General features: G+C 63.2%; 49 protein-coding genes and 1 pseudogene (1 of these 50 running past the window's edge). 25 read left to right on the top strand and 25 right to left on the bottom strand.

The annotated features are described in order from the left end of the window. Nucleotides 1-286: the final stretch of a DUF3772 domain-containing protein gene (locus CKW09_RS12880; protein ID WP_095100151.1), read on the top strand. Its footprint begins 2,144 nt before the window's first position; the window shows 286 of its 2,430 coding nt (coding positions 2,145-2,430); its start codon lies beyond the left edge, outside the window; it ends in the stop codon at nt 284-286. Nucleotides 287-332: 46 nt separating this feature from the next. On the opposite strand, the gene CKW09_RS24735 is transcribed toward CKW09_RS12880, so the two are convergent. After that, entirely contained in the window at nt 333-509 is a 177-nt protein-coding gene (locus CKW09_RS24735) for a hypothetical protein (RefSeq protein ID WP_165283116.1), read from the bottom strand. A 176-nt stretch (nt 510-685) separates the two neighbouring features. Between CKW09_RS24735 and CKW09_RS12875 the strand changes: the two genes are divergently transcribed. After that, nucleotides 686-955 carry a PTS transporter subunit EIIB gene (locus tag CKW09_RS12875; RefSeq protein WP_061795370.1) on the top strand — a complete coding sequence of 90 codons (270 nt, stop codon included), beginning with the start codon at nt 686-688 and terminating at the stop codon, nt 953-955. 22 nt (nt 956-977) lie between these two features. On the opposite strand, the gene CKW09_RS12870 is transcribed toward CKW09_RS12875, so the two are convergent. From CKW09_RS12870 to CKW09_RS12855, 4 genes are all read right to left on the bottom strand, one after another. Beyond that, nucleotides 978-2,354, bottom strand: coding sequence for an FAD-binding oxidoreductase (locus CKW09_RS12870; protein ID WP_167387247.1), 1,377 nt, complete (start codon nt 2,352-2,354; stop codon nt 978-980). 22 nt (nt 2,355-2,376) lie between these two features. Then, entirely contained in the window at nt 2,377-3,234 is an 858-nt protein-coding gene (locus tag CKW09_RS12865) for a GNAT family N-acetyltransferase (RefSeq protein ID WP_061795216.1), read from the bottom strand. A gap of 300 nt (nt 3,235-3,534) precedes the next feature. Continuing rightward, nucleotides 3,535-4,278, bottom strand: coding sequence for a class I SAM-dependent methyltransferase (locus CKW09_RS12860; protein WP_061795217.1), 744 nt, complete (start codon nt 4,276-4,278; stop codon nt 3,535-3,537). 182 nt (nt 4,279-4,460) lie between these two features. Further along, the gene (locus tag CKW09_RS12855; RefSeq protein WP_095097659.1) at nt 4,461-5,396 is read right to left on the bottom strand and encodes a LysR family transcriptional regulator; all 936 of its coding nucleotides are present in this window, start codon (nt 5,394-5,396) and stop codon (nt 4,461-4,463) included. A 123-nt stretch (nt 5,397-5,519) separates the two neighbouring features. Between CKW09_RS12855 and CKW09_RS12850 the strand changes: the two genes are divergently transcribed. From CKW09_RS12850 to CKW09_RS12825, 6 genes are all read left to right on the top strand, one after another. Further along, nucleotides 5,520-6,785 carry an ABC transporter substrate-binding protein gene (locus CKW09_RS12850; protein ID WP_095097656.1) on the top strand — a complete coding sequence of 422 codons (1,266 nt, stop codon included), beginning with the start codon at nt 5,520-5,522 and terminating at the stop codon, nt 6,783-6,785. Between the two features lie 41 nt (nt 6,786-6,826). Then, nucleotides 6,827-7,819, top strand: a complete 993-nt coding sequence (locus tag CKW09_RS12845) for a carbohydrate ABC transporter permease (RefSeq protein ID WP_061795220.1) — start codon at nt 6,827-6,829, stop codon at nt 7,817-7,819. Further along, nucleotides 7,816-8,661: a carbohydrate ABC transporter permease gene (locus tag CKW09_RS12840; protein WP_095097653.1), complete on the top strand. Its 846-nt coding sequence runs from the start codon at nt 7,816-7,818 to the stop codon at nt 8,659-8,661. The genes CKW09_RS12845 and CKW09_RS12840 overlap by 4 nt, the downstream gene beginning before the upstream one ends. A gap of 31 nt (nt 8,662-8,692) precedes the next feature. Next, nucleotides 8,693-10,054: a family 4 glycosyl hydrolase gene (locus CKW09_RS12835; protein ID WP_061795222.1), complete on the top strand. Its 1,362-nt coding sequence runs from the start codon at nt 8,693-8,695 to the stop codon at nt 10,052-10,054. A 61-nt stretch (nt 10,055-10,115) separates the two neighbouring features. After that, a complete protein-coding gene (locus CKW09_RS12830) occupies nt 10,116-11,231 on the top strand; it encodes an ABC transporter ATP-binding protein (protein ID WP_095097650.1) in 1,116 nt (371 codons plus the stop codon). 16 nt (nt 11,232-11,247) lie between these two features. Then, the gene (locus tag CKW09_RS12825) at nt 11,248-12,918 is read left to right on the top strand and encodes a glycoside hydrolase family 13 protein (RefSeq protein WP_061795224.1); all 1,671 of its coding nucleotides are present in this window, start codon (nt 11,248-11,250) and stop codon (nt 12,916-12,918) included. A gap of 21 nt (nt 12,919-12,939) precedes the next feature. Here the strand turns inward: CKW09_RS12825 and CKW09_RS12820 are convergent, their stop codons facing one another. Next, nucleotides 12,940-14,043 (bottom strand): ABC transporter substrate-binding protein, encoded by a 1,104-nt coding sequence (locus tag CKW09_RS12820; RefSeq protein ID WP_095097647.1) that lies wholly within the window; start codon nt 14,041-14,043, stop codon nt 12,940-12,942. A 331-nt stretch (nt 14,044-14,374) separates the two neighbouring features. Here CKW09_RS12820 and CKW09_RS12815 point away from each other — a divergent pair, with 331 nt between their 5' ends. The 5 genes from CKW09_RS12815 (at nt 14,375) to CKW09_RS12795 (ending at nt 18,922) form a co-directional block, all read left to right on the top strand. Then, the gene (locus CKW09_RS12815; protein ID WP_095097645.1) at nt 14,375-15,808 is read left to right on the top strand and encodes a GGDEF domain-containing protein; all 1,434 of its coding nucleotides are present in this window, start codon (nt 14,375-14,377) and stop codon (nt 15,806-15,808) included. 103 nt (nt 15,809-15,911) lie between these two features. Further along, a complete protein-coding gene (locus tag CKW09_RS12810; RefSeq protein WP_061795227.1) occupies nt 15,912-16,265 on the top strand; it encodes a DUF1428 domain-containing protein in 354 nt (117 codons plus the stop codon). Between the two features lie 12 nt (nt 16,266-16,277). Next, nucleotides 16,278-16,751, top strand: a complete 474-nt coding sequence (locus CKW09_RS12805) for a VOC family protein (protein WP_061795228.1) — start codon at nt 16,278-16,280, stop codon at nt 16,749-16,751. 30 nt (nt 16,752-16,781) lie between these two features. Continuing rightward, complete coding sequence (locus CKW09_RS12800; protein ID WP_061795229.1) at nt 16,782-17,468, top strand: VIT1/CCC1 transporter family protein; 687 nt, start codon at nt 16,782-16,784, stop codon at nt 17,466-17,468. A gap of 116 nt (nt 17,469-17,584) precedes the next feature. Further along, nucleotides 17,585-18,922: a D-serine ammonia-lyase gene (locus CKW09_RS12795; RefSeq protein ID WP_061795230.1), complete on the top strand. Its 1,338-nt coding sequence runs from the start codon at nt 17,585-17,587 to the stop codon at nt 18,920-18,922. Here the strand turns inward: CKW09_RS12795 and CKW09_RS12790 are convergent. Continuing rightward, nucleotides 18,916-19,743, bottom strand: a complete 828-nt coding sequence (locus CKW09_RS12790) for an IclR family transcriptional regulator domain-containing protein (RefSeq protein ID WP_061795231.1) — start codon at nt 19,741-19,743, stop codon at nt 18,916-18,918. The genes CKW09_RS12795 and CKW09_RS12790 overlap by 7 nt on opposite strands. Before the next feature lie 251 nt (nt 19,744-19,994). On the opposite strand from CKW09_RS12790, the gene CKW09_RS12785 reads away from it, so the two are divergent. The 5 genes from CKW09_RS12785 to pcaC all read left to right on the top strand — a co-directional run bounded on the left by CKW09_RS12785 (nt 19,995) and on the right by pcaC (nt 26,088). Beyond that, a complete protein-coding gene (locus CKW09_RS12785) occupies nt 19,995-21,356 on the top strand; it encodes an MFS transporter (RefSeq protein ID WP_374188971.1) in 1,362 nt (453 codons plus the stop codon). A gap of 324 nt (nt 21,357-21,680) precedes the next feature. Continuing rightward, on the top strand, nt 21,681-23,033 hold the full coding sequence (locus CKW09_RS12780; protein WP_095097642.1) for an MFS transporter: 1,353 nt from the start codon (nt 21,681-21,683) through the stop codon (nt 23,031-23,033). A gap of 10 nt (nt 23,034-23,043) precedes the next feature. Further along, nucleotides 23,044-24,222 carry a 4-hydroxybenzoate 3-monooxygenase gene (locus CKW09_RS12775; RefSeq protein WP_061795234.1) on the top strand — a complete coding sequence of 393 codons (1,179 nt, stop codon included), beginning with the start codon at nt 23,044-23,046 and terminating at the stop codon, nt 24,220-24,222. Between the two features lie 113 nt (nt 24,223-24,335). Beyond that, entirely contained in the window at nt 24,336-25,700 is a 1,365-nt protein-coding gene (locus tag CKW09_RS12770) for a 3-carboxy-cis,cis-muconate cycloisomerase (protein ID WP_095097639.1), read from the top strand. Further along, nucleotides 25,693-26,088, top strand: a complete 396-nt coding sequence (gene pcaC / locus CKW09_RS12765; RefSeq protein WP_061795244.1) for a 4-carboxymuconolactone decarboxylase — start codon at nt 25,693-25,695, stop codon at nt 26,086-26,088. The genes CKW09_RS12770 and pcaC overlap by 8 nt, the downstream gene beginning before the upstream one ends. On the opposite strand, the gene CKW09_RS12760 is transcribed toward pcaC, so the two are convergent. The 14 genes and pseudogenes from CKW09_RS12760 to CKW09_RS12695 form a co-directional block, all read right to left on the bottom strand. After that, nucleotides 26,079-27,014 (bottom strand): LysR substrate-binding domain-containing protein, encoded by a 936-nt coding sequence (locus CKW09_RS12760; protein ID WP_061795245.1) that lies wholly within the window; start codon nt 27,012-27,014, stop codon nt 26,079-26,081. The genes pcaC and CKW09_RS12760 overlap by 10 nt on opposite strands. Before the next feature lie 86 nt (nt 27,015-27,100). After that, nucleotides 27,101-27,724 (bottom strand): annotated as a pseudogene (pcaG, locus tag CKW09_RS12755) (protocatechuate 3,4-dioxygenase subunit alpha). Then, nucleotides 27,724-28,452: a protocatechuate 3,4-dioxygenase subunit beta gene (gene pcaH / locus CKW09_RS12750; protein WP_061795247.1), complete on the bottom strand. Its 729-nt coding sequence runs from the start codon at nt 28,450-28,452 to the stop codon at nt 27,724-27,726. Before pcaH ends, pcaG begins: the two are co-directional and overlap by 1 nt. Before the next feature lie 204 nt (nt 28,453-28,656). After that, the gene (locus CKW09_RS12745) at nt 28,657-30,093 is read right to left on the bottom strand and encodes a 6-phospho-beta-glucosidase (protein ID WP_095097636.1); all 1,437 of its coding nucleotides are present in this window, start codon (nt 30,091-30,093) and stop codon (nt 28,657-28,659) included. Nucleotides 30,094-30,230: 137 nt separating this feature from the next. Further along, nucleotides 30,231-30,965 carry a MurR/RpiR family transcriptional regulator gene (locus tag CKW09_RS12740; protein ID WP_061795249.1) on the bottom strand — a complete coding sequence of 245 codons (735 nt, stop codon included), beginning with the start codon at nt 30,963-30,965 and terminating at the stop codon, nt 30,231-30,233. An 89-nt stretch (nt 30,966-31,054) separates the two neighbouring features. Next, the gene (locus tag CKW09_RS12735; protein ID WP_061795250.1) at nt 31,055-32,362 is read right to left on the bottom strand and encodes an MFS transporter; all 1,308 of its coding nucleotides are present in this window, start codon (nt 32,360-32,362) and stop codon (nt 31,055-31,057) included. A gap of 84 nt (nt 32,363-32,446) precedes the next feature. Beyond that, entirely contained in the window at nt 32,447-33,397 is a 951-nt protein-coding gene (locus CKW09_RS12730; RefSeq protein WP_095097633.1) for a 2-hydroxyacid dehydrogenase, read from the bottom strand. A gap of 445 nt (nt 33,398-33,842) precedes the next feature. Then, nucleotides 33,843-34,787 (bottom strand): sulfonate ABC transporter substrate-binding protein, encoded by a 945-nt coding sequence (locus tag CKW09_RS12725; RefSeq protein WP_095097630.1) that lies wholly within the window; start codon nt 34,785-34,787, stop codon nt 33,843-33,845. A gap of 11 nt (nt 34,788-34,798) precedes the next feature. Beyond that, nucleotides 34,799-35,452, bottom strand: a complete 654-nt coding sequence (locus tag CKW09_RS12720) for a methionine ABC transporter permease (RefSeq protein WP_061795253.1) — start codon at nt 35,450-35,452, stop codon at nt 34,799-34,801. After that, entirely contained in the window at nt 35,436-36,527 is a 1,092-nt protein-coding gene (locus CKW09_RS12715) for a methionine ABC transporter ATP-binding protein (RefSeq protein ID WP_083950334.1), read from the bottom strand. The genes CKW09_RS12720 and CKW09_RS12715 overlap by 17 nt, the downstream gene beginning before the upstream one ends. 3 nt (nt 36,528-36,530) lie before the next feature. Next, on the bottom strand, nt 36,531-37,331 hold the full coding sequence (locus tag CKW09_RS12710) for a MetQ/NlpA family ABC transporter substrate-binding protein (protein WP_095097626.1): 801 nt from the start codon (nt 37,329-37,331) through the stop codon (nt 36,531-36,533). Nucleotides 37,332-37,364: 33 nt separating this feature from the next. Then, nucleotides 37,365-38,735, bottom strand: a complete 1,371-nt coding sequence (locus CKW09_RS12705; RefSeq protein ID WP_095097623.1) for an LLM class flavin-dependent oxidoreductase — start codon at nt 38,733-38,735, stop codon at nt 37,365-37,367. Then, entirely contained in the window at nt 38,735-39,940 is a 1,206-nt protein-coding gene (locus CKW09_RS12700; protein ID WP_095097620.1) for an SfnB family sulfur acquisition oxidoreductase, read from the bottom strand. Before CKW09_RS12700 ends, CKW09_RS12705 begins: the two co-directional genes overlap by 1 nt. 10 nt (nt 39,941-39,950) lie before the next feature. Continuing rightward, on the bottom strand, nt 39,951-41,180 hold the full coding sequence (locus CKW09_RS12695; RefSeq protein WP_061795257.1) for an SfnB family sulfur acquisition oxidoreductase: 1,230 nt from the start codon (nt 41,178-41,180) through the stop codon (nt 39,951-39,953). Nucleotides 41,181-41,566: 386 nt separating this feature from the next. Between CKW09_RS12695 and CKW09_RS12690 the strand changes: the two genes are divergently transcribed. After that, a complete protein-coding gene (locus CKW09_RS12690; protein WP_095097617.1) occupies nt 41,567-42,172 on the top strand; it encodes a nitroreductase family protein in 606 nt (201 codons plus the stop codon). A 202-nt stretch (nt 42,173-42,374) separates the two neighbouring features. On the opposite strand, the gene CKW09_RS12685 is transcribed toward CKW09_RS12690, so the two are convergent. Then, nucleotides 42,375-43,265 carry a DMT family transporter gene (locus CKW09_RS12685; protein ID WP_095097614.1) on the bottom strand — a complete coding sequence of 297 codons (891 nt, stop codon included), beginning with the start codon at nt 43,263-43,265 and terminating at the stop codon, nt 42,375-42,377. Between the two features lie 121 nt (nt 43,266-43,386). Between CKW09_RS12685 and CKW09_RS12680 the strand changes: the two genes are divergently transcribed. Together CKW09_RS12680 and CKW09_RS12675 are read left to right on the top strand one after the other, a co-directional pair. Beyond that, the gene (locus tag CKW09_RS12680) at nt 43,387-43,956 is read left to right on the top strand and encodes a helix-turn-helix domain-containing protein (protein ID WP_095097611.1); all 570 of its coding nucleotides are present in this window, start codon (nt 43,387-43,389) and stop codon (nt 43,954-43,956) included. A gap of 142 nt (nt 43,957-44,098) precedes the next feature. Further along, complete coding sequence (locus CKW09_RS12675; protein ID WP_095097608.1) at nt 44,099-46,039, top strand: DUF3857 domain-containing protein; 1,941 nt, start codon at nt 44,099-44,101, stop codon at nt 46,037-46,039. Nucleotides 46,040-46,090: 51 nt separating this feature from the next. Here CKW09_RS12675 and ggt read toward each other — a convergent pair whose 3' ends face one another. The 3 genes from ggt to CKW09_RS12660 form a co-directional block, all read right to left on the bottom strand. Next, nucleotides 46,091-47,773 carry a gamma-glutamyltransferase gene (ggt, locus tag CKW09_RS12670; RefSeq protein WP_061795260.1) on the bottom strand — a complete coding sequence of 561 codons (1,683 nt, stop codon included), beginning with the start codon at nt 47,771-47,773 and terminating at the stop codon, nt 46,091-46,093. A gap of 167 nt (nt 47,774-47,940) precedes the next feature. After that, a complete protein-coding gene (locus CKW09_RS12665) occupies nt 47,941-48,990 on the bottom strand; it encodes a type II asparaginase (RefSeq protein ID WP_095097605.1) in 1,050 nt (349 codons plus the stop codon). A gap of 155 nt (nt 48,991-49,145) precedes the next feature. Beyond that, nucleotides 49,146-49,814, bottom strand: a complete 669-nt coding sequence (locus tag CKW09_RS12660) for a TetR/AcrR family transcriptional regulator (RefSeq protein WP_231922040.1) — start codon at nt 49,812-49,814, stop codon at nt 49,146-49,148. Nucleotides 49,815-49,896: 82 nt separating this feature from the next. Here CKW09_RS12660 and CKW09_RS12655 point away from each other — a divergent pair, with 82 nt between their 5' ends. The 4 genes from CKW09_RS12655 (at nt 49,897) to CKW09_RS12640 (ending at nt 57,302) form a co-directional block, all read left to right on the top strand. Further along, a complete protein-coding gene (locus CKW09_RS12655) occupies nt 49,897-51,411 on the top strand; it encodes an MDR family MFS transporter (RefSeq protein WP_095097598.1) in 1,515 nt (504 codons plus the stop codon). 138 nt (nt 51,412-51,549) lie between these two features. Beyond that, nucleotides 51,550-52,692: an efflux RND transporter periplasmic adaptor subunit gene (locus CKW09_RS12650; RefSeq protein ID WP_095097595.1), complete on the top strand. Its 1,143-nt coding sequence runs from the start codon at nt 51,550-51,552 to the stop codon at nt 52,690-52,692. A 1-nt stretch (nt 52,693) separates the two neighbouring features. Next, nucleotides 52,694-55,846: an efflux RND transporter permease subunit gene (locus CKW09_RS12645; protein ID WP_095097592.1), complete on the top strand. Its 3,153-nt coding sequence runs from the start codon at nt 52,694-52,696 to the stop codon at nt 55,844-55,846. Between the two features lies 1 nt (nt 55,847). Further along, entirely contained in the window at nt 55,848-57,302 is a 1,455-nt protein-coding gene (locus CKW09_RS12640; RefSeq protein ID WP_061795266.1) for an efflux transporter outer membrane subunit, read from the top strand. Nucleotides 57,303-57,416: the final 114 nt, after the last annotated feature.

Below are 57,416 nucleotides of genomic sequence, written 5' to 3'. Positions count from 1 at the left end.
GCAGGTGCGCAATATTCTGCTGAGCGCCTACAACGACTACGAGGCCATTCTGGACGCGCCGGCGCCTTACGTGCGCTTCAGCCAGCTGGGGCCGGAAGGCATTATCCTCAGCGTGACCGGCTACGTCCCCAGTCCGCGCATGGTCGGCGCCACCAAGAGCGAGCTGCTGTTCAATATCCTCAAACTGCTGCGCGCAGAACGCGTCAGCATGTCCAGCCCGCAGGAAGTGGTGTTTATGAAGCAGCAGGCGAAAAGCCTGGCCAATGAAGAGGAACAGTCTTCGTAATCTTCAGCACGCCATCGGGCCGCACTCTGCGGCCCGATGTGTTTCTCTAGTGCATCGACGGCACCACCGATTGCGAACAGTCGCTGTTGGCGCTGGCGGCGGAATTGGTGCAGGTATGCGGATCGTTGGTCGGCGGCGGCGGCGGCACGTCTTGCGGCCCGCCTCTGCCGCCGATACAGCCGGAAAGCAGCAACGTCAACAGCACGGGGATCATCGCTTTCATTTCACTCTCCTCCGGTGTGATAACTCCGTTAAGTATATGCGCTGAAAGGCGGCGGCACCGCCGCGGCGTGCGGTATAGACCGGGTCTATATCCGGCGCGTTGAAATCAATTTCACAACGGGATTGCGCGGCCCTATGCTGCAGCGGCGTATTAACCGGTTTTCAGGAGGCGACAAGATGGAAGAGCAACGGCAGGCGGCAAGGGTGCTGGCGGCGTTCGGCGGCGCGGACAACCTGACGCGGCTGCGCTACTGCGCCAGCCGCGTCAGGGCGGAGCTGCGCGACGGCGGGCGACTGGATCGCCAGGAAATGGCGCGGGTGGGCGGCATCAAGGCGGTGCTGGAGGTGGAAACACCGCAGCGCACCACCGAGTATCAGCTGGTGGTGGGGCCGGGCAACGCCCGGCCGCTGTATCAGGCGCTGATCGCGTTGAGCGGTGAGAAATAATCCCGCACCGAACGCGGCGCCGTTATGACTCGCGCTGCAGCAGCCGAACGTCGGCGAACACCCCCTGCGGATCATGGTCCAGGCGCAGTTGGCCGAGGCGCTGCCAGTTCTCGGGTGCGAAACAGCGCTGGATCTGGCCGGAACGCGCCTCGAGATCGAACTCGTTGATATAGCAGCCGCAGGAAAGCGGCTGCAGTTGATCATAGAGTTTGTGCAGCCAGCGGCGATGCTGTTCATCGCTGCCGGCGTCGTTCCATTGCAGATAGGTCGACACGAAGAATCGCCCGGTGACGGAATAGGCCGCATCGGGGAAATGCTGCTCACCGCGCCACACCAGCAGCGTGATGCCGTTTGGCGAGGGCTGCTGCGGCAATAATTCATCCAGCACCCCTTTAACCTGATGTATGGCGTTGGTGATGATGTTATCGCTGCGAAAACGGCGGTTTATCAGCATGCCTTCTCCCTGTTGAAAAATCTCCTCAAAGCCGCCGTGCGGATTTTCAAGCAGCGGCGTGACGGCGCTGCGGGGCAGCTGCTGAATAAATTCCCGCTGGAGAGCGGCGCTTTCCTCCTCGCTGTCGGTGAAGGCGAGGGTGTTCAAGATGATATTGTGCGGCTGGCCGGGCTGCGGCGGCGTGAGCGCCACCATTATCTGCAGGCGAGCGTCCCAGGCGCGCCCGTCGATCGCTTCCAGCAGCGGGCCCAGTTGGCCGTACGGCAGTTGGTAAAGATGGTTGGCGATGGCCCGCGGCAGCGGATGGCATTTGAGGTAAAAGCTCACCACCACAAAAAACGCGGCGGGACCGGCGCCGCGCGCCGCCCAAAACAGGTCCGGCTCCTCATGGCGACTGACGCGACGCAGCTGCCCGTCGGCGGTGATCAGGTCCAGCGCTTCAATGTTGAAAACGCTCATGCCGCCCCAGGCGGCGGAGTTGATCCCCATGCCGCCGCCCAGCAGAAATCCGCTGAGCGCCACGTTGCCGCCGTGGCCGGTGGGAAAGGCCAGCCCATGGGGCATCAGGGCAGCGCTCAGCTCACGGGCGGTGACGCCCGGCCCGATGCGCACGCGGGCGGCCTCGGGATCGACCTCAAGCTCATTCAACGCGGAAATATCCAAGAGAATGCCGTTGCTGCGCAGGAAACAGCCGCCGTAGCTGTGCCCGCCGGCGCGCACGCTGACGGCGTGCCGGTGCCGGCCGGCGAAACGCAGGGTTTCCGCAACGTCTTCAGCGGACTGGGCGCGCACGATCATTTCCGGCGCTCGGCCAAAGTCGCGCTGGTTCCAGGCGGATTGTCGCAGCCATCCGGCATATTCCGCGTGGTAGCGTGAGCGCACGCGGCCCGACAGCTGGTGAACAAAACGCCGATGATCATCGGCGCAACAGGTGTTATCTGTCATACACAGCTCCTGTAAGGCAGGGTTAAAGGCGGAAAGCCGGGGCATCGAGCCGTTCGCTGGTCACGGTATACAAACGCTCGGGCTGCAGCCCCAAACGGGTTTTGATCTTGGCGTTGAGCCGGCCGGCCTCGAGCCGCGCCAATCCCCGGTCAAACGCGTAGCGATACGCGTTGGCGAAGGCGAGCGTATAGGGGCTGAAATCAATGCGATCGTAACGCATGCCGGCGGACCACAGATGCAGCGTATCCTGCTGCTGGAAGCACACCATGCCGGCAACCAGCTCGCCCTCCAGCTCGATAAGATTCAGCCGGATCAGGTCGCCGCACAGGCGGCTAAAGCGGGCCAGCGGGGCCGAGGGAAAATAATGGGGCGTTCCATGGCGCGCGGTGGTTTGCTGGCAGAGTTCGGCGAGCTGCTCCAGCCGCCGATCGAAAGGCGGCGCCAGCATCGACAGCGTCGCCTTGCCGGCGTCGAATTTGCGCAGCTGTCGCCGCATTTCATTGCGCCCGTCGTAGGGCAATTTCTCGATAAAGTGGTCAAAATCGCGGTACTCGGTCAGCTCGGCGTACCAGCGGTCCAGCATGAAGTTGACGTTTAGCCCCAGCGCGCCGGCGTGCTGCAGCAGAAAGGGGTCCTGCACGTTCAGCAGGCCAAAATAGCTGGCGCCCTGCGCAACGGCCAATTCGCGCAGGCGGCTGAACAGCGCGTCGTGCAACGCCAGCGAAGCCTGGCGGCTGGGGATGGTGCTGTCGAAGCAATGCATGATGTGGCTGAAAAGCCCGTAGTCCGCGCCGCGATTGTGCAGGCCGGCGTTTTCCGCCAATATCTGGAACGGATCGACCACGCTCAAATCCTGCAGGTACACCGGCAGCACCGCCATCAACTGGCCATGGCTGCGGGCAGTCAGGTAAAAAGTCTTTCTGACTGTTAATAAAGGCGATTGCTCCGCGGCAATGAGAAAACGCCAGTCATAAAACAAAGTCCCATTACGATGATGGTGAAATTGGCAATATTCGGATTCAGATAGCTGATTAAGCGATGAGAATACTTCAATCGTTATTTCCATTTATCCCCCGTGATTATTGCGATAACAACATCCCCTGGGGTATAGGCGATAAAATCGATCAAATATAAATATTTAGATATAATGGAATTGCATTATGGGTGAGTCTATTAAACGCTAATGGCTTCCATGATAATAACTGTCCACCAACATGGTGTGCGGTCGCTGAAGATAGGCATCCAGCGATGGCGAGGCGCTCGCCGGGTTTGGCGGGTGGGGCGCATGCCATTGGATCTCGGACAGCCCGGATTGTTGCAGGGTGCGCGTCAGGGTCTCACGCGACCAGTACCAGGCGGTGATATCGACATGCCGATCGCCAACCGGCAGGTGCAGGTGAACTTCGCTGCCTTCCTGATGCGGCGTCGCGGTGGTCAGCCGGAAGCCATAGGGCGCATAGTAGTCGGCCTGCGGCGCGTAGGCCGGGTTCAGCGGCAGCGTGAGCAGGCGGCCCCCCGGGCGCAGCAAGGCGACCATGCTGCGAACCATGGCGCTCAGCTGCTCGCGCGTTGCCGCATAGGGCAAGACATAGACGCCGAGCACCAGATCAAACTGCGACTCGAACCCGCGGAGATCGCTGGCGTATTCGATGCCTCGCCGCTCCTGCGCTTCACGCTCGAGAGCGTAATGCAGCATGCCGCCGGCGACGTCATAACCGACCACCCGTTCAGCGCCTTTTGCCTTCAGCAATCGCGAGTAATGGCCGGAACCGCAGCCGAAATCCAAAATGCGCAATCCGCAAAGGTCACCCAGCCGCGTTAATACCGCAGGTATTTCTATTTCCTTGCGAAATGGCCAGTTGGCCATGTCCTCATACAGGGGCGCCAATGAATCAAATTGCGGTTCATGATTATTTTCGCTCATAGGATTATTTCTATCCACCATATATTCGGTAAAATAATTTATAGACAACGAATAAAAAAACCACAAATAAATAATGACGCTTTACACAGCGGAATTCGGTAGGTTTGAATTATTTGATTGGTTAATAATATTATTTGCCAATCAAATTTTAGCGGCGCGCGCGGGCGGGTCGATACGGTTATCTAGCGCAACAGCGGGCGGATCTGCTCCAGGTGCTGGCGCATTAATTCCTGCATTTGCACCACATGGGGCGCATCCGCCTTTTCACGCATCAGGTAGATGCCGACGGTGCAGCGCGGGCTTTCCTGGTTCATTTGCAGCGGCACGATGCCGTAATCGGCAAAATACCCCGCCATGCAGCTGGGGTAGGCCAGCATCACCGCGTCGGAATCGTTGACCATATCCACCGCCGACATCATCGAGTTGGTGGAACAGATCACCCGTTCCGCCAGGTGCAGGCGATTGCGCGCCAGCCGTTTCGGCTGCATGTCTTCCACCATGTGCTGATAGCGGGTCTCATCCGGCGTCAGCTCCACGCAGGGATAGTCCAGCAGCGCATCCGGCGTCACCACCTGGTCGAGCAGCGGATGCCCGCGGCGTACGAACATGCTGTCGGTGGTGCCGAACAGCGGCAGGAAGCTGATGCCCGCCTTGGGGTTAAGCCCCTGGATCTCGTGGCCGATAAACAGATCGATGTCGCCCCCCAGCAGCAGGTCCATCAACCGCAGATGGTTGCCCAGATCGATATGAATATTCACCGTCGGGTGCAGCCTGCGGTAAGCGTTGAAGCTGTCGCGCACGAACATGTACCACCAGGCGTGGCCGGTGCCCATGCGCAGGCTCTGTTCCTGGCGCGCCTTGATGAACGCCAGCTTGAGCAGCGTGTTGTCGTAAATGCGCTGCATCATCTGCGCCTGCTCCAGCAGCAGATCGCCGTACTCGGTGGTGTTTACCCCGGTCGACGTGCGTTCCAGCAGCTGCACCCCCAGCGTCTCTTCCAGCTTTTTCATGTTGTGGGTCAGCGTCGGCTGGCTCAGGCACAGCTTGTTTGCCGCATGACTCACATTTTTGAACATTGCCACTTCGATAAACTGCCGCAGAATTTTGTCCACGATCATATTTTCCGCTGGTGATATAGAAAGTTTCTATATCGTAGCGGTGAAAAACAATTTCCGCCAATGACCCCGCTTCGATAGCTTGCTCCTATGCCGGCGCTGCCCGCCGCCACCTGAGAGGAAGCCATGAGAAGAATCATCCCGAATCTGGTTGCCGCCGCGCTGGCGCTGACGTCCGGCCAGGCGCTGGCCGATACGCTGCGCATGGAGTGCGCGCCCAGCAAGGAAGGGCGCCAGTTCTGCAACGACGTCAAGCAGCGCTTCGAGGCCCAGACCGGGCATACCCTGGAGTTTATCGATCTGCCGCGCGCCTCGGACGAAAAGCTGTCGCTGTTCCAGCAGCTGTTCGCGGCCAAGGATGCCGGCGCCATCGATCTGTTTCAGGCCGATACCGTGTGGATCGGCGTGCTGAACAAGCACCTGCTGGATTTGACCGACCGGGTTGGCGACATTCGCCAGGACTTTTTCCCCGCCGCCTGGCAAAACAACGTGGTCAATGGCCGCGTCAAGGCGGTGCCGGCCTACCTGGATACCGGCGCGCTCTATTACCGCAAGGACCTGCTGGAAAAGTACGGCGAACGGCCGCCGGTCACCTGGGCCGATCTGACCCGCATCGCCACCCGCATTCAGCAGCAGGAGCGCCAGGCGGGCCGCAAAAATTTTTGGGGGCTGGTATTTCAGGGCAAGTCTTATGAAGGGCTGACCTGCAACGCGCTGGAGTGGGTGGCCTCGCAGAACGGCGGCGGCTTTATCGACGCCGCCGGCAACGTCACCGTTAACAACCCGCAGGCGGCCCGGGCGCTGGACATGGCCGCCGGCTGGATCGGCAAGATAGCCCCGCGCGGCGCGCTGGGCTACATGGAGGAGGAGTCGCGCGCGTTGTTCCAGAATGGCGATGCGCTGTTTATGCGCAACTGGCCTTACGCCTACGTGCTGGCGCAGGACAACAGCAGCGCGATCAAAGGCAAGGTGGGCGTGATGCCGCTGCCTAAAGGGGCCGACGGCGCCTCGGTCAGCGCGCTGGGCGGCTGGCAGTGGGCCATCAGCGCCTACACCAAAAATCCGCAGGCGGCGATCGCGCTGCTGAAGATCGTCAGCGACGCCGAATCGCAAAAAAAGGCGCTGGCGCTGATGGGCTGGGCGCCGTCGCGCGTCGCGCTGTACGACGATCCGCAGGTGCTGGCGCAGGCGCCGTATCTGGCGGACTTCAAGGGCATTTTCACGCAGGCGATGCCGCGTCCGGCCACCCAGACCAAGCGGCAATACGCGCAGGTCTCCAAGGCTATCTACAACGCCACCTACAACGTGCTGCGCGGCGACAGTGACGGCGTCACTGCGGTGGCGGATCTCCAGCAGCGTTTAGAACGCATCAAGGCCAGAGGATGGCGCTGAAGGCAGTGACAATCCCCCATTAACGGTTCGGAGTCCGATGCATGAAGCAAGAAACGCAGTCCCTATCCCTGGCGGCGACGCCGAGCCAGGACGCGGCGCGCTCGGCGAAGCGCGGCAAGCTCAATCACCGGCAGCGCCGCAGCCGCATCGCCTGGCTGCTGGTGGCGCCGGCGATGCTGTTGCTGGCGGCGGCGGCGGGCTGGCCGCTGCTGCGCACGCTGTTCTACAGCTTTACCGACGCCATGCTCGATGCGCCGGACGACTACCGCTTCGTCGGCCTGGCCAATTATCTGGATCTGGCCGACGGTGGCCGGCGTTACGGCGTATTGGCCGATCCGCTGTGGTGGCTGGCGGTCGGCAACACGCTGCGCTTCAGCCTGATGTCGGTCTCGCTGGAGCTGGTGTTCGGCATGCTGCTGGCGCTGCTGATGAACCAGAAGTTTCGCGGCCAGGGGCTGGTGCGCACCGCCATTCTGGTGCCCTGGGCGATACCGACCATCGTGTCCGCCAAGATGTGGGGCTGGATGTTCCACGATCAGTACGGCGTGGTGAACGATTTGCTGCTGAAAACCGGCATCATCAGCGCGCCGCTGGCCTGGGTGGCGGAGCCCGGGCTGTCGATGTGGGCGGTGGTGATCGCCGACGTCTGGAAAACCACGCCCTTTATGGCGCTGATGCTGCTGGCCGCGCTGCAATTGATCCCCGGCGACCTGTATGAAGCGGCACGGGTGGATGGCGCCAACGCCTGGCAGCGTTTCCGCCGCATCACGCTGCCGCTGATCATGCCGGCGATGATCGTCGCGTTGATTTTCCGGGTGATGGACGCGTTGCGGGTGTTCGACCTGATTTACGTGCTGACCTCCAACAGCGAGGCCACGGTCTCGGTGTCCGGCTATGCCCGCGATCGCCTGGTGAGCTATCAGGAAATGGGCTCCGGCTCCGCCGCCTCGGTGCTGGTGTTCATGATGGTGGCCGGCATCGCCGCCTGTTTCCTGATGCTGGGCCGCCTGAACGACAAGGAGAAGAGATCATGAAACTGAACCGACGGCAGCAAAAATTCGGCCAGCGGTCGCTGATTTTCGCCGGCGCCGCGCTGGCCGGCGTCATCTGCCTGTTCCCGTTCTACTACGCGCTGATCACCTCGCTGCGTTCGGGGCAGGACCTGTTCCAGGTGGCCTATCTGCCCAGCGGCCTGCATTGGGGCAACTACGTTACGGCGCTGATGGACAACGGCATCGCCCGCAGCCTGCTTAATTCGATAGCGGTCGCCACGCTGACGGTCGGGCTGTGCCTGCTGGTGTCGATCACCGCGGCTTTCGCCCTGGCGCGCATCGGCTTTCGCGGCCGCAAATACCTGCTGTTCACCATCCTGTGCGTATCGATGTTCCCGCAGGTGGCGGTGCTGTCGGGGATGTTCGAACTGGTGCGCTTTATGGGGCTGTATGACTCGCTCGGCGCGCTGGTGCTGTCTTACACCACCTTTTCGCTGCCGTTCACCGCCTGGGTGCTGACCACCTTTATGAAGTCGATCCCGGTCGAGCTGGAAGAGGCGGCGATCGTCGACGGCGCCGGCACCTGGACCATCATCAGCCGCATCTTCGCGCCGATCATGGGGCCGTCGCTGGTGACCACCGGGCTGCTGGCGTTTATCGGCGCCTGGAATGAATTCATGTTCGCCCTGACGTTCGTCATTTCCAGCGGCAAACGCACCGTGCCGGTGGCGATCGGCATGCTGCAGGGCGCCTCTCAGTTTGAACTTCCCTGGGGCACCATCATGGCGGCCTCGGTGATCGTCACGCTGCCGATCATTGCGCTGGTGCTGATTTTCCAGCGGCGCATCGTCAGCGGATTAACCCATGGCGCCGTTAAAGGCTGATTTTCGATTAACCACAAGCAGGAGACAGGCAATGGCTACAAAAATCGTTTTAGTGGGGGCGGGCAGCGCGCAGTTCGGTTACGGCACGCTGGGCGACATCTTCCAGAGCAAGACGCTGTACGGCAGCGAAATCGTGTTGCACGACATCAACCCGGCCGCGCTGGCGGTAACCGAAAAAACCGCCCGTGAATTCCTGGCGGCGGAGGATCTGCCGTTTACCGTCAGCGCCACCACCGATCGGCCAACCGCGCTGCGCGGCGCGGAATTCGTCATCATTTCCATCGAAGTGGGCGACCGTTTCGCGCTGTGGGACCTCGACTGGCAGATCCCGCAGCAGTACGGCATTCAGCAGGTCTATGGCGAGAACGGCGGCCCCGGCGGCCTGTTCCACTCGCTGCGCATCATCCCGCCGATCCTCGACATCTGCGCCGACGTGGCCGACATTTGCCCGGATGCCTGGGTGTTCAACTATTCCAACCCGATGAGCCGCATCTGCACCACCGTGCATCGCCGCTTCCCACAGCTGAACTTTGTCGGCATGTGCCACGAAATCGCCTCGCTGGAACGCTATCTGCCGGAAATGCTCGGCACGTCGTTCGAGAATCTGAACCTGCGCGCGGGCGGCCTTAACCACTTCAGCGTGCTGCTTGAAGCGCGTTACAAAGACAGCGGCAAGGACGCCTACGGCGACGTGCGCGCCAAAGCGCCGGACTATTTCTCCCGTTTGCCTGGCTACAGCGACATCCTGGCCTACACCCGCAACCACGGCAAACTGCTGGAGACCGAAGGCAGCACCGAGCGCGATGCGCTGGGCGGCAAGGATAGCGCCTATCCCTGGGCGGACCGCACGCTGTTCAAAGAGATCCTGGAGAAGTTCCATCACCTGCCAATCACCGGCGACAGCCACTTCGGCGAATACATCCGCTGGGCCAGCGAAGTCAGCGACCATCGCGGCATCCTCGATTTCTACACCTTCTACCGCAACTACCTGGGGCAGGTGCAGCCGAAGATCGAACTGAAGCTGAAGGAGCGGGTGGTGCCGATCATGGAAGGGATCCTCGGCGATTCCGGCTATGAAGAGTCGGCGGTCAATATTCCGAACCGCGGCTTTATCAAGCAGCTGCCGGAATTCATCGCCGTCGAGGTGCCGGCGACCGTCGACAAGCGGGGCGTGCACGGCATCAGGGTCGATATGCCGGCCGGCATCGGCGGGCTGCTGAGCAACCAGATCGCCATTCACGATCTGACCGCCGACGCGGTGCTGGAGGGCTCGCGCGATCTGGTGATCCAGGCGCTGCTGGTGGATTCGGTCAACGATAAATGCCGCGCTATTCCGGAGCTGGTCGACGTGATGATTTCGCGCCAGAGCCCGTGGCTCGACTATCTGAAATAAGCCGCGCGGCGGGGCGTCTTGCGCCCCGCCTGGGATGAATCATCGTCAATTCGGAGGGGATATGGCGCAATTAACGCTGGAAAAACTGCAAAAACGCTACGGCGCTCATGCCGAGGTGATAAGGTCGCTGGATCTGCAGATCAACAGCGGCGAGTTCGTGGTGATCGTCGGGCCTTCCGGCTGCGGCAAGTCGACGCTGCTGCGGATGATCGCCGGGCTGGAGGAAATCAGCGGCGGCGGCATGTATATCGACGGCAACTACGTCAATGACGATACCCCGGCGGAACGCGGCATCGGCATGGTGTTCCAATCCTATGCGCTGTACCCGCACATGAGCGTTTATCAGAACATGGCGTTTGCCCTGGAGCTGGCGGGCCATGCAAAGGCGGATATCGATCGGCGGGTGCGTGAATGCGCGCGGGCGCTGCAGCTGGAGCCGCTGCTGACGCGTCGGCCGAAAGATTTGTCCGGCGGCCAGCGGCAGCGGGTGGCGATTGGCCGCGCCATCGTGCGCGAACCCAAGCTGTTTCTGTTCGACGAGCCGCTGTCCAACCTCGATGCGTCGCTGCGGGTGCAGATGCGCATGGAGGTGGCGGCGCTGCACCAGCGGCTGGGATCGACCATCGTTTACGTCACCCACGATCAGGTAGAGGCGATGACGCTGGCCGACCGCATCGTGGTGCTCAACAAAGGGCATATCGAACAGGTGGGCACGCCGCTGGAGCTGTACGATCGGCCGGCCAACGAATTCGTCGCCCAGTTTATCGGCTCGCCGAAGATGAACCTGATCCCGGCCATTCTGCGCCGCGCCGGCGAGCGGCAAAGCGTGGTGGAGTTGGACAACGGCAAGGCGTTGCTGCTGCCGATCGCCACCCCGGCGGCGGCCGAAGGCCAGAGCGTCAACGTCGGCATTCGCCCGGAGCATATCCGCGGCGGCGATCCCGGGCAGTGCGAATATCAGGGGGAGGTGATGTTCGTCGAGCATATGGGCAACGAAACCTATCTGTATCTGGACAACGGCAACGCCGGCGAACCCTGGGTGGTGCGGCAGCCGGAGCGTTCGGTCATTCGGGCCGGCGATCCGCTGGGGGTGCGCCTGCCGGTGGATTGCTGCTACCTGTTCGATCGTCAGGGGCGGGCTTTCCCGCGCATTCTGGCATCGTCACAGACGCATTAACGGAGGCAAGCGCACGATGAGCGGCGAAACGGCGCGATGGTGGAAAGAGGCGGTGGTCTATCAGATCTACCCGCGCAGCTTTATGGACTCCAACGGCGATGGCATCGGCGATCTGAACGGCATTGCCGACCGGCTGGATTATCTGCAGCGGCTGGGCGTCGACGTGCTTTGGATCTGCCCGATGTACCGATCGCCCAATGACGATAACGGCTACGACATCAGCGACTACCAGGCGATCATGACGGAGTTCGGCAGCATGGCGGATTTTGACCGCCTGCTGGCCGAGACGCACGCCCGCGGCATGCGGTTGATCCTGGATCTGGTGGTGAATCACACCTCGGACGAACATCCGTGGTTTATCGAATCCCGATCGTCGAAATCCAGCGCCAAACGCGACTGGTATATCTGGCGCGACGGCAAAAACGGCGCCGAACCCAACAACTGGGAAAGCATCTTCAACGGCTCGGCCTGGAAATACCACCCCGGCAGCGAGCAGTATTTCCTGCACCTGTTCTCCGAACGCCAGCCGGATCTCAACTGGGAAAACCCCGAGGTGCGCGCGGCGCTGTACGACATGATGCGCTGGTGGCTGGACAAGGGCATCGACGGCTTTCGCATCGACGCCATCTGCCATATGAAAAAACAGCCGGGCCTGAGCGACCTGCCCAACCCGCAGGGATTGCGCCATGTGCCGTCGTTCGAGCGCCACCTCAACTACCCGGGCCTGCTGGATTACGTCGATGACATGTGCCGACAGGTGTTTAACCGCTACGACATCATGACGGTCGGCGAGATGAACGGCGCCTCGGCGGAGCAGGGCGAGGACTGGGTGGGCGAACGGCACGGCCGGCTGAACATGATTTTCCAGTTCGAACACGTCAAGCTGTGGGAAACCGGGCACCGACGTTCGCCGGGCGCCGGGCTGGACGTGATGGGGCTGAAACACATCTTCACCCGCTGGCAAACGCTGCTGGAGGGCAAGGGCTGGAACGCGCTGTACGTCGAAAACCATGACATTCCGCGCGTGGTATCCGCATGGGGCGACGACGGGCGCTACTGGCGGGAAAGCGCCACCGCCATCGCCGCGCTGTATTTTCTGATGCAGGGCACCCCTTTTATCTATCAGGGGCAGGAGCTGGGCATGACCAACACCCGCTTCGCCGGTCTGAACGACTTCGACGACGTGGCGGCGCGCAATCGTGCGGCGCAGCTGCGTGAGCGGGGCATGGACGAGGCGCAGATCCTGGCGTTTCTCAGCCGCAGCGGGCGCGATAACGCGCGCACGCCGATGCAGTGGAGCGACGGACCGCACGCCGGTTTCAGCCGCGCGCAGCCCTGGTTTGCCGTCAACCCGAATTACCGGACAATCAACGCGGCGCGCCAGCTTGACGAAGCCGACTCGGTGTTCAACTTCTACCGGGCGCTGATCCGGCTGCGCAAGGCCACGCCGGCGCTGGTGTATGGCCGCTATCAGCTGCAGCTGGCCGAGCACCCGCATATCTACGCCTACACCCGCAGCCTGAACGACCAACGGTGGCTGGTGCTGTGCAACCTCAGCGCGCAGGAGCTGCAGGTCGATCCGCATCGGCTGGCATTGGCGCGCTGGCGGCCGCGGTTGGGCAACTATCCGCAGGGCGGCGAGCCGCAGCGGCTGCGGCCTTTCGAGGCGCGGGTGTACCGGGCATAAGCCCGGCCAGCCATCGCCGGGTTAATGCGACAGGATCACCGGCTGGTCCGGAATGCGGGTAAACTTCCGGATCAGCCGATGGTAATCGGCGGTGGGATCGAGCTGGCCGAACTGCTGCGGATAGATGTCCTTGGCCAGGATTTCCATGCCGATGATGTTGTACGGGTGGTTGTAGAAGTGGTGGTAAACGCCATATGCCCGATGATCCTCCACCGGCGCCAGGTTGGCGACGCCGGTGCGCCGGGTCAGCTTGTCGAAGGCGTCGGCGACCGCTGGCGCGGAAACGTTGTAACCAAACGGGATCACGTTGGCGTTCGGGCGCACCGAGCCGGTCATCAGGTAGACGTCCGGCTTCATGGCGATGATTTTTTCCAGCGAAACAAACCCGGCGCCGCCCGGCAGCAGGCTGGAGCCGATATTGGTGGCCCCCACCGATTCGACCAAACCGCCCCAGCCGTTGTGCGAGTGGGTAAAGCAGCAGTTGTCGCTGTTGCCGGCGATCGGCTCGATAAATACCGTCGGCTTGATCTTGATCGCCGCCACCTGCTGCCGGATAGCCCGATATTTCTGCCGATAGAAGTCGGTATACTCCCTGGCGCGCGTCTCCTGATTCAACACCCGGCCCAGCAAATCTATGCTGGGGGCGGTGTTTTTGGCCGGGTTCAGTTCGTAATCGACGAACACCACCGGAATATGCAGCCCTTTCAGCGACGTCAGGACGCCGGACTGTTCCAGCGCCGCTTTGGCCCGCAGCTGGGCGATCATCAGATCCGGCCGCTTGGCGATCACGCTTTCCAAATCGACCTGGCCCTGATCGTTAAACCCCATATCCAAAATGCCCGCCGCCTGCGGCCAGGTGCTCTTCAGCAGCGTCCAGGTGGCGGTATCCTGTTTCTTCGGCATGTTGTTCCAGGCGACCACCCGGCGGAACGGATCTTCGCGATCCAGCAACGCCAGCGTCAGGATGTCGCGGCCGTCCTGCAGGATGACGTGTTGCGGCTCATGGCTGAGGGTGACCTTGCGGCCGTCCATATCGGTAACGGTCAGGGGGTAGGCGGTGGCGAAGCCGCTCAACGGCAACGCCAGCGCCAACGCGCACACCAGGCGGCTCACGGGGGATTTCATCGTTTGTCTCGTCAATGGGGAAGTGATAATCATTATCTGTTTTTCGCCGCCCGGCGCGAAGGAAAGAGGGTTACGTTATGCGGCGTTATGTAATTAATGATTAATGGGAAAATGAGCGATGCCCGGCGCCGGCGGCCGGGAATTTCAACACATTGATACGCCTATGGTTTTTTTTCGATCAAGAAACAGGTGATCGGACCTGTAAAACTGGCAATAATAGCCGGGCTGGCCGCTCACTTTATCCTCGGCGCCGGCTGCCATGACGCGAGTCCATAACGTTGTGGCGCAAGCGGGATGTCACCTTATGCTAGCGAAAGCCTCTGGATCCGAGATGCGAACCACTCCGTTGCCCGACACGTCCAAATTTTGGCAGGCGTTCATCGTCTTCCTGCTGGTGTTCGCCGCCTGCATGCTGGGCATCCTGAGCCGACCGACCGGTTTTCTGGCGGTCTTCTGGCCGGCAAACGCGGTGTTGCTGGCGGTGCTTGCCCGTAATCCCAAACTGGCCAATCGCTACGGTTGGGGCATGGCGGCGCTCGGTTATCTTGCGGCGGATCTGCTGACCGGCAGCCCCTTCGGCCGGGCCGCGCTGCTCAACGGCGCCAACCTGGCGGGGGTGGTGCTGGGCTACCTGCTGTTTATGCGGCTGCAGCCGCCAACCCGCATGCTGCAACGCGGTTCTTCCAGCATGTATCTGTTCGGCATCTGCCTGGTCAGCGCGGCCGTCACCGGTCTGGCGGGCGCCGGCGTTTCGCGGCTGTTGTTCGACCGGCCGTATTTTACCGCGCTGGCGCTGTGGTTTTCATCGGAGTTCACCAACTACGTCACGCTGATGCCGTTTATCCTGGCCTTTCCCGCCGACTGGCAAACCTGTTTGCGCAGCTTGGCGCGCCGCCGGTGCCAGTGGCGGGACCTCGGCAGAAAGCTCGCGGTGCTGGCGCTGTTGCTGCTGGCCTGCGTCTGCAGCCTGTTGGTCGGCGGCCCCGGCGCGGTGATCTTTCCGATGCCGGTGCTGCTGTGGCTGGCGATGTCGTTCTCGCTGTTCAGCACCATGATCGCCGTGCTGGGCTATGTGCTGTGGTGCCACCTGGCGATCGATCTGGGGCTGATCTCCACCAATCTCGATATGAACGTGCTGCAGAATACGGTGTCGATGCGCCTGGGCGTGGCGCTGCTGGCGCTGGGGCCGATCGCCGTCGCCAGCATGAACTTTGCCCGCAATACGCTGTTGAGCACGCTGGAGCACGTGGCCAACCACGACGCGCTGACCCACGTGCTGACCCGCAATGCCTTTATGCAGCGCGGGGCGCGGTTGGTGGCCCAGAAGGGCGAGCTGATCTGCGTGATGATGCTGGACATCGACTATTTCAAATCGATTAACGATCGCTTCGGCCACGCCGGCGGCGATGCGGCGTTGATGGCTTTTACCCAGGCGATTGCCGGCAACCTGCGCGACGGCGACCTGTTCGGCCGCATGGGCGGCGAAGAGTTTGCGATTGTCGCCGCGCTCGGCCAGCAGCAGCAGGCAATGCAGCTGGCCGAGCGCCTGCGGCGGCAAACCGAAGCGCAGGCGATCGTCATGCCGGCCGGCAATCCGCTGCAGATCACCGTCAGCATCGGCATGGTCACCTGCCTCGGCGGTGCCGGGCAAAATCTCGACGGCCTGCTGAAGATGGCGGACCTGGCGGTGTACAAGGCGAAAAACGCCGGCCGCAACCAGGTCGCCACGCCGGAATCCTTCCCCTTGATTTACAGCGACATCTAATCCCCCCCGGCGCGCCTCGGCCACGACGTCTAAAATGGTAAGGGGCATCGGCATCTCGCCGGCGCCTGACCGACGGTCTTTCTCGGACAAGAGGAACCTGAAGATGAGCTATGTAGACGGTTTTGTCGTGGCGGTACCGGCCGCCAATAAGGAGGCGTACCATCAGCTGGCCGCGGCCGCCGCGCCGCTGTTCAAGGAGTTCGGCGCCACGCGCGTGGTGGAGTGTTGGGGCGACGACGTGCCCGACGGCAAACTCACCGACTTTCGCGGCGCGGTGAAGGCCGAAGCCGGGGAAGTGGTGGTGTTCAGCTGGATAGAGTATCCCTCCAAAGCGGTGCGCGACGCCGCTAACCAAAAGATGATGAACGATCCGCGCATGAAAGCCTTTGGCGAGCAGATGCCGTTCGACGGGAAGCGGATGATCTTCGGCGGCTTTGCGCCGATACTCGACGAATAGCGGGGGGATCCGATGACCAAAATTACCCAACATCTGTGGTTCGAAAAGGACATGGACGGGGCGTTGAACCTGTATGTCTCTCTGATCCCCGGTTCATCGGTGACCTGGCGCTCGGTGCTGCTGGCGGATACGCCGAGCGGCCCGTCCGGCAGCGTTAAAATGGCGTCGTTCACGCTCGGCGATCAGCGCTATGCGGCGTTTGAGGCCGGCCAGATGGAGCCGTTCAACCACAGTTTCTCGGTGATGGTTGAATGCGACGATCAGGCGGAAATCGATCGGCTGTGGGCCGGGCTGAGCGAAGGCGGCAAGATAGAACAATGCGGCTGGCTGCGCGACCGCTGGGGGCTGTACTGGCAGATTATCCCCAAGCGGTTGACCGAGCTGATGAACGATAGCGACGACGCCAGAGTCAGGCGAGTCACCGAAGCGATGCTGCAGATGGTGAAAATCGACATCGCCGGGCTGGAAGCGGCGGCGCGCGGGTAACGGCGCCCATGCCGCGAGGGAAGGGAACCGATGCATAAAGAGCGGCACAGCATGGCGCGCATAGGCTGGCTTCGGGCTGCGGTGCTCGGCGCCAACGACGGGATTGTCTCGACGGCCAGCTTATTGCTCGGCGTGGCGGCGGCCAATGCGACGCACGCCGCGCTGACCATCGCCGGCATCGCCGGGTTGGTGGCGGGCGCGATGTCGATGGCCACCGGCGAGTATGTCTCCGTGTCTTCGCAGGCGGATACCGAAAAGGCCGCGCTGGCGGAAGAGCAATCGGAGCTGCTCAGCGATTACCCGGGCGAGTCGCGCGAATTGACGGCGATCTACGTGCACCGCGGGTTGGATCCGGCGCTGGCCAGGCAGGTGGCCGAAAAGCTGATGGCGCATGACGCCCTGGCGGCGCACGCCCGCGATGAGCTGGGGATTTCCGCCATCACCCGCGCCCGGCCGCTGCAGGCCGCGCTGGCTTCGGCCCTGAGTTTTTCCGTCGGCGCGTTGCTGCCCCTGCTGGTGACGCTGCTGGCGCCCGCGCTTTACGCCCGGCCGGCGATCGTGCTGTCCGCCCTGATTTCGCTGGGCATTCTCGGCGGCGTCGCCGCCAAAACCGGCGGCGCCCCGGTGCTGCCCGGCATTGCGCGCATCCTGATCTGGAGCGCGCTGGCGATGGCGGTGGCTTCCGGCGTCGGCATGCTGTTTGGCGGCCTGTCCTGACGGGTTGCCGGCGCTTGCATCAATCTGCTGCATGTTAAGCTTAGTTTTTATCATTTGTCAGCCGGCGGCGTTAACGGCATGTTATTGCGCACCGGCACTCACGACAGGGAAACCCGATGCAAGAAACCGAGATTCAGCAACTGGTGGCGCGGCACCCGCTGCTGCAGCAAATGGCGGCGCTGCAGCCCGTTACCTGGTTCAACCCGCGCGCGACCACGCTGCAGGCCGGGCTGCCCTACGTCGGGCTGAGCGCGGAGGATGTGGCCGACGCGGAGCGGCGCCTGGCGCGTTTCGCCCCTTACCTGAGTGCGGCGTTTCCAGAGACGCGGGCCGCCAATGGGATGATCGAATCGCCGCTGGTCGCCATTCCCGCCATGCAACAGGCGCTGGATCTGCGTTACGGCCTGGCGCTGCGCGGCCGCCTGTGGCTGAAGAAGGACAGCCACCTGCCGATCTCCGGCTCCATCAAGGCGCGCGGCGGCATTTATGAAGTGTTGGCGCACGCGGAAAAGCTGGCGCTGGAGGCCGGGCTGCTGACCTTGACCGACGACTACGCCACGCTGTTTTCGGCGCCGTTGCGCGAGTTTTTCAGCCGGTATCGCATCGCCGTCGGCTCCACCGGCAACCTGGGGTTGTCGATCGGTATCATCAGCGCCCGGCTGGGCTTTGACGTCAGCGTGCACATGTCGGCGGACGCCCGCGAATGGAAAAAGCAACAGCTGCGCGACAACGGCGTAACGGTGGTGGAATACGCCGAAGATTATGGCGTGGCCGTCGAGCAGGGGCGGCGGCAGGCGGCGGACGATCCGCGCTGTTTCTTTATCGACGATGAAAACTCGCGAACCCTGTTTCTCGGCTATGCGGTGGCCGGTGGCCGGCTGAAGCGGCAGTTCGACCTGCAGGGCATTCGGGTGGATGCGCAACACCCGCTGTTCGTCTATTTGCCGTGCGGCGTGGGCGGCGGGCCGGGCGGCGTGGCCTTTGGGCTGAAACTGGCGTTCGGCGATCACGTCCACTGCATCTTCGCCGAGCCGACGCACTCGCCCTGCATGCTGCTCGGCGTTTACAGCGGGCTGCATGACGGCATCGCGGTGCAGGATCTCGGCATCGATAACCACACCGCGGCGGACGGGCTGGCGGTCGGCCGCGCCTCCGGTTTCGTCGGCCGGGCGATGGAGCGCCTGCTCAGCGCCTTTTACACTCTCGACGACGGCGAGATGTTCGCGCTGCTGGGGCTGTTGGATCGGCAGGAAGGCATCCGGCTGGAGCCTTCGGCGCTGGCCGGCATGGCGGGCCCCTGGCGGCTGGCGGCCGATCATGCCTGGTTGCGCGAACGCGGGCTGAGCGCAGAACGCATGGCGCAGGCGACCCATCTGGTATGGGCGACCGGCGGCGGCATGGTGCCGGAGGCGGAGATGGCGAAATACCTCGCCGCCGCGCGCGCCGCTCAGTGAGCCAGCAGTGACAGCTCCTGCGCGCTTTCCCGCAGGATGGGCAGAATGCGCCCGGTCAGTTCGCTGACCGGGACCTGTCCCGCCTGCACGCCGACGTTCAGCGCCGCGGCGACGCCGCCGTTGGCGTCGGCGATCGGCACCGCTATCGAGCGCAGGCCGATTTCCAGCTCCTGATCGTTGATGGCGTAGCCCTGCGCCCGCACCCGCCCCAGCTCTTCGCGCAGCTTTTCGATCGAACCGACGGTGTGTCGGGTATAGCGCACCAGCGTCAGGCGCTGGAGGTAATCCTCGCGTTTCTCAGGCGGCAAATGGCTCAGCAGCACGCGGCCCATCGAGGTGGCGAACGCCGGCAGGCGGCTGCCGATGTTCAGATCGATGGTCATGATGCGTTCGCTGGAGGCGCGGGCGATATACAAGATATTGTCGCCGTCCAGCGTGGCGATGGAGCAGGACTCGTTCAGCACCTGGCTGATGTGCTTCAGTACCGGCTGGGTGGTTTTGGCCAACGGCGTGGAGCCCAGGTAAGCGTGCGCCAGCGCCAGAATGCGCGGCCGCAGCTCAAAATTCTTGCCGTCCTGCGCGTAGACGAACCCCAGCTTGTTGAGCGTATACAGGCAGCGGCGCACCGCCGCGCGCGGAATGCCGGTCTTTTGGCTGATCTGCGAGATCGACATCAGGCGCCGCTGTGGGGTAAACGCCTGGATCACCTCCAGCCCGCGCGCCAGCGAGGCCATAAAGTTGGGATCGCCTTTGAAAGGATCGCCGCTGACGGCGGATACCGGCAGGCCCTCAGCGCTTTCCGGTGAAGAAGTCTCGGTCATTACGGGCTCCTGAAACGTTATTTTCCGCCGGTTATGGACGAACTTTCCCGTCACGTACCGCGGCTATGCGCTTTAATGCAGCGTTTTATATTACCTATCCCGCCGGAGTCACTATTTTTCCATGAAATAAAACGTACCGGTGGGTTCGATTGGCAACTCGATTATAGTAGACCCCCGTTGCCGACTCGCCTGATGACTCATGATAGTCGCGCATCTTGCAGGACCGCTCAAATCTATGGAGGAGAATGCGTATTGTGGCTGCCAATGAAATTGACGTTCGCTCGCTGATTAACGATCGCCCGCTGGGCGGCTATCAAAAACTGATCGTTTTGCTGGGTTTTTGGGTTATCGCGCTGGACGGTTTCGACATTACGCTGATGGGGTTTATCGCGCCGGAGCTGAAGAGCGGGTGGGGCCTGAGCAGCGCCCAACTGGGCATGGTGATCAGCGCCGCGCTGGTCGGTTTGGCGATCGGCGCGCTGTTGGCCGGGCCGCTGGCGGATTGGCTGGGGCGCAGGATGATCATCATCAACAGCGTATTTTTCTTTGGCCTGTGGACGCTGTTCACCGCGCTGTCGCACAACGTCGAGCAGATGGCGTTCTTTCGCTTTATGACCGGCCTGGGGCTGGGGGCGGCGATGCCGAACGTCGGCACGCTGATCTCGGAATACGCGCCGGAAAAGAAACGCTCGTTCATCATCACCGTGGTGTTTTGCGGCTTCACCTTCGGCGCCGCGCTGGGCGGTTTCGCCGCGTCGTGGATCATTCCGCAGTGGGGGTGGCACGCGCTGTTGATCCTCGGCGGCGTGTTGCCTCTGCTGAGCGTGCCGTTGCTGCTGGCCCGGCTGCCGGAGTCGGTGAGGTTTCTGGTCAGCAAGCGCGCCAGCGCCGCGCGCATCGGCAAAATCGTCGAGAGGCTGGCGCCGGGCAGCACCCGCGCCGACACCCGCTATACCTTGCCGCCGGCGGCGGCGCCCGGCAAAGGCGCGGTGCAGATTGTGGTCTCGCGTCAATATCTGTTCGGCAGCCTGATGCTGTGGCTGAGCTATTTTATGGCGCTGTTTCTGGTGTATCTGCTGGGCAGCTGGCTGCCGACGCTGGTCAAGGGCATCGGCCTGAGCGTGGCGCAGGCGGCGGTGATCACCGCGCTGTATCAGGCGGGCGGCACTTTCGGCTCGCTGTTTGCCGGCTGGTTGATGGACCGCACCAATCCGCACCGTGCGCTGGGCGTGATCTATGTGCTTGGGGCCTGCCTGACGCTGGCCATCGGGCTCGCCGCACACAGCGGCTGGCTGCTCGGCGCACTGGCGCTGGCCTGCGGCTTTTGCCTCAACGGCGCCAACACCGGCATGAATGCGCTGTCCGCCCGCTATTATCCCACCGAGGCGCGCGCCACCGGCTCCAGCTGGATGCACGGCGTCGGGCGCATCGGCGCCATTCTCAGCGCTTTCGCCGGGGCGCAAATGCTGGCGCTGGGCTGGGGGTTTGAGCAAATCTTCGCCATCCTCGCCGTTCCGGCGCTGATCACCGCCGGCGCCGTTTTTATCAAGGGACTGTGGGGATACGACCGCCAGGCCCGCCCGGTGGGCGTTGGGGCGGCCAAGGGCGCATAAGGCAGCGGGGCCGGCCAACGGCCGGTCCTGACGCCATGCGGAAATGTATCGGCAGTGTTAATTGACTCACAGAAAATACACCCTGAATTCCCCGCCAAAATCTCCTATCGCGCTGATAAAAAATAACTTTAACAAATCTCGGCGCTTTTTCGTTCGGTTATCGCACGGTTATTAATTTAACAATATTGAAACTTTTTGGCGGCAATGCTTTGATCGGGTCAGTCGATTAACGAACCATGTTCCGATAATCGCACAATATGCGATGGCCCCGCCGGGCTATCGCCGGCCGTTCCCACCACGCCGTGCCAACCCAGGAAGCGTGCTATGTCTCAACACAACGTAGAAATTCAGTCGTTCATCGACGACCACCCGTTCTCCCGCTATCAATGGCTGATTTTGGCGCTGTGCTTTCTCACCGTCGCGCTGGATGGTTTCGACACCGCCATCATCGGCTTTATCGCCACGTCGCTGGTGCAGGACTGGGGAATAGAAAAAACCGCGCTGGGCCCGGTGATGAGCGCGGCCCTGGTGGGGCTGGCGGTGGGGGCGTTGAGCGCCGGCCCGCTGGCGGATCGCATCGGCCGCAAAAAGGTGCTGGTGCTGTCGCTGGCGCTGTTCGGCGGCTTCAGCCTGTTGACCGCCTTCGCCACCTCGCTCTCGGCCCTGACGCTGCTGCGCTTCCTGACCGGTCTCGGGCTGGGCGCGGCGATGCCGAACGCCGCCACCCTGATGGCGGAATATGCGCCGCAGCGGCGGCGCGCGCTGCTGGTGAATCTGATGTTTTGCGGTTTTCCGCTGGGCTCCTCGATGGGCGGTTTCGTTTCCGCCTGGCTGATCCCGCACTTCGGCTGGCAGAGCGTGATGGTGCTGGGCGGGGTGATGCCGCTGCTGCTGGCGCTGGCGCTGGTCGCGGCGCTGCCGGAGTCTGCGCGCTTTATGGTGGTGTGCGGCTACCCGGCCGAGCGCATCGCCGCCGTGTTGCGGCGCATTGCGCCGCTCAATCTCGGCCAGCCGGTGCGCTTCACGCTCACTGAAAGCGGCCAGGTCAATGCCCGATCGGCGCTGGGCGTGATCTTCTCCCGCCGCTATCTGCTGGGCACGCTGATGCTGTGCCTGACCTATTTTATGGGTCTGATGATCTTTTACCTGCTCACCAGCTGGCTGCCGCTGCTGATCCGCGAAACCGGCGCCTCCATTCGCCAGGCATCGCTGATTACCGCCTTGTTCCCGCTGGGCGGCGGCATCGGCGTGCTGATTATCGGCTGGCTGATGGACCGGATGGATCCGCACAAGGTGGTGGCGGTGGGGTATCTGCTGACCGGCGCCTTCGTGTGCGCCATCGGCTACGTCTACAGCCATCCGCTGCTGATGGCGGTGACGGTGTTTATCGCCGGCACCTGCATGAACGGCGCGCAATCCTCCATGCCGGCGCTGGCCGCCGGATTTTACCCGACCCAGGGCCGAGCGACCGGCGTCGCCTGGATGCTCGGCCTCGGGCGCTTCGGCGGCATCCTCGGCGCCATGAGCGGCGGGGTGCTGATGCAGATGCAGCTGTCGTTCAGCACCATTTTCACCCTGCTGGCGATCCCGGCGCTGGTCGCCGCGCTGGCGCTGATGGTCAAGCATTTTTCCACCCGGGCTTCGGCGCTGCCGGGCTCGTTCAATAAAGCGTTATAAGGAGATGGCAATGCGCACACAGGTTGCGATTATCGGCGCCGGCCCGGCCGGGCTCATGTTGTCCCACCTGCTGCACCTGCAGGGGATTGAATCGGTGGTGCTGGAAACGCGCAGCCGCCAGGCGGTGGAGTCGACCATCCGCGCCGGCGTGCTGGAACAGGGCACCGTCGATCTGCTTGACCAGACCGGCCTCGGCGAGCGCATGCGGCGCGAGGGCGCCCGGCATCAGGGCATCCGGCTGGCGTTTGACGGCCGGCAGCACCGCATCGACCTGACCGAACTGACCGACCGCGCCATCACCGTCTATGCGCAGCACGAGGTGCTGAAAGACCTGATCGCCGCCCGCCTGGCGGCTCAGGGGCAGCTTTATTTCGGGGTGGAGCAGGTAGCGCTGCGGGCGTTGGATAGCGACCGCCCGCAGGTGCATTACCGAATTGACGGCGCGGCGCAGCGGATCGACTGCGATTTCGTCATCGGCTGCGACGGCTTTCACGGCATCAGCCGGGCGGCGATGCCCGGCGGCCTGCGCCAGGACTATACCCGGGTTTATCCTTTCGGCTGGTTCGGCATTCTGGTTGAGGCGCCGCCATCCAGCGATGAGCTGATCTATGCCCGCCACGCGCGCGGTTTTGCGTTGATCAGCACCCGTTCAACCGGCGTGCAGCGCATGTATTTCCAATGCGATCCGGCGGAACGGGTCGAGCAATGGTCGGACGACCGCATCTGGCACGAGCTGGCCACCCGGCTGGAAAACCACGACGGCTGGTCGTTGAAACAGGGGCGCATTTTCCAGAAAAACGTGGTGGGCATGCGCAGCTTCGTCACCGAGCCGATGCGCTGCAAGCGCTTGCTGCTGGCGGGCGACGCGGCGCATATCGTGCCGCCGACCGGCGCCAAAGGGCTGAACCTGGCGATGGCCGACGTTTGCCTGCTGGCCCAGGCGCTGGAGAGCCTCTATCGCCGCCGCAGCTGGCGCCGGTTGGACGACTACAGCGATCGGGCGCTGCAGCGGGTGTGGCGCGCCGAGCATTTCTCCTGGTGGATGACCAACATGCTGCATACCCGCCGGGACAGCAGCCCGTTCCAGCACCGGCTGCAGCTTTCCGAACTGCAATATACGGTGAAATCGCGCAGCGCCATGACGATGCTGGCGGAAAACTACGTCGGCGCGCCGTTTCCGCTGATGTAGGGGAAAAAATATCGGCAATGTTTCGATTATCGCCCAAGGTAGCGTTTATCGAAGTTGACGCTGCCTTGGGCGGCGCGCCATCATCGAAAAATCGCCCATTCGCCGGAGGACCTATGGAATTACTGACGCCGCTGTTGCGATCTTCTGCCGTAAGCGGCTGTTTTAGCGACGCCGCCACGCTGCAGGGCATGCTGGACTTCGAAGCCGCGCTGGCCGCCGCGCAGGCGGAGCTGGGCATTATCCCCCCCGGCGCCGCGCGCCAGATTGCCGCGTGCTGCCGCAGCGATCTGCTCGATGCCGCGGCGTTGGCGCAGGCGGCGGCGCAGGCCGGCAACCTGGCGATCCCGCTGGTGAAGCAGCTGACCGCGGTGGTGGCGGAGCGCGACGCCGACGCCGCGGGGTTTGTGCATTGGGGCGCCACCAGCCAGGACGCGATCGACACCGGCCTGATGCTGCAGCTGCGCCAGGCGTTGGCGTTGACCCGCCAGGATCTTGACCGGCTGGCGGCGGCGTTGGTGCGGCAAATCACCGCGCATCGGCACAGCCTGATGATCGGCCGCACCTGGATGCAGCATGCCTTGCCCACCACCCTGGGGCTGAAGCTGGCCGGCACGCTGGACGCGCTGTTGCGCTATCGGCAGCGGCTGGAAGAAATGTCAGGCCGGGTGCTGGCGCTGCAGTTGGGCGGCGCCGCCGGCACCCTGGCGTCGCTGGGCGAGCGCGGCGGCGAGCTGGTCAGCGCGTTGGCCGCCCGGCTGCAGCTGACGGCGGCGGATGCGCCCTGGCACGGCCAGCGCGATCGGCTGCTGGAAATCGCCGGCTGGTACGCCGGCTTGAGCGGCACCCTGGGCAAGCTGGCGCGCGACGTGTCGCTGCTGATGCAAAATGAAGTGGCGGAATTGGCCGAGCCGACGACGCCAGGCCGCGGCGGCTCTTCCACCATGCCGCATAAGCGCAACCCGGTGGCCTGCGCGGTGATCCTCTCCGCCGCCAACCGCGCTCCGGCGCTGATCGGCGGGCTGTACGCCGCCATGGTGCAGGAGCATGAGCGCGGATTGGGCGGCTGGCACGCCGAATGGGAAAGTCTGCCGGAGTTGGTGACGCTTTCCGCCGGCGCGCTGCATCTTGCCGCCGATCTGGTCGCCGGGCTGCAGGTATTCCCCGCCGCGATGCAGCATAACCTCAGGTTAACCGGCGGGCTGGTGATGGCCGAAGCGGTCACCATGGCGCTGGGAGAGGCCATCGGCCGGCTGCCGGCTCATCAGCACATCGAACGCCAGTGCCGTCAGGCGCTGGCGCAGCAGCGCCCGTTGCTGGCGGTGCTGCTGGAAGACCCGCTCGCTCGCCGGCATTTCACCGAGCAACAGCTCACCGATTTACTGGATCCGCAGCGCTACCTCGGCAGCGCGCAGATCTTTACCCAGCGGGTGCTGACTCAGGCATCCCCGAGCCTACCGGGAGCAGAAAGGCATGAATGACGAACAGCGTTATCAACAGGGCATCGAGGTGCGCAGGGCGGTGTTGGGCGACGACCACGTCGACCGCAGCCTCAGCCGCCTGACCCCGCTCAACGAAGAGTTTCAGGATTTTATCAGCCGTTACGCCTGGGGCGAAATCTGGACCCGGCCCGGGCTGGAGCGCCATACCCGCAGCCTGATCACCATCGCCATGCTGATCGCCCTCAACCGCGAGGCGGAGCTGCGCATGCACCTGAAGGCGGCGTTCAACAACGGCGTCACCCGCGAGGAAATCAAGGAAGTGTTGATGCAGAGCGCCCTGTACTGCGGGCTGCCGGCGGCCAATGCGGCCTTTCATCTGGCGGCGGAGGTCTTTGCCGAATGCGATCGCCCAGCGGATCAGCCGTGACGGGTTGCCCCGGCGATGCGCCGCACGCTGGCGATAAAGGCCAGCACCGCGTCGCTGTGTTCGCCGTCGTTGCGCGTCAGGATCCCCACCGCTTCCTCCATGCCCTGGGTCGCCAGCGGCAGCGGGATCAGCTGCCCGCCGGCGATATCGTCCTTCACCGCGCTGGAGGGCACAAACCACAGGTAGTCGAACTGCAGCGTCATCTGGCGCGCCAGTGAGGCCGACAGGGTCTCGACATACTGGCCGGGCAGGCTGAACCCCCGCGAGGACAGCAGGTTTTCGGTGTTATGGCGCGGCACCGTGCCCTTGGGCGACAGGATCGCCGGGTAGCTCAGCGCCCGCTCCAGGGTTACGGTTTCGCTCAACAACGGGTGGCCGGGGCGGGTGACCAGCAGCAGCGACTCCAACAGCAACAGTTCGAAGGCGATGCCGCTCATCATCGCCGGCTCGGCCATGCGGCCGATGGCCACCTCCAGCTCTCCGGCCTTCAGCTGCGCCAGCAGCTCGTCGTTTTTTGCGGTGATCACCTGAATGCGCGCATGCGGATGGGCCTGCTGGTATTGGCCGATGGCCTGCGGCAGCATGCCCAACGCGGCGGTGGGCAGGGCGCCGATGCGCAGCGCCCGGGCGGGCGCCTCGTCGAACCGCTCCAGCGCATGGCCGGCGGCGGCCAGCGCCTCCAGCACCCGGGTGGCGTACCCCAGAAACTGTTCGCCCTGTTCGGTCAGCTGCGTGCCTTGCCGATGGCGTACCAACAGCAGGTTGCCGGTCAGGGCCTCCAGCTCGCTGAGGGTTTTCGACAGCGCCGGCTGGCTCAGATTCAGTTTGTCGGCGGCGCGGCTCAGCGAACGCTCCTGCGCCACGGCGACAAAGCCGTTGATATGGCGCAAACGCATGCGCTGGATAAACAGATTGGCTTTTTTCATACCCCAGTGTAGGGAGTTTTTCCCGCCGCCGACAAGTGACGGCGGCCGCAGATTTTCAATATCGGCGGCCGCCGCGGCGCCCGGGCTCAGAGGTCGAAGAACACGGTTTCCCGATCGCCCTGAATGTAAATATCGAAGCGATAAACCACCTCGTCGCCGCGCCGCTCGCGCTGAGCGATCAACGTCTGGCGGCGCACCTCCAGTTCGATCAGGTTCAGCACCGGATCCCGTTGGTTGGCCTGCGCCTCGTCGGCGAAATAGACGCGGGTATGCAGCCCGAGATTGATGCCGCGCGCCACGATCCACAGATTGACGTGCGGCGCCATCGGGCGGCCGTCGCGCCCGCACACCGCGCCCGGTTTGACGGTGTCGAAGCGATACAGGCCGCTGTCGAAATCAGAGCAGCTGCGCCCCCAGCCGCGAAACGCCGGATCCAACGGTTTCTCCCGCTACAGATCGCCGGGATGGCGGTAGCGCCCGTGGGCGTTGGCCTGCCAAATCTCCAGCAGCACGTCGCGGATCGGCGTGCCGCTGCCGTCGAACACCCGGCCTTCGAGGGTAATGCGCTCGCCCTGGGTTTCCGGCTGGGTCAATACGTGGCTGAAGTTGTTTTCGAAGATGTCGAAGCCGGCGGCGTGCGGCGCCAGGCCGATGTGCACATAGGGCCCGGCGGTCTGCGACGGCGTTTCCGGCAAATACGATGAAGGCATCATGGGTTCCCCTGCAGGCGGTTTTCGAACAGCGTGGCGCGATGGCCGCGCAAGACCAGGTCGAAACGGTAGGCCAGGCTGTCCAACTGCACCGAGGCGGTTTTGTCCAGCCCGGCGATCAGCGTGCGCACCGCATCGTCATTGTTGATGCCGCGGACAATCGGGCAACCGGCGATCAGCGGATCGCCCTCGAAGTACATCTGGGTGATCAGCCGCTGGGCGAAGGCGTCGCCGGACAGCGAAAAGTGAATATGGGCGGGGCGCCAGTCGTTGACCCGGTTGCGCCACGGATAGGGGCCGGGTTTGATGGTGCGAAAAAAGTAGTAGCCGTTATCGTCGGTCAGCATGCGGCCGCAGCCGCCGAAGTTGGGATCGATCGGCGCCAGGTATCGGTCCTTTTTATGCCGATAGCGGCCGCCGGCGTTGGCTTGCCACACCTCGACCAGCGCGTTGCGCAGCGGCAGGCCGTTTTCGTCGCGCACATAGCCGTGCACGATGATGCGTTCGCCGATCGGCAATCCCTGCTTGGCGTAGTTGAGGATCAGATCGTTATCCAGCGGGCCCAGCTCGTGGTCGCCGAACACCGGGCCGGTGATTTCGGACAGCGAATTCTGCAGCGAAATCAGCGCGTGCTTCGGCGAACGCAGCACGCTGGTTTTGTATTCCGGCACCAGCGCCGGCGGGTGAAGATCGTAATTGCGAGCGTAAAGCTCGTTTATCTGGCTCATGCGGAGATCCTCATGGCGTAGGGATATCAGAGGGCTGAGGTGTTGAGTTGTTATGTCAGCGCGTAGGGGAAACCGCCCCCCATCCCGAGTCTACGCAGGCCAAAGTGTTACAAGAAAGTGAAATTTCGCCGCAGGTTGCATAACTCAAGGTTATGTTCCGGGCGTAAAAAAGGGGCGGAAGCCGCCCCTGAAAGGCAGAGGGATTTACAGCCGTTCGCCGTTGCTGGCGATCACCCGGCGGTACCAGTCGAAGCTCTTCTTGCGCGAACGCGCGAGGGTGCCGGTGCCGTCGTCGTGTTTGTCGACGTAGATAAAGCCGTAGCGTTTGCCGTATTCGCCGGTGGTGAAGGATACGCAGTCGATGCAGCCCCAGGGGGTGTAGCCGATCAGATCCACGCCGTCGTCGATCACCGCCTTCTTCATCTCTTCGATATGGGCGCGCAGGTAGTCGATGCGATAGTCGTCGTCGATCCGGCCGTCGGCCTCGACCTTGTCGAATGCGCCGAAGCCGTTCTCGACGATAAACAGCGGCTTCTGATAGCGCTCATACAGCACGTTGAGCGAGTAACGCAGCCCGACCGGGTCGATCTGCCAGCCCCAGTCGGAAGCCTTGACGTGCGGGTTGGGCACGTTGCCGGGGAAACCGAACATGCCGTCGCTGTTGCTGACCGCGTCGGCCTGCAGCGCATTGCTCATGTAATAGCTGAAGCCGATGTAGTCGGTGCAGCCTTCGCGCAGGATTTGTTCGTCCTGCGGCTGCATCTCAATCCGCAGTCCTTTGCGTTCCCAGTCGCGCAGCAGGTAGGACGGGTAGTAGCCACGCACCTGCACGTCGGTGTACAGGTAGCGCTGGTGCATCGCCTCGACGGCGTACATCACGTCGTCCGGCTTGCAGGAATACGGGTAGAAGGGCACGCAGGCCAGCATGCAGCCGATTTTGAACTCGGGGTTGATCTGATGGCCGAGCTTAACCACCTGCGCGCTGGCGACGAACTGGTGGTGCAGCACCTGATACAGCGCCTGTTCCGGGTTTTCTTCCCGGGTGTAATCCACGCCGGAGCAGCAGTAGCCGAACAGCGGATACCGGTAGTTGCTCTGGTTGTTGATCTCGTTGAAGGTCATCCAGTATTTCACTTTGTGCCGATAGCGGCGCATCACCACTTCGCTGAAGCGCACGAAGAACTCCACGACCTGGCGGTTCTTCCAGCCGCCGTAGGCTTTCACCAGATGGTAGGGCATTTCGAAGTGGGACAGGGTGATCACCGGCTGGATGCCGTGCTTCAGCAGTTCGTCGAACAGATCGTCGTAAAACTGCAGGCCGGCTTCGTTCGGCTCCGGCTCGTCGCCCTGCGGGAAGATGCGCGTCCAGGCGATCGAGGTGCGGAAGCATTTGAAGCCCATTTCGGCGAACAGCGCGATGTCCTGTTTATAGCGGCCGTAGAAATCCACCGCCTGGTGGTTAGGGTAGCGGTAGCCGTCGAGCACGCCGTCGGTCATCACGCGGTCTACGCCGTGCGCGCCGCCGGACAGCACGTCGGCGATGCTTGGGCCTTTGCCGCCCCGATCCCAACCGCCCTCGACCTGGTGCGCGGCGACCGCGCCCCCCCACAGAAAATCTTTCGGCAAGCGTTGCTGTTTCATCGTCAGGTTCTCATTGGTTTATTAATGAAAGGCTATGTAGTTAGCGTCTGAGAATATAGTAGCAACAGTGGAATGATTGTCACGATATAACAAATTACCGTTCGAGGTGATTTGTCACATTAAAAAAACAGCCTGTTTTATTTTGCCGCATTAATTAATCCCAGGCGTTTGCCGATGGTTTCAATAAGGTAAATAACCGGGATTTGGGTGGTGATATTGTGCTGGCCGCCGATCAGATACTGAGGCACGTGGTAGGAGAGGTTGAAGTCCGCCAGCCGCGCCAGCGAAGAGGTTTCGTTGTTGGTGATGCTGATGATTTTACAGTGATGCAGGCTGAACTGGCTGGCCAGTCGCAGGATCTCTTCGGTTTCGCCGGAGACCGACAGCACGATCGCCACGGCGTCTTTATACATATCGCTGTTAATCGGATAATAAGGATCGTCGATGTGGGTGCTGAATTTCCCCACGTTGGAAAAGAAACGCGCGCCATATTTCCCCAGCGCGCCGGAGGTACTGATGCCGACGAAAATAATGCGCTCGGCGGCTGAAATATGCCGCACCGCCTGGTCGATCAGCTGATTGAATTCGTCGTTGTTGACGCTTTTGAAAAAGCTGATGATTTCACCGGCGCCGGAATCGGCCGGCAGCACTTCGCTTTGTTCGAGGTACAGTCTGAAGCGAATGCGGAATTCGGAATAGCCCTCGCAGCCCATCTTCTTGCAAAAGCGCAGTACGGTGGTGGTGGACACCCCGGCGGCCTCGGCCAGCTCGCGGATGGTCATGTACATCACCTGATTTTTGTTTTTGCTGACGTAGTTATAAACCATCAGCTCCAGAGCATTGAGTTCGGCGATTGCTTTATGGGTAAACATGGATCTGTCCGGCGGCTAACAACGGGAAGCTAATCAGCGGGCTAACATAGCAAATTTTGCCGCAGCCCGCTCGTGGTTTCCGTTGCCCGTCAGGCGCGTTTGGCCTCGCCCAGCGGCGCATCCTCCGCCGCTGGGTTGGCGGTCAGGTCGCAGGCGGCCGGCAGCCGCCAGGCGATCAGGCCAGCGATAATCAACGAGGCCGCCAGGGCGCACACCGCCACATTCTGGCCGTACAGGTAGATCATCACGCCGACCAGATACGGCCCGCAGAAACCGCCCAGATTGCCCAGGCCGTTGATCACCCCGCGCGCGCCGCCGGCCACTTCCGCCGAGGCGATGCGCCCCGGCATCGACCAGAACGGGCTGGTGGCGGCCTTCAGGAAGAACCCGCACACCACCAGGGCGATATAGGCGGCGACCACGTTGTGGCGCAGCATCACCGAGGCCAGCAGGGCGCCGGCGAAGCAGAACAGCGACACCATCACCCACAGGCGGCGCTTGCCGGTTTTGTCGGTGAGCACCGAAATCAGGTAAATGCCCAGCAGGGTGGCGACGAACGGCAGGATAGCCAGGAAACCGACCGAGGCCATGCTGCCGCCGGTGAGGTTCTTCAGGATGGTCGGCAGCCACAGGGTGTAGCCGTAATCGCCGGTTTGGTAGAAGAAGTTCAGCAGCACCAACTTCATCAGCCCACGGTTGCGGAATACGTCTTTCAGCGGCGCGTTGCTGACCGGCTGGGTTTTGCTGCGTGCCTGGCGCTCGCGCGTCAGCTCGGTAATCAGGTAGTCGCGTTCGCGGGCCGGCAGCCAGCGCGCCTCCTGCGGCCGGTCGCTGATCAGCAGCCACCAGACGGCCAGCACCACCAGGGACAGCAGGCCTTCGAGGATAAACAGCCAGCGCCAGTCGAGCTGGTTGATGATGGCGCCGGAGACCGGTGCGGTCAGCATGCCGCCCAGCGGCGCAAACATCATCACGAAGGCGTTGGCGCGGCCGATTTCCCGCTCAGGGAACCAGTTGCTGATCATGGTCAGCACCACCGGCAGCATGCCGCCTTCGGAAATCCCTAACACGAAGCGTAACAGCAGCAGTTGATAATGGTTGGTGACGAAGCCGGTCGCCACCGACACCACCGCCCAGGCGCACAGCGACCAGGCGATGAAGCGCTTGCCGCTGCCGTTGACCGCAATCCGGCCGCCGGGCACCTGCAAAAACAGATAGCCGATAAAGAAGATGCCGCTGGCCAGACCGGCCATCTGGCTGGTGATGCCCAGGTCGCTTTCCATGCCGCCGGGCAGCGCGAAGCTGATGTTGACGCGGTCCATAAAAGAAATGATGCAGGCGATCAGGATCGGGGCGATGACCCGCAGCCAGCGGGTATTGGGTATTTTCTTATCCATGGCTTTCTCTCTTTGCAGGCACGGGGAAGAGCGCGTTATCCGGGGACAACGCGGTTCTGTTGGTCGGCGCTAATGAAAAAAGCGTTACTCGATGGCGTGGGGCAACGGCTCGCGGTTGAAGAAGGCGCTGACGTTGGCGAACACGATGTCGCTCATTTTCTGCCGGGTTTCATGGGTGCCGCTGCCGACGTGCGGCTGCAGCACCACCTGTTCCATGGCGAGCAGTGCGGCGGGCACCTGCGGCTCGTCGGCGTAGACGTCCAGCCCGGCGCCGGCGATGGCGCCGCTTTGCAGCGCGGCGATCAAGTCCGGTTGATTGACCACGCTGCCGCGGGCGATGTTGATCACCAGCGCATGGTTGGGCAGCGCGTCGAACACCGCCTTATCCACCAGGCCGGCGGTCTCTTTGCCGCCGGCGACGGCGACGATCAAAAAGTCGCTCTCACGCGCCAACGCCGGCAGGTCGGGGTAGTAGGCGTAGGGCAGGCTGCTGTGCCGGCGGCGGCTGGCGTATTGGATGCGCATATCGAAGCCGGCGGCGCGCTGGGCGATGGCGCGGCCGATATTGCCCATGCCGAAAATACCGAGGCGCTTGCCGCTCACCCGGGTGGTCAACCCCGGCGCTTCCTGCAGCCAACGGCCTGCGCGCACAAAGCGATCGTAGTGACACAGCTGGCGCGCGGTGGCCAGCAGCAGGCCCAGCGCCATGTCCGCCACGTCTTCGGTCAGCGCGCCGGAGGTGATGGTTACCGCAATGCCGTGCCGGCGGGCGTAGTCCAGATCGATGCCGTCGGTGCCGACGCCGAATACGGCGATCAACCCCAGCTGCGGCAGCTGTTCCAGCACCGGCGTGGCGACGCCCACGTCGCCGCGGGTCACCAGCGCGGTGATTGCGCCGCCGTGTTCGGCCAGGTAAGCGTGCGGGTCGTCCTGTTCGTAGAGACGATGCAGCCGGAAATCGCCCTCCAGGCGTTCCAGCAGGTTGGCCATCACCGGGGCCATCAACAGCACATCATGCGGGATATCGGTCATCATTTTTACCTGTCGAGAAAAGGTTGTTGTTTCGTTATTGTTATCAAAGCGGTTTTCGCCGGGCTTTTTTGCGACGGATATCACGCTGAAGGATGTTAAAAAAGGCTGTTACCCGTAATGTGATCGCCGGGTGGAAAATAGCGGGCATGCCGTTAAAAAGACGGCGAAAAATTGCCGCACGGCGGTTTTTTTCACCTTTAGTGCGCTGAAGGAGGGCCGAACAGGCGGCGGGTAACAGCGGGGCGTAACACGCGCAGGGCTAAAAAAGAAAAACCGCACGACAGAAGTGCGGCAAAGGGTTCACGACGAACGAAACAAGGACAAAAATTCCGGAAGACGCGCGATGGAGGACTCTCATCGCGCGTCGCCATGATAAGCAAAAAACCGGCGGCGACAAATGCCGGATTTTGCTTTCTATAGTTAAATTAATGCAAATTTATTCAGTGGGTTACTTGTCTTCCGACCAGCGGGCGGCGTTAATGTCCACCTTCACCGGCAACAGCCCGATGGCGGTGAACCTGTCGGCCAGCCGCTGCTGCTGGCTGAACACCTCCGGCGTCATGCGCTGGCTGCCGAACGGCATGCGGGCGATGGCCTTGGCCCAGATGGCCTGCTCCAGCCCGGTGCTCTGCGCCAGGATCTTCGCCGCCTCCTCCTGATGCGCGTTGGCCCAGTCGCTCAGCTCACTCAGCTGTTGGATCACCTGCTTCGCGCTGTCCGGATAGGTGTCGGCGAAGTGGCGGCTGGCGAGGTAAAAGGTGTAATGCGGCACCAGCCCCTCGGCGTCTTTCAGCAGCCGGGCGTTGGCGTGGGTTTGCACTTCGGCGTAGAAGGGATCCCAGATCGCCCAGGCGTCGACGCTGCCGCGCTGGAAGGCGGCGCGCGCGTCGCTCGGCGGCAGGTACACCGGCGTGATGTCCTTATAGCTCAGCCCGGCCTGATCCAGCGCGCTCACCAGTAGGTAGTTGACGTCGGAACCCTTGTTCAGCGCCACGCGTTTGCCTTTCAGGTCGGCGACGGTTTTGATCGGCGAATCCTGCGGCACCACGATGGCCTCGGTTTTCGGGCTGGGCGGCGAGTGCGCCAGATACACCAGATCGGCCTTGGCCGCCTGGGCAAAGGCCGGCGGCGCGTCGCCGGTCGCCGCCAGATCGATGCTGCCGACGTTCAGGCCCTCCAGCATCTGCGGGCCGGCGGGGAATTCTATCCAGCGCACCTTGATGCCCTGCGGCGCGAGGGCTTTCTCCAGCGTGCCGCGGTATTTCAGCAGCGCGAAAATGTTGGCCTTCTGGTAGCCGATGGTGATTTGCTGCGGTTTTTCCTGCGCCGCGGCCGACAGGCTGAGCGCCCCCAGCAGCAGGGCGGCGAACAGCGGGGCGGTAAAAATTTTCATCGCGATGTTCCTTATTGACGGTGGTTCAACCGGCGAGACAGCCGATCGCCAAAAAATTGCAGCAGGGTGACCAGCGCCACCAGCACCAGGATCACCGTCAGCATCACCTGGGTATCGAAGCGCTGATAGCCGTAGCGGTAGGCCAGGTCGCCCAGCCCGCCGGCCCCGATGGCGCCGGCCATGGCGGAGGCGTTGATCATGGTGACCAGGGTGATGGTGAAGCCGCTGACGATGCCGGGCAGCGCCTCGGGCAACAGCACGTGGCGGATGATATGCCCGCGTCGGCAGCCCATCGCCTGCGCCGCTTCGATCAGGCCGTGGTCCACTTCGCGCAGGCTGACCTCGGCGATGCGCGCGAAAAACGGCATGGCGGCGATGGTCAGCGGCACCACCGCCGCCCAGACGCCGTACGAGGTGCCGACGATCAGGCGGGTGAAGGGGATCAGCGCCACCATCAGGATCAAAAAGGGGATCGAGCGGAACAGATTCACCAGCCAGCCCAGCACGCGCTGGATGCCCGGCCGCTCATACAGCCCGCCGCGTCCGCTGACCACCAGCACCACAGCCAACGGCAGGCCGAGCGCCAGCGCCAGCAGGGAAGACACGCCCACCATCAGCAGCGTATCGAGAAATCCGGCCCACAGCCGGTCAAGCAGCAGCGACATAACCCAATACCTCCACATCGTCGGCCAGCGCCGGTGAAATTGCCTGAACGGAAGGTGACGGCGTCACGGTAATCAGCAGATACCCGACGGCGTGGCCCTGAATATGCTCGATGGCGCTTTCCACCAGCGTCACGCGGCCGCCGAACGCCGCCAGCACCTGATTCAGCTCCAGCGAAGCGCCCTGGCCGCGATAGCGCAGCCGGATCAGCAGCGGTGCGTCCGGCGCCGGCGGCTCGGGGCTGAGACGGCCTGTCAGCGACTCCGGCAGGCGATCGTGCGCCGGCGTCAGCAGGACGCGCGTGGTCGCCTGCTGCGGATTGCCGTACACCTGCCACACCGGGCCGCATTCGATAATCTCGCCGCGCTCCAGCACCGCCACCCGGTGGCAGATATCGTGGATCACCTCCATCTCGTGGGTGATCAAGACGATGGTGATATTGAACTCGCGGTTGATGCGCTGCAGCAGCGCCAGAATGGCGCGGGTGGTTTCCGGATCCAGCGCCGAGGTGGCCTCGTCGCACAGCAGCAGTTCCGGGTTATGCACCAGCGCCCGGGCGATGCCGACCCGTTGCTTTTGGCCGCCGGACAGCTGCGCCGGAAAGGCGTCCGGGTAAGCCTCCAGCCCAACCAGCGCCAGCAGCGCTTCCACCCGTTGCCGCCGTTCGGCAGCGGGCACGCCGGCCACCCGCAGCGGCAGCTCGATGTTTTGCCGCACCGTTTTGGCCGACAGCAGGTTGAAGTGCTGGAAAATCATGCCGGTGCGCCGCCGGTAGCTCACCAACCGATCTTCGTTCAATTGGCCGATATCCACGCCGTCGACCTGTACGCTGCCGCCGCTGGGGCGCTCCAGCCGATTGATGGTGCGGATCAGCGAAGACTTGCCGGCGCCGCTGCGGCCGATAATGCCGAAGATTTCACCCCGCAAAATGCTCAGGTTGATATCCCTCAACGCCTCGGTTTGCTGGCCGGCGTAGCGTTTGCTGAGGCCGCTGAAGCGCAGATGGACCTCATCCCGACAGCGCACGACGTCATCCGCCGCCATGGCCTCCGGGTTGGACAAGATCAGGCTGGACATAGGCTACTGGCTCCAGCCGGGCTGATACAGCTTGCCGTAGAAACTGTCCAATTTTGCGCGCACCACCGGCGAGTGCTGATAGACGTCGACAAACTTGCGCAGCCGCGGATCGCCCTGGTGGCCGTCGCGGATCACGAACTGAATCACGTACTCCGGGTTTTCCAGCCCGTCGAACAGCAGGGCGCTGGCCGGATCGACGGTGCCGGACAGCTTCAGATAGTGCGGATAGCCCTGCGCCAGATCCACTTCGTCCAGGGTGCGCGCCAGCTGCACCGCTTCCACCTCGGTGATTTCGATGTGTTTGGGGTTGCTGACGATATCCGCCTGGGTGGCCTGGATGCCGACGCCGGGCTTCAGCGTGATCAGCCCGGCCTTTTGCAACAGCAGCAGGCCGCGGCCGCCGTTGATCACGTCATTGGCGATCGTCACGCGGGCGCCGTCCGGCAATTCGGCGAGGCTTTTGTGTTTTTTGGAATACAGCCCGACGTTGTTGATGATCGCCGGGGCATAGGCCACCAAATGGAAATTGCCTTCTTTGTTGGCGTTGTTGAGGAACGGCAGGTGCTGGAACAGGTTGACGTCGATATCGCCGTTTTCCAGGCTGACGTTGGGCGCAGTCCAGTCGCTGAATTCGATGATTTCCACCTTCAGCCCTTGCTTGCCGGCTTCTTCCGCCGCCACTTCCAGCGGCGGAGCGAAGGCGGCGGTGGTGCCGACCTTCAGCGCAGCGCCGTAATCATCGGCTGCGGCGGCGCCGGCGGAAAACGCCAGCAGGGCCGAGAACATCAGGTTTCGTATTGTCATGGTGTCGTTCCTTCAAAAAAGAAAATAAGCCGCTCAGGCGGACAAGGGGGAAGGCAGGCGCCAGCTCGCCGCCGGGTGGCTGGCGGGCAGCCGGTCCTGCTGCCGGAACAGCTTTTGCCGCAGGCTGCCGGGGCGGTAGGCGGTTTTATAACGGCCGCGGGATTGCAGCTCGGGCACCACCAAATCGATGAAGTCGCGGTAGCTGCCCGGGTTGACGATGCGCGTCAGGTTGAAGCCGTCGATATCGGCCTGGTCGACCCACTGCAGCAGCGCGTCGGCCACCTGCTGCGGATCGCCCACCACCAGCGGATAGCGCCCGCCCATGGCGTGCTGCTCCAGCAGCTGGCGGCGGGTCCAGCCGCGATAGGTTTGGCTCACCGATTCGATGGCCTGCGTCGGCCCGGCCTGGATCGGCTCGTCCAGCCCGAAGCGCGCCAGATCGATGCCGGTAGAGCTGGAGAAGTGGGCGATGCCGGCCTCCGGGCTGGCGTAGCGCAGGTACTCGCGGTATTTGTCCTGCGCTTCGGCGGCGGTGGGCGCCACAATCACCCCGAGGCCCATGAACACCTTCAGATCCTGGCGCCGACGGCCGGCGGCCACCGCGGCGGCGCGCAGCTTATCCACCTGCGCCTTCATCGCCGCCGGGGTGGCGCCGTTAACGAAGCTGCACTCGGCGTGGCGGGCGGCGAACCGTATGCCGCGCGCCGAACTGCCGGCCTGGAACAGCAGCGGGGTGCGCTGCGGCGAAGGCGACGACAGATGATAACCTTCGACCTGATAGAACTCGCCGCGATGGATCACCTTATGGATCTTGCCGGCATCGGCGTAGACGCGCCGCTGGCGGTCGGCCAGCACCGCATCGTCTTCCCAACTGCCTTCCCACAGCTGATAGGCGACGTCGAGAAACTCGTCGGCCTGATCGTAGCGGCGATCGTGGCTGACCTGTTCGGTCAGGCCCATGGCGCGGGCGGCGCTGTCCAGATAGCCGGTGACGATATTCCAGCCGATGCGCCCCTGGGTCAGGTGATCCAGCGTCGACAGGCGGCGGGCGAACGGATAAGGCGCCTCATAGCTGAGGTTGGCGGTGATGCCGAAGCCGAGATGCTGCGTCGCCGCGGCCATCGCCGACACCAGCAGCAGCGGATCGTTGACCGGCAGTTGGATGGACTCGCTGGCGGTCAGGGCGATGTTTTGTTGGTAGACGTCGTAAACGCCGAGAATGTCGGCGATAAACAGCCCGTCGAACAGCCCGCGCTCCAGCAGCCGCGCCAGTTCGGTCCAGTAGTCGAGCTGGTTGAATTCGGTGGATCGGTCCTGCGGATGGGTCCACATGCCGTGATGAATATGGCCGACGCAGTTCATGTTGAAGGCGTTCAGCAGGATCTCTTTAGCGGGCTGGCTCATTACAGGGTCCCCCGGCGCGGCGGCAGCACGCCGTTCAACAGATAGTTGCCGATCGCCGGGTACTTCCAGCGCACCGGATCGTGTAGCGTGTGGGTGCGGGCGTTGCGCCAGTGGCGATCGAGGTTGTGTTCCCGCAGCGTGGCGCGGCTGCCGGCCAGTTCAAACAACAGGTTGCCGGCGGCCAGCGCCACCTCGGTGGTCCAGGCGCGCGCCTTGGCCACTTCGATCGACGCCAGCGCCACGCTTTGTTCGTCGCTGTGGCGCTGCGCCGCGTCGACCGCCTCGCCGGCGGCCTCCAGCAGGGTGTCGCCGGCCTGAATGCGGGCGGAAATTTTGCCGATGCGGTCCAGCGTCAGCGGATCCTGGCTGGCGCGCTCCACGCCGGCGTCGATCCACGGCCGTGAGCTGTTGCGAACGAACTGCAGCATGTCCTGCCAGGCGGCTTTGGCGATGCCCTGGTCGATGGCGGCGTGCATGATCTGCGCCAGCGGGCCGACCGGCGTCGGGCGCTCAAAGACGCTGTGGAAGGGGACGATATCCTGTTCGTCGACCGGGCAATCCGCGAACGTTACGCTGCCGCTGCCGGTAGTGCGCTGGCCGAAGCCGGACCAGTCGTCGGTGATGGTCAGGCCGGGCGTGGCGCGCGGCAGAAACACCAACCGCTCCTTGCCGTCCTCGCCCAGGGCGGCGGTCGGGATGCGGCCGGCATACAGCGCGCCGGTGGCGTAAAATTTCTGGCCGCGCAGCCGCCATTGGTCACCCTGGCGGTAAAGCGCGGTGCTGCGATGGTGGGCGGCTTTGCCGGCGAATTCCGCCAGCGCGTTGCCGAAATGCACGCCGGCCAGCGCTTCCTGATACAGCCGCCGTTGCTGCTGCGGCGAACCCTGGACCCGCAGCACTTCCAGCGCGTAGAAGTGGTTCTGCGGCACCTGGCCGATCGAAGCGTCGGCCTGGCTGATAATGGCGATAATCCGCGCCAGCAGGCCGTTCGACAGCGCCGGCCCGCCAAATTCGCGCGGCACGGTAATGGCGCCGAGGCCGGAGGCGAACAGCGTCGCCAGCTCGGCGACCGGCAGGCGGCGCTGGCTGTCGCGCTCGGCGGAGGACGGCGCAAACTGCTCCGCCAGGCGGTGTGCGGTGTCCAATGCCTGTTCGGCGCTGGTGATGCGCTGCGCCGTCTGCGCCGGGGTTACCTGAGTGCTCATGTCGGCTCCTTTAAATCCACGAGTGGCGCGCCGGGAAGCGCCCGTTGAGGTAGTAATCGCCAATGGCGTGATATTTCCAGCGCACCGGGTCGTGCAGGGTGTGAGTGCGAGCGTTGCGCCAGTGGCGGTCGAGGCCGTGCTCCGCCAGGGTGGCGCGGCTGCCGGACCATTCGAACAGCTTTTCGCTGGCCAGCAGCGCCACTTCGGTGGTCAGCACCTTGGCTTCGGCCACCGCGATCGACGCCGCGGCGGCGCTCTCGGCGGTGACCGGCCGGCGGTCGACCTGGTCCAGCGTACCGGCCGCGCGCTTCAGCAGGGCGTTGGCGGCGCTCAGCTCGATGCTCAGGCGGCCGACGTCGGCCAGGATGTAGGGATCATCGGCGTTGCGCTCGACCCCGGCGTCTACCCAGGGGCGCGACCGCTCGCGAATGAACTGCGCCGCCTCATCCAGCGCGCCCTGGGCGATGCCGGCATCGATGGCGGCCTGAATCAGCTGCGAGACCGCGCCCTGAATGGTCGGTTTGTCGCTTAATGGCTGCAGCGGAATGACGTTGTCGGCATCGACCGGCACCGCGCGCAGGCGCACCGTGCCGCTGGCGGTGGTGCGCTGGCCGATGCCCGACCAGTCGTCGACAATCTCCAGGCCGGCGGCCGGGCGCGGGATCAACGCCAGCACCGGCTGCTGCCGATCGTCCAGGGCCTTGGCCGCGACGATATGCGCGAACAGCGCGCCGGTGGAATAGAACTTGTCGCCGGTGAAACGCAGGCCGTCGGCGGTCTGGCGCAGGCGGCTGTGCATGTCCAGCGTATGCTTGCTGTTTTTCTCCGGGCCGCCGTTGCCGATGCGTTGGCCGGCCAGCACCGCGGCGAAGATGCGCCGTTTTTGTTCTTCGTTGCCGGCGTCGCGGATCAGTTGGATCAGGCCGAAATGGTTTTGCGGGATCTGGCCCAGCGCCGGGTCGACGGCGGAAATCAGCCGAAACACCTCGGCGAGGGTGACAAAGGACAGCCCGGGGCCGCCATATTCGCGCGGGATGGAAATGCCGCCGAGGCCGGACTGGCTAAACAGCGCCAGTTCCTGCAGCGGATATTGCCGTTGCCGATCGCGCAGCGCGGCGTGAGGCGCGGCGGCGATAGCCACCTGACGCGCCGCCGCCAGCGCCTGTTGATCATCGGCGATCGGGCGGGCCAATTCATCGGTGGGTACAGCGCAGGGTTCGGGCGCAACGAATACGGCCATAACGAATTCCTCAATATGACGGACAGCGATAAAGAGCGCGCCGCATTGAGCGTAGCGCTATGAAATATAATTAAAATTTAAATCGGTTCTGCGGTGGGGTACCCGTCGATAATAATAATTTGCGCGCGGAAGTGTAAAGCGGTGGCTTATTATAAATAGTGCCTTGCTTAGCGATTAATTAGCTTAAGGATTACAACGGGTTCGCCTTTAGCCGGCGGGGGGATCGATGCCGGCTCATGCGGCGGCTAAGGGTGAAATCGCCCGGCGACGGATCCGCGCCGGGCGGCACCCAGCTCAGGCTGACGCAGGCCACGGGCGAATAAGCGCTGGACAGCGTCGCCGCGATGACGACAATAGGGCAATCAAGCCGAGACAAGGACAGATAAATGAATACCTTAGAAGCAATTCAGCAGCGCCGGGCCACCAAACAGTTCGATGCGCAGCACCGCATGACGCTGGAAGAAAAAAAAGCGCTGTTGGGCATTGCGCTGCAGGCCGCGCCGAGCGCGTTTAACCTGCAGCACTGGCGCCCCCTGTTGATCGAGGATCGCGCCCAGCGTGAAAAAATCCGCGAGGCGGCGTGGGGCCAGGCGCAGGTCACCGACGCCTCGATGCTGGTCGTGCTGTGCGGCGATCTGACCAGTTGGCAATCGCAGGTGAAAAACGTCTGGGGCGCAGCGGCGCAGCCGGTACAGCAGTTTATGTTCCCGGCTATCGATCGGTATTACCGGGACAAGCCGCAGGTGCAGCGCGACGAAGTGATGCGCAGCAGCGGCATCTTCGCGCAAACCCTGATGCTGGCGGCCAAGGCGCAGGGCTATGATTCCTGCCCGATGGACGGTTTTGATTTCGATGCGGTGGGTACCATCATCAACCAGCCGGATCACTACCAGATCGCGCTGATGGTGGCGGTTGGCAAAAGCCTGAGCCCGCCTTACCCGCGTATCGGCAAACTGCCGGTCGATGACATCGTGAAAATCGATCGTTTCTGAGAAATAATGCGGCGGGGGATGGTGAATCGCCATCCCCCGCGCTATTAACGACGCACAGCTCGTTCCAGTAACTGAAACGTATGCGCCGCTTCAGGCGATCATTCCACATAATTCCCCCTCTCAAACGCTGCCTCAATAAATAACATCACCTCAGGCCGTAAGGCGAATACCTTATATTGCATTGCTTGCCCGTAAAGCGGGATTAGCCGGCTTTATCGGCCCGCATGGCGGGGAGCGGCAGCCGCCAGCCGAAGTTCATGCCCGCTGCGGCGCCCAGTATCGCCGCGGTCCCGAGCATCTGCAGCAGACTGAGGCGGTGGGCGAATACCGCCCAGTCGACGACGATCGCCACCGCCGGATAAATGAACGACAGGGCGCCGACCAGGCTGGTGGGGATTTTCTGGATGGCGCTATACAGCAGAAACGACATCAGCCCGGTATGCACCAGGCCCAGGGTCGCCAGCAATAGCCAGTCGCGGGGCGCCGCCGGGGCCTGGACGCCGGCGAACGGCGCCAACAGCAGCGCGCCCACGCTGAGCTGAATCAACACCAGCAGCTGCGGCGGCAGGTTTTTCAGCTGTTTGACGATCGCGGCGGCGACGGCATACATCAGGGCCGCCCCCAGCGCCATCAGTACGCCCAGCAGATAGTCGGGGCCGGCGCCGGCGGAATGGCCGGTGACGATCAGGACCATGCCGCCAAACGCCAGCAGCAGCCAGCCGAGCCGATTCGCCGTCAGGCGTTCGCCGAACAACAACGCGCCCAGGCCGACCAACATAAACGGCTGCAGGTGATAGGTCACGGTCGCCACGGCGATGGACGCGTGGGCGTATGCGGCGAACAGCAGCGTCCAGTTCAGCACCAGCGCCAGGCCGCCCAGCATGGCGATGCCCAGTTGCCTGCCGCTCAGCGCGCCGCGCTTAAGCAGGCCCAGCAGCGCGCATACCGCCAGCATCGCCAGTGCGCCAAACGCGCAGCGCCAAAACACCACCGTCACCGCCGGCATTCCCAGCGCGACGACCGGCCAGCCGACGGTGCCCGAGATCGTCATCGCGAGGATCATTTGCCCGGTGCCGCCGATTTTTATCCGCATGTTTCCATCCTATTCATCCCTTGTGCAATCTGAGTAATTCATTAAAATGAACAATCGAACATTATGATGAACAGATACGAGTTTGTTTGTCAAACCGAACAATCGACCGATATGGTGAACAATGAGCAATGACCTTTCGCATAATCAGACGCCCATCGGCCTGCTGTCGAGCGCCATTCGCCGCGAGCGGGAACGCCTGAACCTGTCGCTGACGGAGCTGGCCAAACGCGCCGGCATCGCCAAGTCGACACTTTCACAGCTGGAAACCGGCAGCGGCAATCCCGGCCTGGAAACCCTGTGGGCGTTGGCGATGGCGCTGGACGTGCCGGTCAGCCGGTTGATTGCGCAGCCGCGTCAGCATGTGCAGGTGATCCGCGCCGATGAAGGGGTCGCTGCGGTGTCCGAACGGGCCGATTACGCCGCCACCTTGCTGGCGACCTGCCCGCCGGGAGCCCAGCGCGATATTTACCGGCTGCGGGTACAGCCGGGCGAGCCGCACCTTTCGCGCTCGCATATGCCGGGCACGATAGAGCATGTGATCCTCTGCAGCGGCAGGGCGCGGCTGGGTCCGGCCGATCGGGTCTTCGAGCTGGCAGCGGGCGATTACATCAGTTATTCGGCTGACTGCGAGCACATTTTTGAGGCGCTGGAGGCGGACACCACCGCCGTGATGCTGATTGAGCAAGGGTGAGCTCGATATTGATTTGATGAATCACCGGCGTTGACCATGCGTTTATTGAAAATGATTCTCAGTTATATTAGTGTGCCTGCCTGTTTGGCGGCGGCCTCAAGGGGGCTCGCCGTCCCGCTTTAACGACCTTCAAGGATTGAAGATGAAAATCGCCATCCCCCCTCTACTGCTGCTCGCCGGCCTGACGGCGGCGCAACCCGCCACGCTGCTGGCCACCGAGGTCGCCATACCCGCCGATCGCGGCGCGCAGCAAGACGCGGCCAGCAACGACTTCAGCTACCTGCGTTACCGCGCCGATTATCAGGTGCTGGCCAACGCGCACAGCGTGAAGACCGAAAGCTATGAAATCCTGCTGAAGACCAAGGCGGCGATCGAAAAGTTCGGCCAGATCCGCCTGGGTTACAGCGAAAAAATGGAAACGCTGGAGGTGGTGTCGGCCTATACGCTCACCGCCGACGGCCAGCGCCACGACGTTGCGCCGGATCGCATCTACACCCAGGAGAGCTACTCCAGCGCCTCGGCGCCGCTGTACGCCGATCGCAAGGTGCGGGTCATCGTGTTTTCCAACCTGGCGCCGGGCGCGCGCATCGTCTATCAGGTGCGCCAAACGCAAAAGGTACCGTATTTCCCCGGCTACTTCGGCCTGTGGGAAACCTTCAGCGTATTCGATCAGTTTGAAGACGCCGAAGTCAGCCTGCAGGCGCCGGCCAAGCTGCCGATGAATATTTTCACCCGCGGGGTGAAGGGCGGCGACCAACCGCAGATCCGCGACGGGCAGGCGCACTGGCGCTGGCAGTATCAGCGCAGCGTGCCGATGAAAGCGCAGAATTGGGCGGCGGGCAGCTGGACCTTCAGCCCAACCATCATGGCCAGCACCTACCGCGAATGGCCGCAGTTAGCCAAGGCCTATCAGTTGAAGGCCAGCCAGGCGGCGAAGGTGACGCCGGGCGTGCAGGCGCTGGCGGATCGGATCACCGCCGGCGTGACCGACCGTCGCGAGCAGGCGGCGGCGATTTATCGTTGGGTGGCGCAAAATATTCGTTATGTGGCGGTGTATCTGGGCAACGGCGGGCTGGAACCGAATTCGGCGCAAAGCATTCTCGACAACCATTACGGCGACTGCAAGGACCATGTGGTGCTGCTGGAAGCGCTGTTGGCCGCCAAGGGGATCGAAAGTTCACCGGTGTTGATCGGCATGGACGAAGGCCCGATCTTGCCGAAGGTGCCACTGCTGGGGCGCTTTAACCATGCCATTACCTATCTGCCGGAATTCAAGCTGTATCTGGACTCGACCAACCCCTGGGCGCGCTTCGGCCAGTTGCCGGCGGGCGATCTGGGCGCGCCGGTGCTGCTGACGCGCGAAGCCCGGCTGGCGCGCACCCCAAGCAACGACGAGCTGCGCAATCGAAACGCCCTCAGCGTTGATTTCGTGTTCGATAAGGCCGGCAATATGCGCGGTCAAACCGAACGCCGGCTGAGCGAGGTGGAGGAGATCGATCTGCGCGGTTATTTCTCGCAGCTCAACCAGCAAAACCGCGCGCGGGCCGAGGAGTCCATTATGACGTCCTCCGGCATCGACGGCCGCGGGCAGGTGGCGATGCACGGCGATCCGCTGGATCTTGACAAGCCGTTTGGCTTCAGCTTCCGCTTCAAGGCCGACGACTATGTCGATTTTGGCGTGGTGGGCGGCATGCGGGTGCCCAATCCGCCCGGCGGCAAGTCTTTCCGCACGCTTTATACCTCGACCGCCGCGCCGAGTAACGAAACGCCGTTCTATTGCGATGCGCAACGCTATGATGAAACCTACCGCCTGCAGCTGCCGGCCGACGTGCCGATTATCGCCATGCCCAAAGGCCAGCGGTTCCGCAATGCAGCGGGCGATTATCGGGTGGAATGGCGGCGCGACGGCCAACAGGTGATCGTCAACCACCGGCTGCAAATGAACGCCGTTCGCGGCAAGGATGCGCTGTGCCAGCCGCAGGACTATCCGGCGTTCCGCGAGCTGTTCCAGCAGGTGCGGCGCGGGTTCCGCGGGCAGCTGGTGTATGGCGAGTTAGCCAACGCGGTGGTGAGCCCCAAGTAATCCGCCGAACAGCGCGGCCCGGCGTTGCCGTCCGGGCCGCGGTCTGACGCGTTACTTCGGTTCTTTCTGCACCACCAGCCCCACGCCGCGGCCGCGCGGATCCGCGGCGGTTTCCGGCGTGCGTCCCTCGACGCGGATAACCTGAATGTCCCCCATATTCCAGCCCTGATCTTCCAGCACATAGCCCATGGCTTTCAGCTGGTCGGCCACTTTGCCGCGCAGGGGGGCGAAGCCGTCATAGAAGAGGGTGTCTTTCGGCAGCAGCTGATGATGCACGCGCTGGGCCGCCACCGCCTGCTTCAAGGGCAGATGGTAATCGTAGATGTTGTTTATCACCTGGAAAATCGAGGTGAATATGCGCGAGCCGCCCGGCGTGCCGATCACCAGGCTGACCTCGCCGTCGCGGGTGATGATGGTCGGGCTCATCGACGATAGCATGCGCTTGCCGGGCGCGATGGCGTTGGCGTCGCTGCCCACCACGCCAAAGGCGTTGGCTACGCCCGGCTTGGCGCTGAAGTCGTCCATTTCGTCATTCAGCAGGAATCCGGCGCCCTTGACCACCACGCCGCTGCCGAAGTCCCAATTGAGGGTATAGGTATTGCTGACCGCGTTGCCGGCGGCGTCGACGATCGAGAAGTGGGTGGTCTGGTGCGTTTCCAGTCCGGGGCGGACCTTCTCGGTCGGGGAGATCGCCGTCGGATTGATCTCGGCGGCGCGTTTTTTCAGGTAGTCGGGGGCGATCAGCTGCGCTTCGGGCACCTTGGCAAAGTCCGGATCGCCGAGGTAATCGGCGCGATCGGCAAATACCCGCTTTTCTATTTCCGCCAGCAGGTGGATATAGCGCGCCGAGTTCAGCTCCACGCCGTTGAAATCGGCGGCGCGATCTTCCTTAATGCCCAGCAGCTGCGCCAACGCAATACCGCCGGAGCTCGGCAGCGGGGCGGTATAGAGGGTGTTGCCGCGCCAGCTGATCTGCATCGGCTGGCGCCATTTCACCCGGTAATCGTTCAAGTCCTGTTGGGTGATCAGGCCGCCGTCGCGCTGCATCTGCGCCACCAGCAGCCTGGCGGTGTCCCCCCGATAAAAGTCTTCGGCGCCTTTGTTGGCGATGCGTTCGAGGGTTTTGGCCAGCTCCGGCTGTTTGAACACCGAGCCGGGTTTCATGCTGCCGAAGTAGTCGCCAAAGTTGGTTTTGCCGGCGAACAGCTTGTTGGCGTCCTCGCGGTATTGGTATTGCTGATCGGCCACCTTAAAGCCTTGTCGCGCATAGCCGATGGCCGGGGTCAGCAGTTCGGGCCACGGCAGCTTGCCGAAGCGCCGATGCGCTTCCCACAGCCCCAGCACGGTGCCGGGCACCCCGGCGGCGCGGCTGCCGACCAGGCTGAGATTTTCAATCACTTCGCCTTTCTCGTTCAGGTACATGGTTTTGCCGGCGGCTTTCGGGGCGACCTCGCGGTAGTCGAGGAAGTAGGGTTTGCCGTCGACGTACAGCGTCATGAAACCGCCGCCGCCGATATTGCCGGCCTCCGGATAGGTGACCGCCAGGGTGAAGGCGACGGCGACCGCCGCGTCGACCGCGTTGCCGCCGGCCTGCAGCGTTTGCGCGGCGACCTTGGCCGCGTATTCATCGGGAGCGGCGACCGCGCCGGCGGTCAGGTCGGCGGCGCAGGCGGCGGGAACGGCGCAGGCGAGCGCCACGCTCAGAGCTATCGTTTTCAATAAGCCAACAGACATAGAAGATCCTTTCAGCGTTATTCAATTATCAGGTGAATTAAACTAATTATTTTTAAACAGAGGCTTAGCGCTTTTTCGGCGCTTTATTGAAGGTAGCAGCGGTCAGGCGGCGACGCCTGACCAAGATAAGGAACCGTGACCTGAAGCGTTAAACCGGGTTGGCCGCATCAGTAGGCGTGGAAGTAGTCCTGGATCACCTGCGGATTGTGGGTTTTGGTCAGCGCCAGCATCAGCAGAATGCGCGCCTTGGCGGGGTTGAGCGAGTCGGAAACCAGGCCGGGCTGGCCGGCGTCTTCCGGCACGATGCCGCCGCCGGTGCGGCTGGCGCGCACCACGGTGACGCCGGCCTTTTCGGCCTTTTTGATGCCGGCCGAACTGCGTACCGAAACCGATCCGGCGCCGGTGCCGGCGTAGACAATGCCGTCGACCTTATGGGCGATGGCGGCGTCATACATGTACTCCGGATCGTCCTGATAGCCGTAAATGATGTCGACCTTCGGCAGGGCGCTGAGGTTGCGCACGTCGAACACCGAGCGTTGGGTGTGGATCTTGTCCACCCGGGTTTCGAAATACGGCTTGCCGCCGACGATCGCGCCCAGATAGCCTTCTTCCGGCGCTTTGAAGGTGTCCAGGGTGGTGGCGTTGGTTTTGCTGGTGAAGCGCGCGGAGCCGATGCGATCGTTCAGCACCACCATGACGCCGCGCCCGGCGGCGCGCTTGTCGGCCGCCACGGTAACGGCATCCAGCAGGTTCATCGGGCCGTCGGCGCTGATGGCGGTGGCCGGGCGCATGGCGGCGGTGAACACCACCGGCTTGTCGCTTTTCACCGTCAGGTTAAGGAAGTACGGCGACTCGTCGAGGGTATCCGTCCCGTGGGTGATCACCACGCCATCGACATCGTCGCGCGCCAGCAGCGCGTTGACCCGCTTCGACAGCGTGAGCAATATCTCGCTGGTCATGTTCTCGCTGCCGATATTGGCGATTTGCTCGCCGTCCACCCGCGCGATTTTCTGCATTTCCGGCACCGCGGCGATCAGCGTATCCACCCCCAGCGCGCCGGCCTGGTAGCCGGTGGTTTGCGTATTGGAGGCGGCGGAGCCGGCGATGGTGCCGCCGGTAGCCAGGATCACGATGTGCGGCCGTTCCCCGGCGGCGTTCGCCGCGCCGACAATGCCAAGTATGACGATGATAAATGCCGTTCTGATATGGTGAAGCATAAGCGTAACCCCTGATTAATAAGCCAAATAAGCAGGAGAGCTCAAAGCAAGAAGGGTGCCAGTTCGTTTATCGGCGGCGCTAGGGCCGCAGAAGGCGTGGCCGGGCGGGTTTTGCACCTGATGCGGGAACGGCCCGCACCAAAATGAGTCTGCGATCAGCGCTGTGGCGCCAATCCCTGGCGCAGCAGTGCAATGGCGTGCCGCGCGATGTCCTCCGCCCGCAGCGGGCCGTTATCTTCGTCACGCCGCCATTTGGGCGCGGTTGCCAGCGGCAGCAGCGTGATGCCGAACAGGGTGATAAACAGCAGGGAGGGTTCCAGCCCGGGGTTTAACCGGCCCTGCGCCTGCCAGCGGGCGATCGACTGCAGCGCCGCCTTGCGGTGGTCGTCGCCGTAGCGTTGGTCCATGCGCTGTTTCAATACGCCGCTTTCACTGATCACTTCACGCAGCCATAGCGGGGCGAACCACGGGTGCTCAAGCGCGATGTCGATAAAACGCTGCGCCAGCTGGGTGAAGGCGGCGAGCGGATCGTCGGCGTTGGCGTTGAACACCTCGCCGGCGGCCTTGCGCACCGGCAGAAAGCGCTCTTCGATCAGCACGTCCAGCAGCTGCTCGCGGCTGTGGAAGTAGTAGTGCAGCATGGCCGGCGTTACGCCGGCTTCGCGGGCGATAGCGTTCAGCGAGGTTTCCCCAATGCCCTGGCGGGCGAACAGATCCAATGCGGTATCCAGCAGATGCTCGCGCTTGTCTGCCCCTTTGCCGCCGCCGCTTGGCCTGCCGGGGCGGCGGGGCGTAGCGGGAGTTTGAACGTTTCGTGCTGTCATCGCGGTAATATCCATTGACCGGAGAAAAGGCGTGCTCATATATTAATTACGCAATTAATTAATTACAAGCGGGCAAACTCTGATGGGGATTGAAAACGTGGCAAGCCACCAAGATAACGGCGGGGCGTCTGACAAGGCGCCCTCGATCCGTTTGCTGTTCTCTGCGCTGTTGCTGGTGATGCTGTTGGCGGCTCTCGATCAGACTATCGTCTCTACCGCATTGCCGACCATCGTCGGCGAGTTCGGCGGGCTGGAGAAACTGTCGTGGGTGGTCACCGCCTATCTGCTGGCGTCTACCATCGTGGTGCCGCTGTACGGCAAATTCGGCGATTTGTTCGGCCGCAAGATCGTGCTGCAGGTCGCCATTGTGGTGTTTCTGCTGGGGTCGGTGCTGTGCGGGCTGGCGCAAAACATGACGCAACTGATCCTGATGCGCGCGCTGCAGGGGTTGGGCGGCGGCGGGCTGTTGGTAGTCACCATGGCGGTGGTCGGCGACGTGATCCCGCCGGCGGAGCGCGGCCGCTATCAGGGGCTGTTCGGCGGGGTCTTCGGCCTGGCCACGGTGGTGGGGCCGCTGATCGGCGGCCTGCTGGTGCAGCATTTCTCCTGGCGCTGGATCTTTTACATCAACCTGCCGCTGGGGATCTTTGCGCTGCTGGTGATCGGTGCGGTGTTCCAGTCGCGGGTCAACCGGGTACGGCATGAAATCGACTTCCTCGGCGCCGGCTATCTGGCGGCGGCGCTGACCTGCATCATCCTGTTCACCAGCCAGGGCGGCACGGTGATGGCCTGGTCGGACGGTCAACTGTGGTGCATTCTGGCCTTCGGTCTGGTGTCGCTGGGCGGGTTTATCTACGAAGAGCGGCTGGCCAGCGAACCGATCATTCCGCTTGGGCTGTTTCGCAACCGCACCTTTGTGCTGTGCGGCCTGATCGGTTTTATCGTCGGCATGTCGCTGTTCGGATCGGTGACCTTCCTGCCGCTGTATCTGCAGGTGGTGAAAGATTCCACGCCGTCCGAGGCCGGGATGCAGCTGCTGCCGCTGATGGGGGGCATCATGGTCAGTTCGATAATCAGCGGCCGGATGATCAGCAAGCGCGGCAAATACCGGCTGTTTCCGATCCTCGGCACGCTGTGCGCGCTGGCGGCGATGACGCTGCTCGGCACCCTGACCAACGACACCCCGCTGCACCTGCTGTATCTCTACATCTGCTTGCTGGGGCTGGGTCTCGGCATGGTGATGCAGGTGATGATCCTGGCGGCGCAAAACAGCGTGGATCCGCAGCACATGGGGGTCGCCACCTCCAGCGCCACGCTGTTCCGTTCGATCGGCGGTTCGATCGGCGTGGCGGTATTCGGCGCCATCTTCACCCACGCGCTGCACGGCCGCCTGAGCGCGCTGCTGCCGGAGGGCACGCCGTTGCCGCGTTCTCTGGGCGCCGAGGCGGTGCATCGCCTGCCGGCGGCGCTGCAGCAGGATTACCTGCTGGCGTTCGGCGGGGCGATCCACGCGGTGTATCAAATCGCCGCCGGGGTGATGGCGCTGGCCTTCGCGCTCACCTGGCTGCTGAAAGACGTGCCGCTGCGGCACAGGTAACCCGTACGCCGGCCGTTCGCGCCGGCGTTTCTCATGCGCTGCGACCGACTTTTACGGGATCCTTACGCAATCCTTTCAGACTAAAAACGCCGCATTCGATATATTGAGAATAGTCATTCTCAATAGGATAGATAGTCAATGCAGAGAAAAACGATTTTTCTTGTCAGCCTGTCATTATTGCTGGCCGCCTGCGATGGGCAAAGCGGCGGCGCGCCTGCGGGAGCGGGCGGCGAGCAGGAAGTGGGGGTGGTCACGCTTCACGGTCAGCCGGTGACCCTGAGCAGCGAACTGACCGGCCGGGTTAACGCCACCATGACTTCCGACGTGCGGCCGCAGGTTGACGGCATCATCAAACGGCGGTTGTTTACCGAAGGCGCCGAGGTTAAGGCCGGCCAGGTGCTGTATCAAATCGATCCCGCCACCTATCAGGCCAGCTACGATCAGGCCGCCGCCCAGTTGAAAAACGCCCAGGCGACGGTGAAATCCGCGCGCCTGAAGGCGCAACGCTACGCGGCGCTGGTCAAGGAGAATGGCGTATCCAGGCAGGATGCGGACGACGCGCAGGCCAGCTACCTGGAGGCGACGGCCTCGGTGGCGCAGTATCAGGCGGCGCTCGAGTCGGCGCGCATCAACCTCGAATACACCCGGGTGCGCGCGCCGATCTCCGGCCGCATCGGCATTTCTTCGGTGACGCCGGGCGCGCTGGTGACCGCCAGCCAGACCGACGCGCTGGCCACCATTCGCGCGCTGGATCCGATTTACGTCGATCTGACCCAGTCCAGCGCGCAGTTGCTTAAGCTGCGGCGCCAGCAGGCGTCGCTGCAGCATGCGGAATCGACCCCGGTGGCCATCAAGCTGGAGGACGGCACTCCCTATGGGCACGACGGCAGGCTGGAACTGACCGAGGTGTCGGTCGACGAATCCACCGGCTCGGTGACGTTGCGTGCGGTGTTCCCCAACCCGGAGCATGAACTGCTGCCGGGCATGTACGTGCACGCCAAGGTAGACAACGGCGTCGATCCGCAGGCCATTCTGGCGCCGCAGCAGGGCATTACGCGCAACGCCAAGGGCGAAGCCACCGCACTGGTGGTGGACGCGCAAAACAAGGTTGCGCAGCGCACCGTGACCGCCGAACGGACGATCGGCAGCCGCTGGCTGATCGGCAGCGGGCTGAAAGAGGGCGATCGGCTGATCGTCGAGGGCACCAACAAGGTGGCCGCCGGCGTGGCGGTCAAACCGGTGGAAGTGCAAACCGGCAACGCCCAGAGCGGGGTGCAGTAATATGGCGCAGTTCTTTATCCGGCGGCCGGTGTTCGCCTGGGTGATCGCCATCATCATCATGCTGTGCGGCCTGATGTCGATCAACTCGCTGCCGATCTCGCAGTATCCCGACGTTTCGCCGCCGCAGATTTCCATTGCCGCCACCTATCCGGGCGCCGATGCCGAAACGCTGGAAAACAGCGTCACCCAGGTGATTGAGCAGCAGTTGACCGGGCTGGATGGCCTGCTGTATTTCTCTTCGACCAGCAGCTCCGACGGCTCGGTGAGCATTAAGGTCACCTTCGATCAGGGCACCGATCCGGACATCGCCCAGGTGCAGGTGCAGAACAAGGTGCAGCAGGCGGAAAGCCGCCTGCCGAGCGAGGTGACCGCGCAAGGGGTGACGGTCAAGAAATCCCAGAACAGCTTTCTGCTGATCGTCGGCCTGTATGATGAAACCGACAAGGCGACGATGGCCGACATCTCCGATTACCTGGTGAGCAACCTGCAGGATCCGCTGTCGCGCATCGAGGGCGTCGGCGACGTGCAGGTGTTCGGTTCGGAATACGCCATGCGCATCTGGCTGAACCCCACCAGGCTGGCGTCTTATTCGCTGATGCCCTCCGACGTGGAGACGGCGATCGAGGCGCAAAACACCCAGGTGTCCGCCGGCAAGGTCGGTGATTTGCCGTCCGGCGCCGATCAGCAACTGACCGCCACCGTGAAGGCGCAGTCGCGCCTGCAAACGCCGGAGCAGTTCCGCAACATCGTGCTGAAAAGCGACAGCAGCGGGGCGCTGGTGCGGCTGGGCGACGTGGCGCGGGTTGAGCTGGGCAACGAGGATTACTCGTCCAGCGCCCGGCTGAACGGCCATCCGGCCTCGGGCATAGCGGTCAAGCTGGCCGCCGGGGCCAACGCGCTCAATACCGCCAAGCTGGTGAAGGCCAAGGTGGCGGAATATCAGGCCTCGATGCCCAACGGCTACAAGGTGGCCTACCCGAAAGACAGCACCGACTTTATCAACATCTCGATCGAAGAGGTGGTGAAAACGTTGTTCGAGGCGGTGGTGCTGGTGGTGATCGTGATGTTCGTGTTCCTGCAGAACCTGCGCACCACGCTGATCCCGACCATTACGGTGCCGGTGGTGTTGCTCGGCACTTTTGGCGTGCTGGCCGCCTTCGGTTATTCGATCAACACCCTGACGCTGTTCGGCATGGTGCTGGCGATCGGCCTGTTGGTGGATGACGCCATCGTGGTGGTGGAGAACGTCGAGCGCGTGATGCGCGAAGAGCGGCTGCCGCCGCGCGAGGCGACCGAAAAGTCGATGAAAGAGATCACCGGCGCGCTGGTCGGCATCGCCATGGTGCTGTCGGCGGTGTTTCTGCCGATGGCGTTCTTCGGCGGCTCCACCGGCGTTATCTACCGTCAGTTTTCGGTCACCATCGTTTCCTCGATGGTGCTGTCGGTGGTGCTGGCGCTGACCCTGGCGCCGGCGCTGTGCGCCACGTTGCTGAAGCCGGCGCATGAGGCGTTGACCGACAAGGGGCCGCTCGGCCGGTTCAACCGCGGCTATGATCGCCTGCAGGAGAAGTACGCCGACAAGGTCGGCCGGGTGATCCACCGCCCAACGCGTTATCTGCTGATTTACGGGCTGCTGTTGATCGCCGCCGCGGTGATGTATATGCGGTTGCCGACCGGCTTCCTGCCCAACGAAGATCAGGGCGTGGTGATGGTGCAGTACACGCTGCCGGCCGGGGCCACCAACGCGCGCACCTCGGCGGTCAGCGACGCGGTGAAGGATTATTTCCTCAACGAGGAAAAAGCCAACGTCAACACCATCTTCACCATTAACGGCTTCGGCTTCAGCGGCAGCGGACAAAACGCCGGCATGGCCTTCGTCAGCCTCAAGGACTGGAGCCAGCGCAGCGGCGGCGAAAATACCGCCGACGCCATCGCCAAGCGCGCCATGGCGCACTTCGCCGGCATCCGCGACGCACAGGTATTCTCCATGAGCCCGCCGGCGATCGACGGCTTCGGCCAGTCCGACGGCTTTACCTTCGAACTGCAGGCCAAAGGGGCCACCACCCGGGCGGAACTGCAGACGATGCGCGATCAAATCATCGCCGCCGCCGGCAAAAATCCCGCGCTGCTTGCGGTGCGGGCCAATACCTTGCCGGACACGCCGCAGCTGCAGGTGGACATTGATAACGACAAACTGCAGGCGCTCGGCCTGGGCGCCGCAGACGTCAACAGCACCCTCAGCAGTTCGTTCGGCAGCACCTACATCAATGACTTTATTGACCGCAACCGGGTGAAGAAAGTCTATATGCAGGGCGACGTGGAGTTTCGTTCCAAACCGGAAGATCTCGATAAGTGGTTCGTGCGCGGCACCAACGCGTCCGGCGCCAGCAGCATGACGCCGTTCTCGGCCTTTGCCTCCTCGCACTGGATCTACGGGCCGGAAAATCTGTCGCGCTATAACGGGCTGTCGTCCTTCGAGATCACCGGCCAGGGTGCGCCGGGCACCAGCTCCGGCACCGCGATGACCGAGATCGAAAAGCTGGCGGCCAAGTTTTCGGCCAACAGCAGCTATTCCTGGAGCGGGCTTTCCTATCAGGAACGGTTGACCAGCGGCCAGGCGGCTTCGCTGTACGCCATCTCGCTGATCGTGGTGTTCCTGTGCCTGGCGGCGTTGTATGAGAGCTGGTCGATCCCGTTCGCGGTGATGTTGGTGGTGCCGATGGGCGTGGTGGGATCGCTGCTGGCGATCACCCTGCGCGGCCTGGAAAACGACATCTACTTCCAGGTGGCGCTGCTGACCATCATCGGATTGTCGGCGAAGAACGCCATTCTGATCGTCGAGTTTGCCGAAGAGATGCATCAGCGCGGTGAAACGCCGATCGCCGCGGCGATCCACGCTTCGCGCATGCGTCTGCGGCCGATCCTGATGACCTCGCTGGCGTTTACCGCCGGGGTGTTGCCGCTGGCGGTCTCCAGCGGCGCCGGCGCCAACAGCCGCATCGCCATCGGCACCGGCATCATCGGCGGCACGATAACCGCCACCGCGTTGGCTATCTTCTTTGTGCCGCTGTTCTATGTGCTGGTGCGCCGCATGTTTACCCGCAAGCCCGCCGCCAAACAGCCCGCAAGCTCCCAACCGCAGGCAGGAGAATAATGTGCTGCAACGTTTAATCAGTCTGACCCTCCCGCTGTTGCTGGCGGGCTGCATTTCACTGGATCCCGACTACCAGCGCCCGACGGCGCCGGTGCCGGCCGCGCTGCCGCAGGGCGCCGCTTACGCCGCGCCGGACGGCAAACTGTCGCTAAGCTACCCGGACGTCGCCTGGCGCGATTACGTGCGGCATCCGCAACTGCGGCAGGTGGTGGCGATGGGGCTGAACAGCAGCCGCGATCTGCGGGAAGCGATCGCTAACATCGAATCGGCGCGGGCGCTGTACGGCGAGCAGCGTTCGGCGCTGTTCCCGACCATTAACGCCGGCGCAGACGGCAGCCGCGGGCGGGCGCTGACCGGCAGCGGCAACGCCACCGCCATCAGCCAAAGCTATGAGGCCACGGCCGGCACCAGCGCCTTTGAGCTGGATCTGTTCGGCAAGAACGGCAGCCTGTCGCGCGCGGCGTTTGAAACCTATTTGGCGGATTCCGAGGCGGCGAAAAGCACCCGCCTGACGCTGATCGCCGATATCGTCACCGACTGGGTGGCGGTGGCGGCGGAACGCAGCAATCTGGCGGCCGCCCGACAGACGATGGACAGCGCCAAGCGGTCGCTGGAGGTAACGCGCAAAAATCAGCAAAACGGCATTTTGTCGATGGTCGACGTGGCCTCTGCGGATACCGTTTACCAACAGGCGCGTTCGGACGTCGCCAGCTACACCACCAGCGCCGCGCAGGCGAAAAACGCGCTGGATCTGGTGGTGGGGCAAAGCGTGCCGGAGAATCTGCTGCCCGCGGGGATCGAATCGCTGTCGGGCATCATGACGGATCTGCCGACGCAGCTGTCGTCCGCCGTGCTGCTTAACCGGCCGGACGTGCTGGAGGCCGAACATAACCTGAAATCGGCCAACGCCAATATCGGCTCGGCCCGCGCGGCCTTCTTCCCGACCATCAGCCTGACCGCCAGCGGCGGCGTGGGCAGCAGCGAGCTGTCTTCGCTGTTCAGCCACGGCGCCGGCGTCTGGTCGTTTGCGCCGAGCATCAGCCTGCCGATCTTCAGCGGCGGGTACAACACCTCGCAGCTGAACTACACCAAGGCGCAGAAGGATCTGTACGTCGCCACCTATGAAAAGGCGGTGCAGACGGCGTTTCAGGAAACCGCCGATGCGCTGGCGCGCAAGGGCACCATTCAGGAACAGCTGGCGGCGCAAAGCGGCTATGTAGCGGCGTCGCGGGAGTATTATCGGCTGGCCGAGCTGCGCTATCGGCACGGCGTGGACAGCTACCTGACCATGCTGGACGCCCAGCGCACGCTGTATACCGCGCAACAGTCGCTGATTGCCGCGCAGCAAACCGCCTATGACAACCAGATCACCCTTTACAAGGTGTTGGGCGGCGGGATCGCCGCCGAACGGCAGGGCGATGGCGTGGCGGCCACCCAGGCCAGCCTTAGCCGTTAACCGAAAACAGGCGGGCCGATGGACTGGCCCGCCTGTTAATATGGGTTGATGAATGAATACGATTTGAGTTACAACCGAACTTCAAGATATCTAAAGCAGTTGCAGTGAAAAAAC

It is taken from the genome of Serratia ficaria (assembly GCF_900187015.1).
Lineage (GTDB): Bacteria > Pseudomonadota > Gammaproteobacteria > Enterobacterales > Enterobacteriaceae > Serratia > Serratia ficaria.
The sequence above is the reverse complement of the archived record's forward strand: the minus strand, read 5'-3'. Positions and strand labels throughout refer to the sequence as shown.

Bases quoted from the DNA above. Each gene is read 5' to 3' on its own strand.
- CKW09_RS12675 (WP_095097608.1), top strand. From the start codon at position 44,099: ATGAAAATCGCCATCCCCCCTCTACTGCTGCTCGCCGGCCTGACGGCG.
- CKW09_RS12645 (WP_095097592.1), top strand. From the start codon at position 52,694: ATGGCGCAGTTCTTTATCCGGCGGCCGGTGTTCGCCTGGGTGATCGCC.
- CKW09_RS12770 (WP_095097639.1), top strand. From the start codon at position 24,336: ATGGAATTACTGACGCCGCTGTTGCGATCTTCTGCCGTAAGCGGCTGT.
- CKW09_RS12700 (WP_095097620.1), bottom strand. From the start codon at position 39,940: ATGAGCACTCAGGTAACCCCGGCGCAGACGGCGCAGCGCATCACCAGC.
- CKW09_RS12780 (WP_095097642.1), top strand. From the start codon at position 21,681: ATGTCTCAACACAACGTAGAAATTCAGTCGTTCATCGACGACCACCCG.
- CKW09_RS12655 (WP_095097598.1), top strand. From the start codon at position 49,897: ATGGGGATTGAAAACGTGGCAAGCCACCAAGATAACGGCGGGGCGTCT.
- CKW09_RS12835 (WP_061795222.1), top strand. From the start codon at position 8,693: ATGGCTACAAAAATCGTTTTAGTGGGGGCGGGCAGCGCGCAGTTCGGT.
- CKW09_RS12710 (WP_095097626.1), bottom strand. From the start codon at position 37,331: ATGACAATACGAAACCTGATGTTCTCGGCCCTGCTGGCGTTTTCCGCC.
- CKW09_RS12800 (WP_061795229.1), top strand. From the start codon at position 16,782: ATGCATAAAGAGCGGCACAGCATGGCGCGCATAGGCTGGCTTCGGGCT.
- CKW09_RS12685 (WP_095097614.1), bottom strand. From the start codon at position 43,265: ATGCGGATAAAAATCGGCGGCACCGGGCAAATGATCCTCGCGATGACG.
- CKW09_RS12840 (WP_095097653.1), top strand. From the start codon at position 7,816: ATGAAACTGAACCGACGGCAGCAAAAATTCGGCCAGCGGTCGCTGATT.
- CKW09_RS12790 (WP_061795231.1), bottom strand. From the start codon at position 19,743: ATGACCGAGACTTCTTCACCGGAAAGCGCTGAGGGCCTGCCGGTATCC.
- CKW09_RS12815 (WP_095097645.1), top strand. From the start codon at position 14,375: ATGCGAACCACTCCGTTGCCCGACACGTCCAAATTTTGGCAGGCGTTC.
- CKW09_RS12795 (WP_061795230.1), top strand. From the start codon at position 17,585: ATGCAAGAAACCGAGATTCAGCAACTGGTGGCGCGGCACCCGCTGCTG.
- CKW09_RS12875 (WP_061795370.1), top strand. From the start codon at position 686: ATGGAAGAGCAACGGCAGGCGGCAAGGGTGCTGGCGGCGTTCGGCGGC.
- CKW09_RS12735 (WP_061795250.1), bottom strand. From the start codon at position 32,362: ATGGATAAGAAAATACCCAATACCCGCTGGCTGCGGGTCATCGCCCCG.
- CKW09_RS12805 (WP_061795228.1), top strand. From the start codon at position 16,278: ATGACCAAAATTACCCAACATCTGTGGTTCGAAAAGGACATGGACGGG.
- CKW09_RS12695 (WP_061795257.1), bottom strand. From the start codon at position 41,180: ATGGCCGTATTCGTTGCGCCCGAACCCTGCGCTGTACCCACCGATGAA.
- CKW09_RS12845 (WP_061795220.1), top strand. From the start codon at position 6,827: ATGAAGCAAGAAACGCAGTCCCTATCCCTGGCGGCGACGCCGAGCCAG.
- CKW09_RS24735 (WP_165283116.1), bottom strand. From the start codon at position 509: ATGAAAGCGATGATCCCCGTGCTGTTGACGTTGCTGCTTTCCGGCTGT.
- pcaH (WP_061795247.1), bottom strand. From the start codon at position 28,452: ATGAGCCAGATAAACGAGCTTTACGCTCGCAATTACGATCTTCACCCG.
- CKW09_RS12810 (WP_061795227.1), top strand. From the start codon at position 15,912: ATGAGCTATGTAGACGGTTTTGTCGTGGCGGTACCGGCCGCCAATAAG.
- CKW09_RS12820 (WP_095097647.1), bottom strand. From the start codon at position 14,043: ATGAAATCCCCCGTGAGCCGCCTGGTGTGCGCGTTGGCGCTGGCGTTG.
- CKW09_RS12850 (WP_095097656.1), top strand. From the start codon at position 5,520: ATGAGAAGAATCATCCCGAATCTGGTTGCCGCCGCGCTGGCGCTGACG.
- CKW09_RS12870 (WP_167387247.1), bottom strand. From the start codon at position 2,354: ATGACAGATAACACCTGTTGCGCCGATGATCATCGGCGTTTTGTTCAC.
- CKW09_RS12725 (WP_095097630.1), bottom strand. From the start codon at position 34,787: ATGAAAATTTTTACCGCCCCGCTGTTCGCCGCCCTGCTGCTGGGGGCG.
- CKW09_RS12690 (WP_095097617.1), top strand. From the start codon at position 41,567: ATGAATACCTTAGAAGCAATTCAGCAGCGCCGGGCCACCAAACAGTTC.
- CKW09_RS12680 (WP_095097611.1), top strand. From the start codon at position 43,387: ATGAGCAATGACCTTTCGCATAATCAGACGCCCATCGGCCTGCTGTCG.
- CKW09_RS12865 (WP_061795216.1), bottom strand. From the start codon at position 3,234: ATGGCGGTGCTGCCGGTGTACCTGCAGGATTTGAGCGTGGTCGATCCG.
- CKW09_RS12660 (WP_231922040.1), bottom strand. From the start codon at position 49,814: ATGACAGCACGAAACGTTCAAACTCCCGCTACGCCCCGCCGCCCCGGC.
- CKW09_RS12715 (WP_083950334.1), bottom strand. From the start codon at position 36,527: ATGTCCAGCCTGATCTTGTCCAACCCGGAGGCCATGGCGGCGGATGAC.
- CKW09_RS12740 (WP_061795249.1), bottom strand. From the start codon at position 30,965: ATGTTTACCCATAAAGCAATCGCCGAACTCAATGCTCTGGAGCTGATG.
- CKW09_RS12720 (WP_061795253.1), bottom strand. From the start codon at position 35,452: ATGTCGCTGCTGCTTGACCGGCTGTGGGCCGGATTTCTCGATACGCTG.
- CKW09_RS12855 (WP_095097659.1), bottom strand. From the start codon at position 5,396: ATGATCGTGGACAAAATTCTGCGGCAGTTTATCGAAGTGGCAATGTTC.
- CKW09_RS12730 (WP_095097633.1), bottom strand. From the start codon at position 33,397: ATGATGACCGATATCCCGCATGATGTGCTGTTGATGGCCCCGGTGATG.
- CKW09_RS12830 (WP_095097650.1), top strand. From the start codon at position 10,116: ATGGCGCAATTAACGCTGGAAAAACTGCAAAAACGCTACGGCGCTCAT.
- CKW09_RS12760 (WP_061795245.1), bottom strand. From the start codon at position 27,014: ATGAAAAAAGCCAATCTGTTTATCCAGCGCATGCGTTTGCGCCATATC.
- pcaC (WP_061795244.1), top strand. From the start codon at position 25,693: ATGAATGACGAACAGCGTTATCAACAGGGCATCGAGGTGCGCAGGGCG.
- ggt (WP_061795260.1), bottom strand. From the start codon at position 47,773: ATGTCTGTTGGCTTATTGAAAACGATAGCTCTGAGCGTGGCGCTCGCC.
- CKW09_RS12860 (WP_061795217.1), bottom strand. From the start codon at position 4,278: ATGAGCGAAAATAATCATGAACCGCAATTTGATTCATTGGCGCCCCTG.
- CKW09_RS12775 (WP_061795234.1), top strand. From the start codon at position 23,044: ATGCGCACACAGGTTGCGATTATCGGCGCCGGCCCGGCCGGGCTCATG.
- CKW09_RS12650 (WP_095097595.1), top strand. From the start codon at position 51,550: ATGCAGAGAAAAACGATTTTTCTTGTCAGCCTGTCATTATTGCTGGCC.
- CKW09_RS12825 (WP_061795224.1), top strand. From the start codon at position 11,248: ATGAGCGGCGAAACGGCGCGATGGTGGAAAGAGGCGGTGGTCTATCAG.
- CKW09_RS12705 (WP_095097623.1), bottom strand. From the start codon at position 38,735: ATGAGCCAGCCCGCTAAAGAGATCCTGCTGAACGCCTTCAACATGAAC.
- CKW09_RS12745 (WP_095097636.1), bottom strand. From the start codon at position 30,093: ATGAAACAGCAACGCTTGCCGAAAGATTTTCTGTGGGGGGGCGCGGTC.
- CKW09_RS12665 (WP_095097605.1), bottom strand. From the start codon at position 48,990: ATGCTTCACCATATCAGAACGGCATTTATCATCGTCATACTTGGCATT.